The organism is Natronospirillum operosum, assembly GCF_004768465.1.
In the GTDB taxonomy this organism is placed as follows: Bacteria; Pseudomonadota; Gammaproteobacteria; order Pseudomonadales; family Natronospirillaceae; genus Natronospirillum; species Natronospirillum operosum.
Genome location: NZ_SRMF01000001.1, coordinates 782331 through 838804 on the forward strand (window position 1 = coordinate 782331; position 56474 = coordinate 838804).

Below are 56474 nucleotides of genomic sequence, written 5' to 3' on the forward strand. Positions count from 1 at the left end.
CCGCCTGTCGCGACTCGCGTCGCTCGCTACAAATGAGGCACCCATCCCTGTAGGGAGGGACGCAAGTCCCGATTGGGCCACAAGGCCCGCACAGGAGACGGCTGGCGCCGCCTGTCGCGACTCGCGTCGCTCGCTACAAATGAGGCACCCATACCTGTAGGGAGGGACGCAAGTCCCGATTGGGTCACCAGGCCCACACAGGAGGACAGCTGGCGCCGCCTGTTGCGACTCGCGTCGCTCGCTACAGGGAAATCAATTGAACAGCGTATCGCGGAACTTGCGCTCGCAGTAGTGGCAGCGCAGGGCGACGTGGCCGCCTTCCTGCAGCACATGGAAGTGTGACTGCACCGGCTCGTTGTGCGAGATGCAGTTGGAGTTGGGGCAATCGAACACGCCGACCACGGTGTCCGGCAGTGACATCTTGAACTTGTTCACCACCTTGTAGTCATCAATGACGTTGATGGTGGCTTCCGGGGCAAACAGGGCCAGTTCATAGGCCTGCTGTTCGGTGAACAGCCAGTCATCCACCTTGATCAGATCCTTGCTGCCCATGGCGCCGCTGGGCAGGTTCAGGCCCACGGTCAGCCGTGCCGTGGGCGACAGCTTCTGTACCCGATGCACGATCTTGATGCCGTTGCCGGCCGGCACATGGTCGATTACCGTGCCGCGGCGGATGGCCTCGACCTGCAACTGGGACCGCTGGGTACCGGGATCAGTCATGGGTCAGGCCTTCGAGTCGTTCGTTCAGAATCAGGGCCAGCAGCGCCATGCGCGCATAGACGCCGTTTTCGGCCTGGGTGAAGTAGTAGGCATGCGGGGTCTGGTCCACCGATACATCGATTTCGTCCACCCGCGGCAGCGGATGCAGTATCCGCATGTGTGGCTGGGCGGTGCTCAGCATGTCGGCGCGCAGCACATAGTCGGAGGCCAGATGCATGTATTCGGTCGGGTCAAAACGCTCTTTCTGCACCCGGGTCATATAGATGATGTCGACCTCGGGAATCACCGATTCCAGATTGGTCGCCCGCTCGTAATAGACGCCGGCAGCGCTGAGTTCTTCCAGCAGATAGTCGGGCATGGTCAGCGCGTCAGGCGAGATCAGATGGAAGCTGCAGCCGAAGCGGGCGGTGGCCTGGGCCAGTGAATGCACAGTGCGTCCATACTTGAGGTCGCCGACCAGCGCGATGCGCAGATTGTTCAGCCGCCCCTGGCACTCGTAGATGCTGAACAGGTCCAGCAGCGTCTGGGTCGGATGCTGATTGGCCCCGTCGCCGCCATTGATGATGGGCACGGTGGAGAATTCGCTGGCCAGGCGGGCGGCGCCTTCCTGCGGATGACGCATGATGATGGCATCGGTGTAGGAGGCGATCATGCGGATGGTGTCGGCCAGGGTTTCGCCTTTCTTGGCCGAGGTGCTGCTGCTGTCGGCAAAACCGATCAGTTCGCCGCCGAGGCGGTGTACCGCCGTTTCGAAAGACAGTCGGGTGCGGGTGGAGGCTTCAAAGAAACAGCTGGCGAGAACCCGTCCGGCGAGCCAGTGTCGGACGGCGCCGCCCTTGATCTGTTCTGCGGTCTGGACAATGAGTTCCAGGGCTGCCGGTGACAGATCGGAAATGGAGACGATGTCCTTCTGGTAGAGCAGGTTGGTCATGCAACGCATCCAGTATCGATTCGCGACAGTGTACATCGGTGACCGGAATTTTTGAAACGCGCATTGTGGGCTTGGAAAAGTCGTTTTTGGGCCTCGGTTTGACCCTGGGGGCAGTTTCAGCGGGGGCAGGGCCGTCTAGAGTGGTCATCGGTCAGCAGAGACCGGAACGCTCAACCTATCGAGGACTCATACCATGAAACCAATTGTGCAACATCTTATCTGCAACAACCCCCTGTATCTGCCTGCTCAACGCTGGGGCAGTCTGGCCGTCTGTCTGCTGCTGGCGGTCGGGCTGACCACAGTGCCGGCGCTGGCCGATGATTATCCCGAACCGGGCACCAATGCCGATCTGGTGCTGGAAGTGGATATCAACAGCGCTGATGCGGATACCCTGGCCGAGCGCCTGGATGGCGTGGGACCAAACCGGGCCGCGGCCATTGTCGACTGGCGCCAGACGCACGGCCCCTTCGAATCACCCGATGATCTGCTGTCCGTGTCCGGTATCGGGCCAGCCACCCTGGATACCATCCGTGATCAGATCGTGATCGACAGTGCGGACGTGGCGGCAGAATAGCCACGCCTTTGCGTTCTAGCCTGCAGTTCAACCCGGTTCCGTCTCTCTGCTGGCCGCATCATGTGCCGTTGACGGTATCCAATACCTGGCCCAGTGGTCCGGCCCAGCGTGGGTCAGGCGCACAGGCGGCCACAAACCAGGGGTTTTCCAGCTCGGTCCGCGTGTTGTAGCGCAGCGGCTCAAGGGTGTAGGCGTTCAGTACCTGGCCGCCCGCAGCTTCCAGGATTGCCTGGCCGGCGGCAGTATCCCATTCACTGGTCGGGCCGAGACGGAAATACAGATGACCGCTGCCCTCGGCAATCCGACACAGCTTCAATGAACTGCCGACACCATCGACCTGATGCGGCCCGATAGCCTCCGACAGCAGAGCCGAAGCCCGGGAGCGATGGGTGCGGCTGCCCAGCTCTATCCAGTCGGCAGTGTCCGCGGGCAGGGCTGTGGCCCGAATGGCACGCACCGGTTGACCCGCCGGTTCTGCACTGGCGCCAAGGCCGCGACCACCCCACCAGTTGTCACCACTGGCCGGCGCATGGATCAGGCCCAGAATGGTCTGCTGCTGGTGGACCAGGGCGATATTGACGGTGAAGTCATGGCTGCCCCGAATGAATTCACGCGTGCCGTCCAGCGGGTCAACCAGCCAGTAGGTGGTCCAGTGGCGTCGTTCGGACCAGGCAATATTGGCGTCTTCTTCACTCAGTACCGGCCATGGGAAACGCGCCTGCAGGGCCTGCACAATCTCTGCACTGGCGGCCTCGTCGGCCTGCGTAACCGGGGTGTTGTCGGCCTTGGTTTCGACCGCGAAATCCTGCGCAAACACGGTCATGATCTGCCGGCCGGCAGCTTCCGCAATCTGCTTCAGTTCGGTGATGGAAACGCTGGCGGCCAGTTTTTCCGGGGTGCTGTTGTCTGGGTAAGGCGTCATCGGTCTGTTCCCGCCCCTGCAGGGCCAATTGTCGGCAAAAACCCCTTAGGATTCAGTTGCTTATTTAACACAGTTCCCTATAGTAAGCGAAAACGAAACCCATTGATTGAGACCCGCATGGAAAATCTGGACGCTCTGGTAGCAGAAACCCTGGATACCATTGCCAAGACCGAGGATCCCGCAGAGCTTGAGTCCCTTCGTGTCAGCAAGCTGGGCAAGAAAGGTGAGCTGACCGCATTGCTGAAGCAACTGGGCAAGTTGCCTGCGGAAGAACGCCCTGCCGCCGGGGCCCGTATCAACGAGGCCAAGCAGCAGGTGGCCGAGGCGCTCGGGCAGCGCAAATCCGCTCTGGCCGAGGCTGAGCTGAATCGTCGTCTGGCCGAGGAAACCATCGATGTCACGCTGCCGGGCCGCCAGGTCGCCCCGGGTGGTCTGCATCCGGTCACCCGCACCATTGAACGCATGACTGATTTCTTCACCCGCATCGGTTACAGCGTAGCAGAAGGGCCGGAAGTTGAGGATGATTATCACAACTTCGAAGCCCTGAATATTCCGTCGCACCACCCGGCGCGGGCCATGCACGATACTTTCTACTTTGATGCCACGCGGCTGTTGCGTACCCATACCTCGCCGGTACAGGTGCGGGTCATGGAAGAGCAGCCGCCACCTTTGCGCATTGTCTGCCCGGGGCGCGTCTATCGCTGTGATTCGGACCTGACGCATACTCCCATGTTCCATCAGATGGAAGGGCTGCTGGTGGACGAGAACATCAGTCTGGCCAATCTCAAGGGCACGGTGGAAAGCTTTCTGCGCGAATTCTTCGAGCAGGAACTGGCGGTGCGTTTCCGGCCCAGTTATTTCCCGTTTACCGAACCTTCGGCCGAAGTGGATATTGCCTGTGTGCACTGTGGCGGTGAAGGCTGTCGGGTCTGCGGGCATTCCGGCTGGCTGGAAGTCATGGGCTGCGGCATGGTGCACCCCGAGGTGCTGCGCTATGCCAATATAGACCCGGAGCGCTACAGCGGCTTTGCCTTTGGCATGGGCGTGGAGCGTCTGGCCATGTTGCGCTACAGCGTGAATGATCTGCGCATCTTCTTCGACAATGATCTGCGCTTCCTGAGCCAGTTCAGATAACCCGGATACTAGACAGAAGAGCATTATGAAATTCAGCGAACACTGGTTGCGAGAGTGGGTAAATCCGGATCTGGATGCGGACGCCCTGATGCATCTGGTCACCATGGCCGGTCTCGAAGTGGATGGCAGCGAGCCTGCAGCAGGCGCCTTTACCGATGTGGTGGTCGCCGAGATTCTGCATGCCGAACAGCATCCGGATGCCGACAAGCTGCAGGTTTGTCGGGTCAGTGATGGCACTGCGGAGCATCAGGTGGTCTGCGGCGCGCCCAATGCACGGGCCGGTATTCGGGTCGCGCTGGCCCGGGTCGGCGGCACACTGCCTGGTGACATCAGCATTCGCCAGGCCAAACTGCGCGGCGTGGAAAGCGCCGGCATGATCTGCAGTGCCCGCGAACTGGGCCTGTCCGATGATCACAGTGGCATTCTCGAGCTGGCTGCAGATGCGCCGCTGGGTGTCGATCTGCGCCAGTACCTGCGTCTGGACGATACGCTGATTGAAATCGATCTGACGCCCAACCGTGCCGACTGTCTCGGCATCCGTGGCATTGCCCGCGAAGTGGGCGTGCTGACCGGCACTTCGGTAACAGCACCGGTGATCGAGCCGGTAGCGGCCGAGATCGACGACACCTTCCCGGTGCGGCTGTCGGCACCGGAAGCCTGCCCGCGTTATCTGGGCCGGGTTATCCGGGGCATTGACCCCACCGCCACCACGCCGCTGTGGATGCAGGAACGCCTGCGGCGCAGCGGCGTGCGCAGCATTGATCCGGTGGTGGACGTCACCAATTACGTCATGCTGGAACTGGGCCAGCCCATGCACGGCTTCGATCTGAACCGCTTGCAGGGCAGCATTGATGTGCGCCGCGCGCGTGCAGGTGAAGCCCTGACACTGCTCGATGAGCAGACCGTCGAACTGCGCGAGGACACCCTGGTGATTGCCGATGAGGGGCAGGCTTTGGCCATGGCCGGCATCATGGGTGGCGAGGCCTCCGGCATTCACCAGGGCACCGAGGATATTTTCCTCGAATGCGCCTTCTTTGCACCTCTGCATCTGGCTGGAATAGCCCGCTCCTACGGCCTGCACACCGATTCATCGCATCGCTTCGAGCGCGGTGTTGATCACCAGTTGCAGCGCCTGGCCATGGAGCGTGCCACCGGCCTGCTGCTGGATATTGTCGGTGGTCGGCCCGGCCCGGTCAGCGAGGCCGTCGACACGGCGCACCTGCCAGTTGGCGGCACGGTATCGGTATCCCATCAGGCCATTACCAGCCTGCTGGGCGCGGAGATCGAGCCGGATACCATTACCCGCATCTTCGAAGGCCTGGGGTTTGCCGTCACGGTCGATGGCGGCCATTGGCACTGCGCAGTGCCCAGTCACCGTTTTGATGTGTCGATTCCAGCAGACCTGATCGAGGAAGTCGCGCGCGTCTACGGCTACAACAACCTGCCGGTGTCAGCCCCTCGGATGGCGCTGGAGATAACACCGCTGCCGGAAGCCATCGAGAGCGAACGCCTGGTCAAGCGGCGGCTGCTGGCCCTGGGCTACCAGGAAGCAGTGACCTACAGCTTTGTTGAACCCGGGCTGCAGCAGTTGCTGGAGCCCGAACTCAAGCCGCTGCCACTGAGCAACCCCATTTCCGAAGAACTGTCGGTGATGCGAACGTCTCTGGCTGCAGGCTTGCTGAATGCGCTGCGCTACAACCTGAACCGACAGCAGGACAGGGTGCGACTGTTCGAGGTGGGTCTGGTCTTCCGGGGCGAACTGGACACCCTGAGCCAGACCAAGCAGGTCGGCGGCTTGCTGTATGGCCCGCGTCAGGATGCGACCTGGCTGGGTACCGAGGGTACCGACTTCTATGACCTCAAGGGCGATGTGGAATCTCTGCTGGGTCTGTCGGGGGGGCGTGAAATCCGCTTCGAGGCCCTGTCGGATCAATCCATGCTGCATCCCGGACAGTCTGCCCGTGTGCTGGTGGATGGTGAGCCGGCTGGCTGGCTGGGGCGACTGCATCCGCGTGTCGAACAGGCACTGGAGTTGAAGAAGCCCGCCTGGCTGTTCGAGTTGTCGATGACCGCAGTGGCCCGGCGCGCAGTGCCCACCTATCAACCGCTGTCACGCTTCCCGGCGAGCCATCGGGATGTGGCGCTGGTGGTGGAAGAGAATGTGCAGGCCCAGCGGGTGCAGGAAGTGGCCCGTGCTGCGGGCGGTGAATGGATGCAGGATGTCCATCTGTTCGATGTCTATGCGGGCGATTCGATTGGTGCGGGCAAACGCAGCCTGGCGCTGCAGCTCAGCTGGCAGCATCCCGATCGCACGCTGCAGGACGACGAAATTGCAGGCTTCATGAACTCGGTGATTGAACGTCTGCAGCAGGAGTTTGATGCCGTACTGAGGAGCTGATCCAATGGCACTGACCAAGTCCGAAATGGCGGAACGCCTTTATGAAGAACTGGGCCTGAACAAGCGAGAGGCCAAGGAAATTGTCGAGCTGTTCTTTCAGGAAATTACTGACTGCCTGGTGCATAATGAACAGGTCAAGCTTTCGGGCTTCGGGAACTTCGAATTGCGGGACAAGCGGGAACGTCCTGGCCGGAATCCCAAAACCGGAGAAGAAATCCCCATTTCAGCCCGCCGGGTGGTTACTTTCCGCCCGGGACAGAAGCTGAAGGTGAAGGTGGAAAACTATGAGGGAGACGAGCGCAAGGGTTGAAGTCGCCGCCGATGACATACCCGGCAAGCGTTACTTCACCATTGGTGAAGTCGCCGACCTGTGTGGCCTGAAGGCCCATGTGTTGCGCTATTGGGAACAGGAGTTTCCCCAGCTCAATCCGGTCAAGCGGCGCGGTAATCGCCGCTATTATCAGCGCGAAGATGTACTGCTGATTCGCACCATCCGCACCTTGCTCTACGAAGAAGGTTTTACCATTCAGGGTGCCCGCCAGCAACTGGAACGACAGGCGCGGGAACAGAAGCAGGCACGGCAGAAACAGTCCGTGCTGGCGACGCTGGATGATGATTTTCCATCTGGTCCACCAGTCTCCGAAACTGAACCCGGTGCGCCGCCTGGAGAGCTGCTTGCGGAGCCGGCTCCACGTGCGAGATCCGGGATCAGTGCCGAGCAACTGCGGGAATTGCGCGAGGTGGCGGAAGAGGCCCGAGAATTGTTGCGCCGCCCTTGACGCAGATCGCAATTAAGCTTGTAATTTCAATCGGTTAGGGTATCATTCCGCAGCAAGTCGGGCATTAGCGCAGTCTGGTAGCGCATCGTCATGGGGTGGCGAGGGTCAGAGGTTCAAATCCTCTATGCCCGACCAATAATTCCTCGAAAAACAGCCACTTACGGGTAACGCCGAGTGGCTTTTTTCTTGCTTGAAATTAATTGGAAACAGGGCGGCCAATCCGAAGTCGGTGCGATCATCAGAACCTGGGCGCTGACCTTGCCTCGTTGATGGTTGATATGACAATTGTCATGAATCCATTCTGTCTGCGGTAATTTTCTGCCATGCATCTGTTTTGGTGCTAAGCTGAAAGACTGTTGTTACGGAACTCAGGGCGAGTATGAAGTACCCTACGCCACCTGTTCCCGAGCTTTCATTCCTGATCGATCGGCTGGCCGAATTGGGCGTCAGCATGTATCTGCGCGGCTACCTGGCGAGCAGGGAAGGGGTTCCGGATCTGCCTTTCGTTGATATCTGCCATGAATGTGCTGCCAGACTGCAGAGTCGGCTGCCCGTCGGTCTGCGCCTGATCTACCCGTTCCCGATGTCCTCCCAGGCCTGTATTGATGGCCAGCCTGACCCGCTGCAATGCCAGTGTCAGGATTTGCCAGGCTCGCTGCGAGAGCATCGGCCGGCGGGCTATCCGCCGGAACTGTTCGAAAGCTGTTTTGAAGGGCTGGTTGACCAGGCACGCTATGTGACTCAGCATGCGCCATCCAGGGTAGTGCTGACCGGCGAACTGCCGGCAGGGGACTGCCTTGAACGCTGGCTGGCTCAACTGGGCGTCAAGGTGAATTCCTGAACGCCCCGGGTCAGGTGGCTGTGACCTGATTGCGACCAGACTGCTTGGATTGATAGAGTGCCTCGTCGGCACGGGTGATCCAGTCTTCAATGGTCTGCATGTTCTGCTCGAGTTCGGCGACGCCGAAACTTACTGTAATGCTGACACTGTTGTCGCCGATCTGGATGGCCTCTTCTTCGATCAGTCCCCGCAGGCGCTCGGCAAAGGCGAACGCCTTTGGGCTGTCCGTTTCCGGCAGGATGATGCCAAACTCCTCGCCGCCATAGCGGCCGGGGATGTCCGTCTCGCGAACATTCTGCCGTATGGTTCGACTGAGGTGACGCAGTACCGCATCGCCGGCAGTGTGGCCATGGGTATCATTGACCGGCTTGAAATGGTCAACGTCGAGTAAAATCAGACTGGCCGTATGCTGGTGGCGCCGGCACCGCAGCAGTTCACGGTACAGGCACTCTTCCCAGTAGCCCCGGTTGTACAGCTGAGTCAGGGCGTCCGTTCTGCTGATGCGTGCCAGCTCGCTGTTGGCCTGCTGCAGCGCCAGCTTGTTGGTGGCGACATCAGTGACATCGAAGATGACGATGGCGATGTACTCGACTTCACCCGAGGTGTTCTCCAGCGGGTACAGCATGCTGTTCTGATACATGTACTCGGCGGTGCTGGTGATGGGGTGGTAGGTACGAAAGCGGAACAGGTAGGGGCGCTGCTCCCAGGTGGTGAAGGCCCGGATGTTGAGCTCCCGGACCGTGTCCACTTTCTGGCAGAACCAGGTGTGCGGCAATTCGGGAAACACGTCGAACAGGTTGCGGTTCTGCACCTTCTGCGCCCTGTGACCCGAGTGGTTTTCCATGAAACCGTTCCAGTTCTGAATTTCATACTCGATGTTGATCACGACCAGGCCTACATCAATGGTCTGCAGGATCTCCAGCATCCAGTGAATGTCGCGTAGGCTTTGGTCACTCATATCAATCATCCAGCAAGTAGGCGACTTTCTGATTCATGATCCGTATGGAATCTTCGGTAAACAGCAGCAGCAGGTCACAGTTGACCGGGTGATCTTCCAGTGAATAGGTGATTTCAATGGCCAGTGTCTGTTGCCAGGGCTGTCGAGAGGGTTGCAGTAGGTCGCGAACCAGCTTGTGCTGTCCGAGCACCATGGGATGGCCGTGGCTGAATGTCAGGTCCATCTGGTTGGCCAGACCCTTGAGAAAGGCGCCGATCAGGATGTTGGCCACATCCATCAGCAGCTCCACATGCATGGCTTCCGACTGCTCGCCTGAATAGTTCATCAGTTGCGCAATGTCTTCAAAGTTGGAGTCATTGAAGATGATCAGGGCTTCACCGGTAATGCCGTCACCGGCGAAGCCCTGGCATACGGCCGAGGCGGCCTCGTCATGGTCGAGTGACTGCAGCGCCATATTCAGATCGGCCAGTTCGAACAGATTGACTCTGGGGATGGGCAGCTTGATGAAAACGCCCAGCAGACGCGACAGCAGCGCCGCTGCCTGGCCCATCGCGATGTTGGCTATCTCCTGGTAGCAGTCCCGCTGCTCTTCGGTGAGCTCCTGCGGGAGGCCTGATTCCTGGGCGTGGTCGCTACTCATAACAGTCCGTACTGGGTCAGTGCTGCCAGTGTCTTGTCAGGGTCGATGGGCTTCTTGATGAACTCGAGTGCGCCCAGCGATCGGGCACGGGCGACCGCTTCCGGCTGCACATCGCCGGAGACCACAATGACGACGGTGGGCAGGTCTTCACGGCGGATATGCTCAAGCACCTCATAGCCGTCCATGACCGGCATGGTCAGGTCCAGAAAAAGCACGTCGGCCTGGCCAGCCTTGATGGCTGCCAGCGCCTCTTCACCATTGGTGGCATAGGAAATGTCGACCTCCCACTGCCGGGGCAGAGCGCGTGCCATCTGTTTGCGGGCAAGGCTGGAATCATCGCAAATAAGTACGGAAGTGGGCATTGGTATTGTTCTACTTATGTCGGAAACTGCTGGGTGACATGACTCTATTGTGCACAAAAAAGCCCCGCAGTGCAGGGCTTTTTGCAGTATTACCCCCGCGCAGCGCTGTGCGGGGTTCAGGCTGGTTCGAGATCAGGCCGCGTCAGTGGCAATCACTGAACTGGCTGCGTCCACGAACTCCTGCATCTGGTCGAAGTTCATGTAGCGGTAGATCTCGCCCGACATGCTGTCAATTCTGCCGGCATATTCCAGATACTCGGCCGGTGTCGGCAGCTTGCCAAGAATGGAGGCGATGGCAGCCAGCTCGGCAGAGGCCAGATACACATCGGCACCATCACCCAGACGGTTGGGGAAGTTCCGCGTCGAGGTGGAGACCACCGTCGAGTTGGCGGCGACCCGCGCCTGGTTGCCCATGCAGAGTGAGCAGCCCGGCATTTCGGTGCGCGCACCGGCGCGCCCATAGATGTTGTAGTAGCCTTCTTCCATCAGCAGGTGCTGATCCATCTTGGTGGGTGGCGACACCCAGAGGCGGGTATTCAGTGTGCCATTGTGCTGCTCCAGCAGCTTGCCGGCAGCACGGAAGTGGCCGATGTTGGTCATGCAGGAGCCGATGAAGACTTCATCGATGGTGTCGCCCTGAACGTCAGACAGCATTCTGGCGTCATCCGGATCATTGGGTGCGCACAGGATGGGCTCCTTGATCTCCGACATGTCGATTTCCAGCACATGCGCGTACTGGGCGTCCTTGTCGGCACGCATCAGCTTCGGGTTGGCCAGCCACTCTTCCATGCCCTTGGCACGACGCTCCAGAGTACGCGGATCGCCGTAGCCGTTGGCAATCATCCAGCGCAGCATGACGATGTTGGAGCGCAGGTACTCGGCCACCGAGTCTTCACTCAGCGTGATGGTGCAGCCGGCAGCCGAACGCTCGGCCGAGGCGTCGGACAACTCGAAGGCCTGCTCGACGGTCAGTTCTTCCAGGCCCTCGATCTCAAGGATGCGGCCGGAGAACTCATTGATCTTGCCTTTTTTCTCGACCGTCAGCAGCTTGTTCTGGATGCCGTAGTAGGGGATGGCATGCACCAGATCGCGCAGCGTGACGCCGGGCTGGCGCTTGCCGGTGAACCGCACCAGAACGCTTTCCGGCATGTCCAGCGGCATGACACCGGTCGCTGCCGCGAAGGCCACCAGGCCGGAACCGGCCGGGAAGGAAATGCCCATCGGGAAGCGGGTATGGGAATCACCGCCGGTGCCGACAGTGTCGGGCAGCAGCATGCGGTTCAGCCAGGAGTGAATGATGCCGTCACCCGGACGCAGCGACACACCGCCGCGGTTCATGATGAAGTCGGGCAGGCTGTGCTGGGTGTCGATATCGACCGGCTTGGGATAGGCGGCCGTGTGGCAGAACGACTGCATGACCAGATCGGAGGAGAAGCCCAGGCAGGCCAGGTCCTTCAGTTCGTCCCGGGTCATGGGGCCGGTGGTGTCCTGCGAGCCGACCGTGGTCATGCGCGGTTCGCAGTACTGATTCGGGCGCACCCCTTCCAGGCCGCAGGCCTTGCCGACCATCTTCTGCGCCAGTGTATAGCCGGCGGTGCTGTCCTGAATGGCGGCCGGGCGACGGAAGACGTCGGACACCGGCAGGCCCATGTGCTCACGCGCGCGGTCGGTCAGGCCGCGACCGATGATCAGCGGAATGCGGCCGCCGGCGCGTACTTCGTCCAGCAGCACTTCGGTGCGCAGGCTGAACTCGGCGACCACCTGGCCGTTCTTTTCGACCTTGCCGGCGTAAGGGAAGATGTCGATCACGTCACCGGTATCGATGTTGTCCACATCGACCTCGATCGGCAGGGCGCCGGCATCTTCCATGGTGTTGAAGAAGATGGGGGCGATCTTGCTGCCCAGAACAAAACCGCCGCTGCGCTTGTTGGGCACATAGGGAACGTCGTCACCGGTATGCCAGAGTACGGAGTTGGTGGCTGACTTGCGTGAGGAGCCGGTGCCGACGACGTCGCCTACCAGGGCGATCGGGTGCCCCTTTTCCTTCAGTTTTTCCAGCGTGGACAGCGGGCCGATCTCGCCGGCCTTGTCCGGTGTCACGCCATCACGGGCCATCTTGTACATGGCCAGGGCGTGCAGCGGGATATCTGGCCGTGACCAGGCATCCTGGGCGGGAGAAAGATCGTCGGTGTTGGTTTCACCAGTCACCTTGAACGCAGTCAGGGTGATCTGCTCGGCCAGCGGCTTCCGGTTCAGGAACCATTCGGCATCGGCCCAGCTCTGCATCACGCCCTTGGCATGGGCGTTGCCGGCGTCGGCTTTCTCTGCCACATCGTGAAAGGCATCGAACACAAGCAGGGTTTTCTTCAGTTGTTCGGCGGTTAGTTCGCCCAGAAGATCGTCATCCAGCAACTCCACCAGGGTGGCGATGTTGTAACCGCCCAGCATGGTGCCGAGCAGTTCCACCGCCTGCTTGCGGTCGATCAACGGGCAGTTGATTTCGCCGCGTGCAATGGCGGACAGGAAACCGGCTTTCACATAGGCAGACTCGTCCACGCCGGGTGGTACCCGATGCGTCAGCAGTTCAACCAGGAATTCCTCTTCGCCCGCGGGTGGGTTTTTCAGCAACTCGACCAGTTCGGTTACTTGCTCCGGGCTCAGAGGCTTGGGGGGAATACCTTTGGCGGCCCGTTCGGCCACGTGCTCGCGGTAAGCTGTCAGCATGATCACTCCACTGTCGTTACGACTGTCGTTTATTCGCAGGCGAAAAATCGGCGCAAGTGTAGTGGAAACGGGCTCTGAAGTTAACCCGTACAGGGCATAAGCATGATGAATAACGGGTATTTGTTTGACAAATATTGTTCAGTCAATGTGCAGTATCTTGTGGCTCTGCAGCGTCAGCTTCCACTGTGGATGGGCCAGGCAATAGTCGATGGCTGCCCTGACTGCCGGGCTGTCCGTGCTGATGGTGCCATCGGGCGGGTTCATGGGCGAAAGGTAGAAATTACGCGCTGCAATCCGGCTGAAACGCTCCGGGGGCGCCTCCGCCTGCGGGTAGACCAGCTTCAGTTCGTCGCACTGCTCGATCACCACGTTGGTGGCGCCCTTGGGCGACACACACAGCCAGTCGATACCTGCCGGAGCGGGCAGGGTACCGTTGGTCTCGACGCCGATCTCGAAGCCTCTGGCATGCAGAGCCTCGATCAGCGGGGCGTCCAGTTGCAGCAGAGGTTCGCCACCGGTGCAGATCACATAGCGATGCCCCTGATCGGCGGGCCAGAAGCCGGCAATGTGGTCTGCCAGTTCGGTCGGCAATCGAAAGCTGCCGCCATTCTGGCCGTCGGTACCGACAAAGTCGGTGTCACAGAAGTTGCAGCGCGCGACGGCTCGGTCCTGTTCCCGACCGCTCCAGAGATTGCAGCCGGCAAAACGGCAGAACACGGCCGGGCGACCGCTGTGGGCGCCTTCGCCCTGCAGGGTGTGGAAGACTTCTTTGATCTGGTACATGGTTCGGCTCGTGCTGCAATCTGCGGGTTGTGGCGGCAGATCAGCTCAGGGTTGGTTCAGGGTGGCAGTTGACTGCATCAGATCGGTCATGTCCTCGCGTGACAGGGGGCGCGCATAGAGGTAACCCTGATAGCGCTGACAGCCGGCCTGCTGCAGAAACGCCAGTTGCTCAGTACTTTCCACGCCCTCTGCAATGGTGCCGAGGCTGAGGTGGTTGGCCATGGCAATGATGGCTTCGACGATGGCGGCATCACTGCTGTCGGCAATGATATCGTGAATGAAGCTCTGGTCAATCTTGATCACGTCCACGGGCAGTTGCTTGAGATAAGTCAGGGAGGAGTAGCCGGTGCCGAAGTCATCAATGGAAAAGGTGATGCCCAGTTCGCGCAGGGCATGCATGCGCTTTATGGTGTCATCGACCGACTCGATCAGCATGCTTTCGGTAATCTCGAAATCCAGCACCTGTCCGTCGACCCCGGTGGATTCCATGGCCTGGCGCACACTGTGCGTCAGACTGGCATCCAGGAACTGGCTGGCGCTGACATTGATGCCGACTTTCATGCCGTCGCGCCAGATACCCAGTTCCTGCCAGGCGTGGATGGCCTGACAGGCATCATGCAGCACCCATTCGCCGACATCCTTGATCATGCCGGTGGCTTCCAGTACGGGAATGAAGGCCATGGGCGATACTACGCCGCGTTCAGGGTGGCGCCAGCGGATCAACGCTTCCATGCCGATGATGTGGCCCTGTTCTATATCGATCTGCGGCTGGTAGACGAGGAAGAACTGATGTTCGTCGAGAGCTGCCCTGAGGTCGTTCTCCAGCAGCATGCGACGACTGGCCTCATCGGTCATGTGCTGCTGGAACAGTTCATGGGTGTTCTTGCCTCGGGTCTTGGCCGCAAACATGGCAATGTCGGCATTGCGGATCAGGTCCGCAGCGGGCAGGCTGCCCTCCGGGAACAGGGTGATGCCGACGCTGGCAGACACAGTCAGGCGGTGGCCCTGATACCAGATGGGCACCGACAAGGCCTGGCGAATGAAGATGGCGCGGGTTTCCGCGATCTGCAGGGCCTCCTTGCGGCTGGCCGCAACCTGGTTGAGACAGAGCAGAAACTCGTCTCCGCCCATGCGGGCCAGCAGGTCTCTCTCGCCAGCCTGACGGTGCAGCCGCAAGGCCACCTGACGCAATACATGGTCGCCGGCCGGATGCCCCAGGGAGTCATTGATAGTCTTGAAGTTGTCCAGATCAACAAACATCAGCACACTGATCTGGCCCTCGTTGCGGGCCGCAGTGAGGGCCGTTTCGAGCTGCTCCAGCATCAGATTGCGGTTGGGGAGATCGGTCAGGGAGTCGTGGTAAGCCAGGTACTGGATGCGTTCCGACGAACGACGGAGCTCCTGTTCTGCCAGGTCCCGTTCCAGCAGCAGGCGCTGTACCGTGCTCACAAAGCGTTGGGCGCTGCGCGCCAGATCACCCAGTTCGTCCTGTTGATGGGCTCCGCTGACTCGGAGCTCCACGCCCTGGGGTCGGCTTGGGTCCAGTCTGCGAAACTGCTGACTCAATGCCACCAGTGGCCGGGTGATCTGCCAGTGGTAGACCAGGAAGAAGAACAGAACCAGTGACATGGTGCTGAGCGTGGTAATGCCCAGGGTTTCCCAGGCCCGGTCCACAACCGGCTGCAGTGCCTTGTGCAGATCAACCTGCAGCAGCAGTTCGCCCTGTTCCGGGGTGCCGACAATGGAAATGGAGCGCGAGGCGTCCTGAAAGCGCTCAGTCAGACGCTGGAGCGGAGCAGCGGCTGTGATCTGTTCGGGGGGACGCTCACTGAAAGCCAGCGTATTGCCCAGTTCATCGCGGATCTCAGCACTGATCAGAAAGTGATAGGTCAGCAGCCCACTGGCCACTTCACTGGCCAACCGGTCATCCAGGTTGTGGATGGCCCGCTGTGCTGCAGGCTCATAGGATATCAGCAACTGACGTACCACCTGATCGATGTTGCGCCGCTCATTGCTGTAGTCCGACCATACCTGATAGGCACTGAACAGACTACTGACCAGAAGCGCAATGCAGACTGCGCTCAGAGCCAGTTTGAAGGCAATACGCTGACGGATCGACATGGGCACCGGAACCCTGACTACTCAATATCTGACACTGTAGTGGACTTGACCTATCAGGTACAGCCGCAGTTGCCATTGTTGTAGCGCCCGTGGCGGCTGGAGCCGGACGCTGGCTGTGTGCGCCAGCTTCAGCTTCGACTGCTCTGAAACCGCAGGTGGGGCCAGCGCCAGGCCAGATACCAGCACAGCAGCCAGTTGCCCATGAACAGGAAAATCAGGCCGAAAACCACCACGTAGAGGCGCCGCGGCTCGAGAAACCAGAGCAGAATCAGAGCCACGAAAAATCCCAGATAGAGATCCACCAGGGTAACGCGGCCCCAGATCAGCTCCATGATCAGGGGCCCCTGTTCAAACAGACCCACCTGCAGTGAGGCGTGGATGATCTGCAGCAGAAAACCCAGCCCGGCCAGGGCCAGAGCGATGCGGATCACGGACTGTCGACTGGGCATGTTCAGGCTCGACATGGCAGGACCTCACTGAGCATATTCATAGTGGATGTCGGCTTCCACCAGATCACCGTCACGGCGGAAGTTGGTGATGCCGGTGAAGCGAATCAGGCGCGGGGCAGAGCGCGCGTATTCCAGCTCAATGGGGTCGACGAACCAGCGGATGACAGTGTTACGCGGGCCCACTTCGATCACCACGGTATCGTCATGGCGTGCCGTGACTTCGGCCTGAAAGGAATAGGTGCGCCCGGCGCTCAGCGACAGAAAATCAAAGCGCAGACGGCCCTGCTCCAGTAACTGGTCGAAATGATCGGTCAGATACTGGTCGAAGGCGGCATCAAAGGCGACCTTGTCCGGGTCACCCAGACTGGCGCGCTCTTCGTCATTGCGCCCGGGCGCCCGAATGGTCTGATAGTAGGTGTCGCCGTCCAGCCAGCCTTCGATGGTGGTGTCCGCTTCGATGTCTTCCCATTGCAGAGAAGGTACATAGGGGTAGGCGGTGTCATGGGTCAGTATCTTGCGGGCAAAGCGCTCCCCGTCCGGGCGCAGGTAGTCCACACGTCTCGAGCGAATGCCTTTGTCATCCGTCTCGACATAGTGTTCTTCCAGATATTTGATCTCCCCGCTGTCCGGGTCATGTGCTGTGCCGCGCAGATCCCAGCCCTGCACCGGCAGGCTGAGCATGGCCAGCAGTCCAAATACCCAGAGAACCGAAACGGTAGTGCCGGAATTGGCTGTTCTGTGCGGCAATCGCCACATGACTGGACTCCAGGTTTGATGCTTCAGAACACCAGGTCAGGGTCGGGACCACTGAGTCCGGCCCTGAGCAGGCCAGCGCTTGCGCAGCGCCACAAAGGCCGGAAAGGCAATGGCCCACCAGATACCAAAGGCGATCAGGCCCTGAGTGCTCAGCGGTTCGGCAGCACCCAGTACCGCGCCACCATAATAGGACAGCGGGCCAGAGACTGCACCCAGCAGGGCCTGCAGCCAGACGCCGGGAATCCTGTACAGCAGATGCCAGATCACGTTGGCAAACGCCAGCCACAGCACCAGCAGCCACAGCGGACCCGCGGCGGTGTTGCCGTGGAAACTCACCCAGCCCATGGCCTGCAGGGCGAGGTCAACACCGTAGCCGGCGAGACCAACGGTGGCGACAAAGGCCAGCGCTGCAGGCGGCTGGCGCCAGATCAGGGTGAAGGCCAGGGGCAGAGCCCACAGCAGGGCCCAGACATTGCCCAGCAGCACGGTGACAAACCAGGTCAGTTGGTATACCACCGCATGCATCCAGGGTTTCATGGCAGTATGGATTCCCGGCGGTTCTGCGGCTTGGCCAGTACGAGCTGGGCGACCCCGATATTGTGTTCCCGGAAGCCACCTTCACAGTAGGCCAGATAGTAGTTCCACAGGCGCTGGAAGGATTCGTCATAACCCTGATTCAGCAGCTGTTCCGAATTGCGGTTGAAGCGCTCGCACCAGTCGCGCAGGGTGCGCGCATAGTGCTGACCGAAATCTTCCAGGTGCTTGACGGTCATGTCGGTAGCGCGGCTGATCTCGCCGGCCAGTTGGGAGACGCTTGGCAGGGCGCCGCCCGGAAAGATGTACTTCTGGATGAAATCCACATTGCGTCGATAATGGTCGTAGCGCTGGTCGGCAATGGTGATGGCCTGCAGCAGCATGGCGCCATCGGGTTTCAGCAGGTCATTGCACTTGCGAAAGTAGGTGGACAGATACTGGTGCCCGACCGCCTCGATCATCTCCAGCGAGACCAGCTTGTCATACTCGCCTTCGAGGTCACGATAGTCCTGCATCAGCAGGGTGACACGGTCTTCCAGCCCGGCTTCCCGCACACGCTGCTGAGCATAGTCGAATTGCTGCCGGGATATGGTGGTGGTGGTGACCCGGCAGCCGTAGTGGCGGGCCGCAAACAGGGCCATGCCACCCCAGCCGGTGCCGATTTCCAGCAGGTGATCATCAGGCTGCAGATCCAGCTTCTGGCAGATGCGGTGCAGACGGAAGGTCTGGGCATCTTCCAGCGATGCATCACGGCTGGGGTACATGGCCGCCGAATACATCATGCTGGGGTCAAGGAAATGCTCGAACAGATCATTGCCCAGGTCATAGTGTGCGGCAATATTGCGCCGCGCCTGGTTGATGGTATTGCGGTTCAACTGGTGGTCGAGCCAGGCCAGCGTCTTGCGCAGGGTGGCCAGCGGACCACCACGCTGCAGCGTTTTCAGGTTGCGCGCAAAGACCTGGACCACACGGGTCAGGTCATGAGAATCCCACAGCTTCAGCACATAGGCTTCGGCCGCGCCCAGACCGCCGCCCAGCACAAACTCCCGATACACGGCCGGGTCCCGTATCTCAACGGAAGCACGACAGTCACTGGCCGGGTTACCGAACGCCCAGGTCTCGCCATTTTCTTCGATGACCAGATAGCCGTCCTCGATCTGCTCCAGCGCACGGAACATCAGTCGGCGCCATATCCCGGGTGCAGATCCGGCAGCTACAGCTCGGTCTCCGGTAATTCTCATTATTTCACTCCTCCGGGAGGGTGCGCAAAGTAGGGCACCCGCTTCAACCAAAGTTTCAGGGCGTTGAGATAGATGCCCCAGAGCACAGTCCAGGTCATCATTGGATACTGTCGAAGTACGCGCCCAAGATTTTTTCGGTTCACTTCATGACGCTGCAGGGCCATGGTGGCGACAAAGATACGGCCCTCGCTGTCGTTGTTCTGCAGGTGCATGCGCAACTGCCTGCCGGGTACGCCGAACTGCCAGTGGTAGGTATGATCCAGAGGGAAAAAGGGACTGACATGAAACGCCTTGTCGACCTCGTAGTGCCACAGGCCGTCGTTCTGTTCGACCGGGGGCACGCCACCGTCCAGCGGGCGCGTGGTCAGCACGTACTGGTAGCGATCGTTCCAGGGGGTGTTGGTTACCTCGGGAATGATGGCCACCGGGGTGTGATCATCATCAGCATCAAACAGGTAGTAGAAGGTGACCGGACTGAAGCCGACACCCCAGGTCCGCCACTGGGTCAGCATGCGGATGGCGCCGTCCGGTCGATAGCCGGTGCGCTCTTCCATCAGGTCCAGCAGCGCTGTGGCCAGCGGCTGTGCCGGGTCACCATAGTAGTCGGCGCGACGGAACCACGAGAGGTTGCGCCGGCCCTGACTCCACAGGGGATGGCGGGCAGTGATCTGCTCCAGCTCGGCCAGATCGGTGTACATCATGTACACCCGATAGGACAGGCTGTGTTCGCGTGGGCGCCAGCGCCGGTGCGTGACTATGCCCTCGTACAGACCGCTGTGCAGATGCTCGCTCATCAGGTCACCAGTCTATGCCGAAATCGCGCGCAACCCGCAGTGCGCTGTTGACGCCGTCTTCATGAAAGCCGTTGAACCAGTAGGCACCACAATAGTGGGTTCGGTTGTGGTTGCTGATCTCATGAAAACGGGCTTGAGCAGCCATGCCCCCGGGCGTGAAAACGGGGTGGCTGTAGCGGAAGCGCTTGATGATGCGATCCTCGGCGATAGGACCCGTGTAGTTCAGAGTGACACAGAATGTTTCCGGCGCGGCGTCGAAATTCTGCAGGATGTTCATGTTGTAGGTCACCGCGACCGGGGTCCGGCCCGCTTCGGCAATATGATAGTTCCAGGCCGCCCAGGCTTTCTGGCGGCGCGGCAGCAGGCTGGCATCGGTATGCAGCACCACGTCATTGTCGGTATAGGGGATGGCGCCGAGAATTTCGCGTTCTTCTGCGGTCGGATCCTTCAGCAGGGCCAGAGCCTGATCCGAATGGCAGGCCAGAATCACCTGGTCGAAGCCTTCGGTGCCACTGTCGGTGGTGATGCGTACCTCGCCCGCGTCCCCGTCTGGTCGTTCGATGCTGCGCACCGGCGTGTTGAGTCGGATGCGGTCGGCGAAGGTCCGGGTTATGGGTGCCACATAGCTGCGCGATCCGCCGACCAGGGTACGCCACTGCGGACGGTTCCTGACCGACAGCAGGCCGTGGTTGCGAAAGAAGCGGATAAAGAACAGCGCCGGGAAGCGCAGCATGTCGTCTTCACCCGAAGACCAGATGGCCGCGCCCATGGGCACGATGTACTTGCTGACGAACCAGTCGCCGTAGCCATAGGTCTGGAAAAACTCGCCCAGCGTCATGTCAGCCGGCAGTTCACCACTGTTGAGCAGCTCCATACTTTCGCGATTGAAGCGCAGAATGTCGCGTACCATGCGATAGAAGCGCGGCCGGAACCAGTTGCGGCGCTGGGCGAACAGTGTGCCGATGGTGGAGCCGCAATACTCCAGCCCGGACTGCTCGCACTTGACCGAGAAGCTCATTCGGGTCGGTTCGCTGTCCACTCCATCCAGCGCCGCCATCAGGCGCTCGAAATTGGGATAGGTCCAGTCATTGAACACGATAAAGCCGGTATTCACCGGCCAGGTCCGACCGCCGGCCTGTACATCCTCGGTATTGGTGTGGCCGCCGATATAGTCGTTGGCCTCGAATAGCGTGATGTCGTGCTGTGGGTGCAGCAACCAGGCGCTGGTCAGGCCTGAAATGCCGCTGCCGATAATGGCAATACGTTGGCGCATCGAATCTCCTTTAGCGCTGGGCGCGATTGCGACTGAGCCTGCTGTTCAGGGCGTACTGCCAGCTCAGCGGGAGCAGGCCGAACAGACGCAGCAGCAGGGTGAACCGGCGCGGAAAATGAATATGTGTCTGCTGACGGCGCAGGCCGCGAGCGATGCGTTGTGCTGCCTGTTCACTGCTGAGCAGGAAGGGCATCTTGAAGTCATTGCGCTGGGTCAGCGGGGTGTCGACAAAGCCCGGTGATACCACCTGCACCCGAATGCCCTCCGGTTTCAGGTCGGCGGCCATGGTACCCAGCCAGTAGCTGAAGGCGGCCTTGGAGGCGCCATAGGCCTGGGCCCTCGGCAGCGGGGTGAAGGTCACACTGGAACTGATGCCGATCAGGCGGGGTTCCGCGCTCTGGCGCAGCAACGGCAGGGCTTCGTGAAACAGCCGCACCGGGGCCAGGAAATTGGTACCCAGGACCCGATCATAGAGCTCCAGGTCCAGTGCTTCCTGTGCCATGTCCACGTATTCGCAGGTGCCGGCATTGAGCACCAGCCAGTCCAGGTGGCCGCCTTGCTCGCGAATGGCGGCCAGAGCCTGCGCCCGGGCGTCGGCAGAAGTCATGTCCATGGGCAGTGCAATGACGCGCGCCTGGCCGGCCCGGTTCAGTTCACTGGCCAGGCTCTCCAGTCGGCCGGCAGAGCGGGCACTGATAAAGAGGGTGTCGGCGTCGGCGACCAGTTCGGCGGCCAGATGGTAGCCGATGCCGGTGGATGCCCCGACCAGCCAGATTGCACGCTTGTTGCCGTCGGGTCTCATTGTCCCATCCTTTTCTTGATTGCGTTGATGATGCGGCCGATCAGCGGCAGGTTCTCGTAAAGCATCTGTCCGCCATCGAAGTAGTCCCGGTGGCGAGCCACCTGTCCGTCCCTGATCTCGAAACAGGTACAACCATCGACCGTGACCGGTTCGCCGCCGCGCAGTCGGGGGTGCCGCACGGTCATGGTCCACTCCATCATGATGTGCTCATCCTGCTCGACACTGTGCCCGTAGTGGAAGTCGATGGATTTCACATTGCGGTACAGGTGGGCAAAATAGGTTTCCAGCGCCGGTCGCCCCCTGATGTGGTGGAAGGGGTCGATGAACTCTGCATCCTCGGTGTAGAGGCGGCGCAGAATGCCATCGTCCAGGCTGTCCCGGTTGATGGCCTGATAGGTCTTCTGAATATGTTCAATCATGCTTTGACCTGATAGGTGGAGGCGTGGTCTTTTGCTGCCTTGAAGGCTGTCTTGGTACGTTCTGCTGCCTCGCGATGGATCACCAGGGGTGGCGGGTATCCCGCCTGCTGTCGGGCCTGGCTGTCGGGGTTCAGTATCTGCTTGCCTTGCAGGTGCGCCAGTTCCGGCACCCAGGTGCGAATATAGTCGCCGTCGGGGTCAAAGCGCTCGGCCTGCCGCTGCGGGTTGAAAATGCGGAAGTAGGGCGCGGCGTCGACCCCGGTGCTGGCACCCCATTGCCAGTTGCCATTGTTGACGGCAAAGTCGGCATCCAGCAACTGGTCCAGAAACCAGGCCTCTCCCTTGCGCCAGTCCAGCCGCAGGTCCTTGGCCAGAAAGGCGGCCGTGAACATGCGCGCGCGATTGGGCATCTGGCCGGTGGCCCTGAGCTGGCGCATGGCGGCATCCACCACGGGATAACCGGTGCGGCCATCCTGCCAGGCCTGCAGGTGCGCATCGTTGTGCATCCAGGCCACAGCGTCAGTCCAGGCCTGCAGCGGGCGGTGACGATAAACATCGGGAAAATGGAAACCCACGGCATAGAAGAATTCGCGCCAGATCCACTGGCTGAGCCAGGTGTCGGCTTCCAGCCGCGCTGCGGCCGCTTCGGCGCAGGCCTGGCGCGTGGTCAGCAGCCCATTGGCCGCCCAGGGTGCCAGGCCGCTGACCACGGGCCGGGACAGGTCATTGCGCTCGTCGTCATAGGCGATCAACTGGCTGTCGACATACTGCTGCAGGGCATCGATGGCGCTCTGCTCGCTGGGCGGCAGGTCCTGCACCCAGTGTGGCCGGGCAAAGGGCGCCCTGGGGTCGGCCTGCCAGCGCTGCCGCCAGGCTCTGCGAAAGGCACTGAATACCTGAAAGGGTTGGCGCTGCTGGGTCAGCAGGCTCTCCGGGGCATAGGTCAGACGATCATCGACCAGGTTCAGGTCAATGCGGTCGGCATTGAGCCGCTTGCCGAGCCAGGCGTCCCGACGTCGTTCATTGAGCCCGTACTCCCGGTCGGCCCAGAGCGCATCAGCCTGCAGGTCACGGGTCAGGTCCAGTACCCGGGTTGCCGCCTCTCGATAGGTCTCGCAGGGCAGCCAGTGCAGTTGCAGGCCGTGTCGGCGGGCCCACTGTGCCAGGTCGTCATGCTGCTGGTGCAGGGCGCGGATCTTGCGCTGGCCATAGCCATGCTGGCGCCACTGCTCCGGCACCGGGGTCAGTATCAGGTGGATGTCCTGCGGCACCTGCCCCGACGTGGCAGCCTGATGCCACAGTGGGTTGTCCAGCACGCGCAGACTGGTGCGCATCCAGATCAGGTTCATACGGCATTCCTCAGCCCGAGCTGCTCCGGATAGGGGTTCAGGAAGAACTGACGACGGATGTAGGTATCGTCCTTCCAGTGGGTGTCGAGGTGATGCTGCAGCAGGGTCAGCGGCACTATCATGGGCACCAGGCCGGCCTGGTACTTGTCAATGACTTCACGCAGCGACTGCCGCTGTTCCGAACGCAGGTGTTCTCTCAGGTAGCCCTGAATATGAAGCAGCACATTGGTGACCTGACCGCGCGGGGCAGGGTGGGCCAGCGCCTCGGCGACCCGGGTCTGGTATTCCCGCGCCACCTTGGCCGGGTCGCGCTGTGACAGATCTGACAGCAGTTGCCCCAGTGTCTTGTACGCACTCTGGGAATGCGCCAGGATCAGGTACTTGCTGCGACTGTGGAAATCGATCAGGGCCGCAGCGGACTGCGCCGGGTTGCTCTGCCGCCAGCGCTGGCGCAGAAATACCCGGGTCAGAAAATTTTCGCGCAGATGACTGTCGTTCAGCCGCCCGGCTTCTTCCATCGGCAGCAGGGGGCTCCGGCTCTGCAGGCGTCCGGCAAAGGCGCCCTGGGTACTGTTGGTTGGAAAGCCCCGCTCATCGTACAGCTTGACCCGGAACAGGCCGCAACTGGGTGAACCCTGCATCAGTATCAGTCCGTCCCACTGCTCGGTTTCCGGCACATAGTCATCGGCAAGGCGACGCAGCGGGTCTGTAAAGTTTTTGCTGCCATCATGGGTTTCGGCCTGCACGGCGCCATCCCGGCTGACCAACCGGATGGGCTCGCGCGGAATGCCCATGCCGATTTCATATTCCGGACACAGGGGCCGGAAATCCACATAGTCACCCAGGCAGTCCGTCAGCCAGCGATGACGCTTGTGACCGCCGTTGTAACGGACTTCCTCGCCCAGCAGACAGGCGCTGACAGCGATGCGAGGGCGCTGGGCCGAATCGGTCATGGTACGGACTCCTTGCAGATGTGTCCTGTTATACGCAAAATGGCGCGCAGCGGTTCAGCCTGACTGGTGTTTCGTACCCGCTCATTACCTCTTGAGCCCGGTCGCGTCAGCAGGTATAGTCCGCGCCTCGGGACTGACTGGTCAGTCCCACATTGTTATGGTGGCCCGTTCGGTCCCCCCGCAATGACCAACCACGAACCCCGCCAGGCCCGGAAGGGAGCAACGGTAGTGGTGACGTTATGTGCCGGGGTGTGGCTGTTCGGGCCATCTCCATTTCCGGCCCCTGTAAACGGATCCGGCGAACTGGCTTCTCTGGTACTGATTGCACCGAAAAGGTAGCATAGCGGGCTGATGCAACAGCAGACCCATATCGCATGAGCTATCAGGTTCTGGCCCGCAAATGGCGGCCGCAGCAATTCACCGAAATGGTCGGGCAGCGCCATGTGCTCAAGGCACTGGTCAATGCGCTGGATCAGGATCGGCTGCACCACGCCTATCTGTTTACCGGCACCCGAGGTGTGGGCAAGACCACACTGGCGCGGCTGTTTGCCAAGAGTCTCAATTGTGAAGAGGGCGTGTCTTCCACGCCCTGTGGTGTCTGTTCGTCCTGTGTCGAGATTGCCGAAAACCGCTTCGTGGATCTGATCGAGGTGGACGCGGCCTCGCGGACCAAGGTGGAGGACACGCGGGAACTGCTCGACAATGTTCAGTATGCGCCCACACGGGGCCGTTTCAAGGTGTACCTGATTGATGAGGTGCACATGCTGTCCAACCACAGTTTCAATGCACTGCTCAAGACACTGGAAGAACCACCACCACACGTCAAATTCCTGCTCGCCACCACTGACCCGCAGAAACTGCCGGTCACGGTGCTGTCGCGTTGTCTGCAGTTCAACCTGAAAAGCATGACGCCGGACATGGTGGTCGGTCATCTGCAGGATATTCTCCAGCGCGAACAGATCGAATTCGAGGCTGCGGCCCTGCTGCATCTGGGCAAGGCGGCCCAGGGCAGCATGCGTGACGCCCTCAGCCTGACCGATCAGGCCGTTGCCTATGGTCAGGGCGCAGTGCGCGAAGCCGAGGTGGCGGAAATGCTCGGTACCGTCGACACCCGGCAGGTGCTGGCTCTGATCGAGGCGCTGTGCCGACAGGATGCGCGGGCCCTGTTGCAGGCCGTCGAGCGGCTGGCGGAATTCACCCCGGACTGGCAGGCCATGATGGCCGATGTTCTGGCGCTGCTGCATCAACTGACCATCATGCAACTGGCGCCTGATTATCGGGCTCCCGCCCATGATGAGAGTCTGCGCGCCCTGGCCGCCCGGTTCGCGCCGGATGATATACAGCTTTACTATCAGCTCGGCCTGCAGGCGCATCGAGACCTGGAAGCCGCACCGGAGGCCCGGCAGGGCTTCGAGATGGCGCTGCTGCGCATGCTGGCCTTCGCCCCGGAAAAACCGACCGGTGCGCTGACACCGGCCGCCGGTGCTGCTTCGGCAGCTACCGATGGCGGCGCTGAAACAGGGGCCGCTGTCGAGCGTGCAGACGAACCCGCAGTACCGGCTCCCGGTGCGCAGGCGAACGCAGCCACCAGCGCCGATGAAGCAGCTCCGGAGGCCGCACCTGAACCGCCCGCAGCTGCTTCTGAACAGCCTGCAGCCCTTGTATCTGCAGCGGATCCGGAGCCGCCTGCGGCCATGTCGGAAGCGCATCCGGCTGCGGTGGAGCAAGCCCCCGAGCCGGCTGAACCGGCCGCCGAAGACACTGCCATGGCGACGGCCGAGACCACAGCCCCGGCAGTTGACGATTTGCCCTGGGGCCCCGATGCCGAGCCCGAGATCCAGTCCGCGCCGGTAACGACCGCCCCCGAGCCGGAGCCGCAGGCGCCTGAGCTTGAGTTGGCGTCGGCACAGGCCGAACCGCCACCGGTTGCAGAAATGCTGCCGCTGCGCTTTGATGTGGCCACACAGCGCGCTCTGGATCGCCTGGCCGACGAGCCGGAAGCACTGCCGGATTGCTGGCTGGATCTGATTCCGGCGCTGGAACTGAGTGGCGTCATGGAGAACATGGTCCGGCATGCCGTCGTCACCGCTTTCGAGGACGGCTTGCTGCGTCTGCATGTGGACCCCGAGTATCAGCGTCTGTATGAACCGCATTACAGGGAGCGCCTCGAAGCCGCCTTGCAGGCGCTGGGTATCGAAGTACTGCAGGTCAGTATCGAATTTGCCGAGGCAGATACGGAGACCTTTCACCAGCGGGCGCAGCGGGAGCGTCGGGAAGCCCTGGCGGCGGCCCGGGCCTCATTGGAAAATGACCCTCTGGTCATGACGCTGGTGCAGGACCTGGATGGCCAGTTGTTGCCGGACACGGTAGAGCCGGTTACTGATGGCTCGCGCACGGCCTGATGACGGGAAGAGAATTCAAATCGTAGCCAGACAGAGAGCACGACCATGATGAAAGGTGGAATGGGCGACCTGATGAAACAGGCGCAGCAGATGCAGGAACAGATGAAGAAGGCACAGGAAGAGATTGCCAGCATGGAGGTCACCGGGGAATCCGGGGCAGGCATGGTGCGCATCACCATGACCGGGCGTCATGATGTACGCAAGGTGGAGCTGGATGACAGCCTGCTGAGCGATGACAAGGAGATGCTGGAAGATCTGATCGCTGCCGCCATGAATGACGCCGTACGCAAGGTGGAAAGCGAATCGCAGAGCCGGATGTCCGGTCTGACCTCGGGCCTGAACCTGCCGCCCGGCTTCAAGATGCCGTTCTGACCATGGAAGCACTGGAGCAGTTGATCGTCGCCCTGCGGCGGTTGCCGACCATAGGTCCCAAGACCGCTCGCCGTCTGGCGCTGCATCTGTTGCAGCGTGATCGCGCCGCCGGGGCGGAGCTGGCGCGCAGTCTGAGTACTGCTCTGGATACCCTGCAGCCCTGTCGGCAGTGTCGGCAGCTCAGCGCCACCGAACTCTGTGGCATCTGCGCCGATGACGAACGCGATCAGCAAATCGTCTGTGTGGTGGAATCGCTGGATGAGCTGTACCAGATCGAGCAGACCGGCGTATTCAACGGGCGCTATTTTGTCCTCAATGGTCACCTGTCGCCGCTGGACGGTATCGGCCCCGAAGAGCTGGGTATACCGCAGTTGCTGGAACAGGTGCGTGGCGGTGGCATTCGGGAACTGATCATGGCCCTCAGCACCCAGGTGGAAGGCGAGGCCACGGCGCAGTACATTGCAGATCAGATCGGCCCCGAGGTCAGCCTTTCCACCCTGGCGCAGGGCGTTCCCATGGGACGCTCGCTCAATCACCTGGACCCGGCTACGCTGTCGGTGGCGCTCAGCAGCCGGGTTGCACGACAGACGGATGCCGAATGACCGATTACACCTGGATCAACACCCCCGAGGCACTGGCAGACTGTGTGACGCGTCTGCGTCGGCAACCCTTTGTGGCCATCGATACCGAATTCTTTCGTGAGCGCAGCTATTACCCCGCGCTGGGATTGTTGCAGATCGCCGATGCCGAGGGCTGCATGCTGATTGACCCGCTGGAGCTGGACGGACTGGCTGACCTGCTGCGCCCCTGGCTGACCGACCCGGCCTGCGAGAAGGTGTTTCACTCCGGCGAGGAAGATCTGGAGATTCTGGGCCGCCTGCTGGGTGAGCCGGTGCAGGGCGTCATGGACACCCAACTGATACAGGGCTTTGTCACCGGCGAGGCGTCCATGGGCTATGCCCGCATGGTGGCCGAGCGGCTGGATATCGAAGTGCCCAAGGATCAGACCCGCAGCAACTGGTTGCAGCGGCCGCTGAGCGAGCAGCAGTGCCAGTATGCGGTGAACGACGTGACCTACCTGTATCGGCTGTATCCGGCCATGCGTCAGGCGCTGGTTGATCTGGATCGACTGAGCTGGCTGCAGGAAGACACCGACCGCCTGGCCAGTCGGGTCCTGCAGCGTGATGACAGCCAGTATTATCTGCAGTTACGGCAGGCCTTCGAGCTCAATGGCAACCGGCTCTGGCTGCTGCAGCAACTGGCGCAGAAGAGGGAAGAGCGCTGTCGGATACTGGATCGCAATCGCAAGGCCGTGGTCAGTGATCCCGATCTGGTCACGCTGGCGCAGAAACGACCCGACAGTCTGGACCGCATCAGCCAGGTTACCGAGATCCGACCCGGAGTACTGCGGCATGAAGGTGACTGGATGCTGGCTCTGATTCAGGCCTCGCATACGGTCGACAGCAGCCAGTACCCCGAGCGCATTCAACCGCCGTTGCCGCGCGCGCTGACGGATCATTTCCAGTCCATGCGCGCGGTGCTGACAGAGCTGGCCAAAGAGCAGGGCCTGCCCCGCGAATATCTGACTCGCAAGCGGGATCTGGAGCGCTTCGTGCTGGAACGGTCACAGGGGCATGCCGCCTATGTGCCCGCAGCCTGGTCCGGCTGGCGCTGGGCCCTGTTCGGGGACCTCCTCAGTGAGCGCCTGCAGCAGCGGCTGCAGATTTCGGTGGAGCAGGAGGACTGACATGGAACGACAACTGGTCCGTATCTATCGCTCGCCACACAAGCCGGAAATGTATCTCTACGTGATCAAGGCCAGAGGTCTGCAGGACGTTCCCGAAGACCTGCTGGCCCATTTCGGCAAGCCGAAACAGGTCATGGACATGCTGCTGACGGCCGAGCGTCGTCTGGCCCGGGTGGAAGCGACGCGGGTGCTCGAACAGTTGGCCACCAGGGGCTACTACCTGCAGATGCCGCCGGCCGGTGATGACTACATGCTGGACCTGTACCGCGACACCGCTGACCGGTATCGGGATATTACATGAGTTCCGAGGCGCCTTTCTGGCAGCGCAAGACGCTGTCCGAGATGACCACGGATGAATGGGAAAGTCTTTGCGACGGCTGCGCCAAATGCTGCCTGCAGAAACTGGAAGACGCAGACAGCGGGGAGGTCTGGTATACCCGTCTTGTCTGCCGCTATCTGGATGCCAACTGCCGGTGTCGGGTCTACAGTGAACGGCAGCAGAAGGTGCCCAACTGTATCTGGCTGACCCCGGATGATCTGGACCAGCTGTTCTGGCTGCCGGATACCTGCGCCTATCGGCTGTTGCACGAGGGCCATGACCTTCCGAGCTGGCATCCGCTGCGAACCGACAAGCCGCTGTCGACGCTGAAAAAGGGGAAATCTGTGCAGCAGTGGCCTATTATGCCCGATGACAGCGTGCCGGAAGACGAGTGGGAAGACCACATCATATTCAAGGTGAACTGATGGAAGACTACACAAACTACATGCTGGGCTGGGTCATTTACGGGGTGGTTGGCACGCTGCTCTATGTGCTGCTGTGGCTGGGCATTCGCTGGATGCCGGGTCGCAACATGCGCTTTTTCCTGCGTGCCACCCTGCTCGCCATCCTGGTGGTGCCCTGGCGGGGCGAGGATCCGGAAGTGTATTTCGCACCAGTGATCATTGTGGGGGCCTTCGCCTTCATGGATACTGGCCCGAGTGCGGCTCTGCTGGAGTTACAGCCCCTGCTGGCCGTTATACTGGTTATTGCAGTGGTGACCCTGGTCAAGGAAATACTTGAGTTCGGTTGGCGCTGGCGTCGCCGGTCCGCCGATGATGGCACCGACGAGAAGAATAAAGACGAGGTTAAGGAGTAAGTCGAAATGGCAAGTCATGTTTTGGTTCTGATTGCGGTCATGCTGATGGCCGGGGTGTTTGGCGGGCTGGTGAATTACTACCTGCACGGCCAGCACGACCCGGAAATCGTCAGCCTGCCGCGCAGCCTGGTGGTCGGTGGTGCGGCCTCGTTTCTGATGCCGGTGGTGCTGAGCCTGCTGGGCAGTGATCTGGTCAACCAGAGTCAGGGTGATCCCGGCCAGTTGGTACTGTTTGCCGGTTTCTGTCTGATCGCAGCCCTGGCTTCCCGAGTGTTCATTGTCAGTACGACTGACCGCATCCTGCAGGTGGCCCGCGAAGCGCGTGAACGTGCCGAGACCCTTGAAGTGGGCATGCACAACTTTCAGTTGCAGATGAGCCCGCTGATCGAAAGCGAAACCGAAAACGAGTCGACCGAGGATGATAACCATGGCGTCATTCCGGAACCCGACGAAGTTGATGTCACGGCCACCAATGTCTTAAAGAGTCTGGGCAGCGGCCGATACATATTCCGTTCCTTGCGTGGCCTGTGCGTTGATACCGACTATGACGAGGGCACGGTCACCAAGACACTGAATCTGCTGGTATCGCGTGGCATGGCCGGCCGGGTCAATGGTATCAAGGGCGTGCGCTGGTATGTGACCGAACAGGGGCGGCGTTTCCTGCAGCAGATTATCTGACCATCGGGCGGTACAGCCGCCCTGCTGAATTGAGGAGTGTTAGGGCAGATGACGGCAGCCTGGAAGTATCGCATCGGTTGTATTGTGCTGGCACTGGTGCTGGCCCTGCCGGCCTGGGGGCAACAGCAGCCTCCTTTCGATCTGCGCATACTGGTCGATGTGTCCAGTGACATGGCAGAGAATGATCCGGACAATCTGCGCCTGCCCGCAGCCCATCTGCTGTTTGAACTCATGCCGGAAGGCAGTCGCTCCGGGCTCTGGACCTTCGGCCGCTACGTCAACATGCTGGTGCCCTATGGCACGGTGAATGCGGACTGGCGGCAGCGCGCGCGGGCGCGGGCGCAGGAGATCGGCTCGCCCGGCTTCAACTCCAATATCGGCGGCGCCTTCGAAACCGCCAGTTTTGATCTCGACTGGAGCACCGGTCACAACCCCAAGACCTACATCCTGCTCAGTGACGGCCTGGTCAATATCGAGCCCGATGCCGCCGCCAGCCGCGCCGAGCGTACCCGCATTCTGGAAGAGATTGTGCCGCGCCTGCGTGAGCACAACAGTGTCATTCATACCATTGCGCTGAGCGAGTACAAGGACCGCACCTTCATGGAGCAGGTGGCGAGTCAGACCGGTGGTCTCAGCGCTGTGGCAGAGCACCCGGAAGACATGCTGGCGCTGCTGATGCAGATTCTGAACATTTCGCTCGGGACGCAGGAAGAAGTCGGTATCGACGAAGATCAGCGCTTTCTGATCGACAGCACCATCAGTGAAATGACAGCGGCCGTGTTTCATGAAGGTGACCAGAACATCGTACTGATCAGCCCTTCGGGTGAGCGTTTCGAGGCGGACAATCCGCCGCCCCATACCCAGTGGGTCAGTACCGACAACTATGACGTTATTACCATCCGCACGCCGGCGGCGGGCGAATGGCAGGTTGAGGGCACGCTGGGACCGCAGTCCCGGGTTACCGTGGTCAGTGAACTGTCGCTGCAACTGGATGCCATTCCGCTGAATGTCGGGCCGGGCGAAACCATCCCCTTGCGGGCCGTGATGAATGATGCCGAAGGGCAGGTGACCGACAGTGACTTCCTCGACCTGATGACGGTCGAAGCCAGTCTGCTGCAGGAGGGTGAAGTTAGGCGCACCGTGTCATTGCAGCGTGGCTCGCCCGAGTTTGTCGGCCAGTTGACCATGCCCTCGGACGCCGGCAGCTACCAGCTTCGGGTTGAGGTCGATGGTCAGAGCTTCCAGCGCCGCCGGGTGTTCACGCTCAATGTGCGCCAGCCGCTCAGTGCCGAAGTGTCGGCAGGGGAGGCGGCCTACGAGATCCGTCTGTACCCCAATCTGCCGGATATACCGGCAGAGGTCGGGCGTATCGTGGCCCAGGTCACCGGCCCGGATGGCAGCACCCGTCTGCAGGCGTTCGAGCGCCGCGAAGCCGGGCACTGGTCGGTCGAGATCGAGCCGTTTGCCGGTGAGGGGCAATACAGTGCCGAAGTCGATGTGCAGTTCACCGGCGCCAGTCGCTGGACCGGTGGCATTCAGGTTGCACCCGTGGATCTGAGTTTCCCCGGCCAGGCCGGAATGCCGGTAGAGGTGTCCACGGTTGCACCGGTGCCGGTGCCGGAGCCTGAGCCGGAGTCCGTTCCCCCGGTGGCACTGGAACCGGTACCCAGTCTGGATGATCTGATGGCGCCGCAAGAACCGGCTCGACCGGAGCCTGAGCCGCAGCCTGAAACTGTACCGGCACCGGAAACGGACGCTGATCCGGTGCCTGCCCCCGAACCCGAGCCAGAAGAGTCGGCGGTGCCGGATCTGGACACCGAGCCACCACCAGCCGAGGCCGTCGACTGGATGCCCTATCTGATCGCAGCCGGCAGTGGTCTGGCATTCGTGCTGGTCTTCTACGCCATCTACAGAAAATTCGGTGGTGGTCGTGATGACGATGATCCCAGATTGCATGATGAGCTCAGCCGCAGTCAGCGTGCCGTCCTGAGCGAAGTTGAAGGCAAGGGCGCAGCCGATGACGAACTGGATCGGGAGCTGCGTGCCATGGCTGCGGGCGCGCCTGCGGCCAGCGATATACCGACGGTCAGTGATGTTGAAAGCGAAGACGAACTGTCCGTGCTGGATGACGACTTCGATCTGGAATCACTGGGTATCGGTGATGACAACGAGGGTGAGGACGGTGGCGCGAAGCAGACAGCACAGGATGCGCCGGAACGGCAGGGTGGGGTTGATCCTCTGGAACAGGATGACCCGTTTGCCGATGACGAGTTCGACATCAGCGATGATGATATCGACGACATGCTGGACGATACGCTGGCGGATGACAACAGGAAGGACGAGGAAGACAAACCCTGAAGGTCTGATATTACCCCGGCACTCCTCAACAATGCAGGCTCACGGCCTGCATTGTTGTTCTGGGTCCCCGAATCAGCCAGGGTAGAGGTTCACGGGCTTCAAGATGGACTGATAAGCCTCTAGACTACAGGGAGCCTAAACAACAGACAGGAGCTTCTATGGCCGCCAAGCTGCCGCAAGTGACTTACCCCGAGGGAATGAACGCAACCATCGACCTGAGTCAGTTCCAGTCGGTGCCTCAGTTGCTGGACAGGAGTCTGAAGGAGTTTGCAGACAAACCGGCTTTTTCCTGTATGGGCAGAACGCTGACCTATGGTGAGCTGGATCGCATGAGTGCGGATTTCGGCGCCTGGTTGCAGAACCATACTGATCTCGAACCGGGCGATCGAATCGCCGTGCAACTGCCCAATATCCTGCAGTACCCGGTGGTGGTGTTCGGGGCCATGCGGGCTGGCCTGGTTGTCGTTAACACCAACCCCCTGTACACCGAACGGGAAATGGAGCATCAGTTCAATGATTCCGGTGCGCGTCTGCTGGTGGTCTATGCCGGCATGGCGGACAAGGCGGTTCGGGTCAAGGGCAAGACACCGATAGAACAGATCCTGTGTACCGAAATCGCCGATTTTCATCCGCCGCTCAAGCGCCTGCTGATCAATACCGTGGTCAAGAAGATCAAGAAGATGGTGCCGGCCTTCGACCAGAGTGCCGTCACCCCGCTGCGCCAGGCCCTGGCCCAGGGCGCGGCCAGCCAGTTCAATCCGGTGGAACGTACCCAGGATGATCTGGCGGTGCTGCAATATACCGGCGGCACCACCGGCGTGGCCAAGGGCGCCGAGCTGACCCATCGCAATCTGATTGCCAACATGCTGCAGTGCTATGAGTTCTTCAAGCTGGCCCTGACCCCCGGGGAAGAAACGCTGGTTGCACCGCTGCCGCTGTATCATATCTATGCCTTCACCGTGCATTGCCTGGTGGTACTTGAAACCGGCAACCACAATGTGCTGATTCCGAATCCGCGCGACATACCCGGCTTCGTCAAGGAACTGCGCAAATGGCAGTTCAGCGGCTTTGCCGGTCTGAACACCCTGTTCGTGGCGCTGATGAATAACGAGGATTTTCAGCAGCTGGATTTCAGCAAGCTCAAACTCACCATCTCCGGCGGCATGGCCCTGACCCGCAATGCGGCCGAGCGCTGGGAAAAGATGACCGGCTGTACTGTCAGTGAAGGCTACGGACTGACCGAAACCTCCCCCGTGGTGTCGTTCAATCCGCCGGGCCATGCCCAACTGGGGACCATTGGCCTGCCGGCCCCCGACACCGAGGTGCGGGTGGTCAATGATGCCGGCGAGCCGCAGCCGGTCGGTGAGCCCGGCGAACTCTGTGTGCGCGGTCCTCAGGTCATGCGCGGTTACTGGAATCGACCCGAGGAAACCGAAAAGTCCCTGACCAGCGACGGCTGGTTCTCCACCGGCGACATTGCCGTGATCCAGGAAGATGGCTACATGCGCATCGTCGACCGCAAGAAGGACATGGTGGTGGTGTCCGGGTTCAACGTGTACCCGAACGAGGTGGAAGACGTGCTGGTGCAGCATGAGGCGGTCGTCGAGTCGGCGGTCATCGGTGTGCCGGACGAGAAAACCGGCGAAGCCGTCAAGGCTTTTGTGGTGACCAACCGTGAAGTCAGCGACGAGGAGCTGGTCAGGCACTGCAAGGAGCACCTGACCGCCTATAAGGTACCGCGCCTGTTCGAACGCCGTGATGAGCTGCCCAAGACCCCCGTGGGCAAAGTCCTGCGCCGCGAGCTGCGCGACGACTGAGCGCGAGCGTGACACCGAAGGCGCCCCCGACGCTGGCTAGGCAGGGGGCGCCTGCCCTATAATGCCCCGCATGTCTGAATCTTCCGCTCAACCCACTGCAACCACACCCTTTCAACCCGACTGGCGGCAGGCCCGCCAACTCACCGACAAGGTACTTTCGACCGACCGGCACCGGCTGGGGCGCCGCTTGCAGACACTGGAGCAGGAGGCGCGCTGCGGGGCTGACATACGGGCTGACTTCGAGCGCTGGCTGGACGCGACCGAGCGCAGCCTGCAGGCCGTGGTACAGCGTCAGCAGCAGACGCCGCCCGCCCACGTGGACGAAAGCCTGCCGGTGGGCGCCGAAGCGGACCGAATCAGGGCTGCGATCGAGGCCAATCAGGTGGTGATCGTGGCCGGGGAGACCGGCTCCGGCAAGACAACACAGTTACCCAAGATCTGCCTGCAGGCCGGCCTGGGCCAGCGCGGGTTGATCGGCCACACCCAGCCCAGGCGTCTGGCTGCCCGCTCGGTGGCCAACCGCATCGCCGAAGAGCTGCAGGTGCCGCTGGGTGAACAGGTGGGCTATCAGGTGCGCTTCACCGACGATACCGGGCCCTCCACCCAGATCAAGCTGATGACCGATGGCATCCTGCTGGCGGAAACCCAGCACGACCGCTTTCTGAACCGCTATGACACCCTGATCATTGACGAGGCGCACGAACGCTCGCTCAATATCGACTTTCTGCTCGGTTACCTGAAACAACTGCTGCCGAAGCGCCCTGATCTCAAGGTCATCATCACCTCGGCCACCATTGATGTGGACCGCTTCTCGAAACATTTCGATGATGCACCGGTATTCGAGGTCACGGGCCGGACTTATCCAGTCGAGGTGTTGTATCGACCGCCCATAGAGCACGAGGACTATGCTGCCGGTGGCCCCGAAGCCATAGTGGCGGCAGTGGAGGAGATTGCCGAACTCGAACGTGCCGGTGCAACACCACAGAAGGGTGGGGATATCCTGGTGTTTCTGCCCGGCGAGCGTGATATCCGCGAAGCGGCACAGGCGCTGCGTCACGCCAGTGTGCCACATCTGGATGTGGTGCCGCTCTATGCGCGCCTCAGTGCCGCCGACCAGCAGCGCGTCTTTCGGCCCGGCAAGGGGCGACGGGTGGTGCTGTCGACCAATGTGGCGGAGACTTCCATCACGGTGCCGGGTATCCATTATGTGATCGATAGCGGGGTGGCCCGCATCTCGCGCTACAGTCCGCGTTCCAAGGTACAGCGCCTGCCTATTGAAGCCATTTCCCAGGCCTCGGCCAACCAGCGTGCCGGACGCTGTGGCCGCATTGCGCCCGGGGTCTGTCTGCGTCTCTACAGTGAAGAGGATTTCAGGCAGCGCCCCGAGTTCACCGATGCGGAGATTCTGCGCACCAACCTGGCCGCTGTCATCCTGCAGATGCTGCACCTGAAGCTCGGGCGGGTGGACGAGTTCCCGTTTCTCGACCCGCCGGACAGCCGTCAGATCAAGGATGGCTATACCCTGTTGCATGAACTGCAGGCCGTCGATGAACAGCAGGGCATTACGCCGCTGGGCCGCCAGTTGGCCCGGTTGCCGGTGGACCCCAGGCTGGGCCGCATGCTGCTGGAAGCCGAGCAGCAGGGCAGTCTGGAAGAAGCCCTGATTGCGGTGTCCTTTCTGGCCACGCAGGACCCGCGCGAGCGCCCGGAAGGCAAGCAGACCCAGGCCCAGCAGAAGCACGCCCAGGATGCAGATCGGGACTCCGACTTCGCCACCGTCATCCATCTGTGGAACCGCTTCGAGACGCAGCGGCAGGCGCTGGGCAGCAATCAGCTCAAGCAGTTCTGCAAGCGCGAGTATCTGAATTTCCTGCGCCTGCGCGAATGGCGCGAGGTGCATCGTCAATTGCGCCTGATGTGCCGCGATATCGGATTGCGCTTCAATACCGAACCGGCGGGCTACGAGTCTCTGCACCGGGCCCTGCTGGCCGGCTTGCTGAGTCAGATCGCGCAGTGGAAGGAGGGCAAGGAATATACCCTGGCGCGCGGGCGGCGGTCGATTCTGTTCCCCGGCTCGCCGTTGTACAGGAAGCCGCCCAAATGGCTGATGGCGGCGGAACTGGTGGAAACCACCCAGCTCTATGCCCGCATGGCAGCCCGTATTGATCCGGCCTGGTGCGAGGCGCTGGCGCCGCATCTGATCAGGCGCAGCTATTCAGAACCGCATTTTGTGGCCAGGCGGGCGCAGGTGATGGCCTGGGAGCAAGTGACGCTGTATGGCCTGGTCATTGTCGGCCAGCGGAAGGTCAACTATGGCGCCGTCGATCCCCGTGATGCGCGGGAGATTTTCATCCGCCAGGGCTTGGTCGAGGCGCAGTACCAGACCAGGGCGCCGTTTTTCCGCCACAATCAGGCCCTGCTCGAAGCCGTGGAGACGGTCGAGGACAAGACCCGGCGCCGCGATCTGAAGGTCGACGACGAGGCTCTGTTCAGCTTCTATGACGCCCGCTTGCCGGAGGGCATCGTCAACGGCAAGGGATTCGAGAAATGGCGCCGTGAGGCGGAGGCAGAGCAGGCCGATACCCTCTATTTTGACGAGTCCATTGTGTGGCAGAACGAACCGGAAGCCGTGGCGCAGGCTTACCCCGACGAGTTTCGCCACAATGGCCTGGCCATTCCACTGGATTATCGCTTCGAGCCCGGGCAGCAGCATGATGGTGTCACTGCCAAGGTACCGCTGGCGGCCCTTGGTCAGTTGACGCAGGACCGCCTCGACTGGCTGGTACCGGGCCTGCTGGAAGAAAAGGCCATTGCGCTGGTGCGCGGTCTGCCCAAGGCCATTCGGCGCCAACTGGTGCCGGTACCGGATACAGTGCGCAAGGCTCTGGAAGGCGTGGAGGCCGATGATGTCGGCCTGACCGAAGTGCTGAGCCAGCGGCTGCTGCGCCTCAAGGGCGTGCGCATCCAGCCGGAAGACTGGCGCCGCGACCATCTGGAGCCCCACCTGCAGTTCAATGTGCGGGTGGTCGACGAGGATGGAAAGACGCTGGCCGAAGGACGGGATCTGGACCGGTTGCGGGCCGAGGTGGCACATGTCGAGGTGCGCCCGACCCAACGCGAGGCGTCGGCCCTGGAGCAGACAGGACTGACGGACTGGACCTGTGGTGACCTGCCGGACACCTATGGTGTCAAACAGGCCGGCATGACCATCAGTACCTGGCCGGCGCTGGTCGACAAGATGCATTCGGTGGCGGTGGAACTGTTCATGGACGCCTGCTATGCCGAACGTCAGCATGCTTTCGGCGTGGCGCGGCTGGCTCGTTTTCGACTGGCCGAGCAGCTCGACTGGCTGACCGGTCGACTGCCGAAGTTCAAACAGACGGCGCTCTATTTTGCGCCCCAGGGGCAGGTCCGGGATCTGCAGGACGACCTGCTGACCGCCATCCTGCTGGAAGCCGTGGCCGAAAACGGGCAGGGTGATTGCACTGTTCGCACCCAGGCCGGCTTCGAACAGGCCCTGGAGCAGGGGCGGGCGGAATTGACCGAGCATGCCGAGCGCCTGGCGCTGGAACTGCACGAGATACTGGCGCTCAAGCATCAGGTCAGCAAGGCGCTGAAGGGCAAGGTCAACTTTGCCCTGGCCTTCATGTATGCCGATATCAAGGCGCAGTTGGAACAGATGGTCCATGCCGGCTTCTTCAGCCGCACACCGCGGCGCTGGCGACATGAACTCAAGCGCTATCTGGAAGGCATGCAGGTGCGGTTGAACAGGGCCAGCGGCGTATCGCCGCACGAGCAGATGTATATCGAGGAACTGAACGGCTTCTGGTCCCGCTATCAGGCCAAGGCCGAGAAGCTGCAGAAGGAACAGCGCTACAGCCCGGAACTGGAAGATTTCCGCTGGCGTATCGAGGAGTATAGAATCTCTCTGTTTGCGCAGTCACTGGGCACGGTGGAAACCATTTCGGCCAAGCGGCTGGAAAAATACTGGTCTGAAATCAAGGGCCTGTGAACAGCACCGGGGTAATGTTGTATGACCCTGCTGCCATGGTCGACTGTGTTGCCCCGACTGTCTAAACTGACGGGCAACTTGCCAAAGAGAAGAAGAGGTCATGTCCCAGCACAATACAGAACATCCGATCAGTGCCGTTATCAGCGGCGTAGGCCTCTGGAACCCGGAAAACACCCTGACCAATGTGGAACTGGTGCAGGTGCTCAACGCCTATGCCGATCAGTTCAACGAGACCCATGCGGCAGACATAGAAGCCGGCAAGGTGGAACCGGTGGCTAAATCCGACCCGGATTTCATCGAGAAGGCCAGTGGTATCCGCCAGCGTTATGTCTACCGGAAAGACGGCATTCTGGATGTCGACCGCATGCGGCCCCGTATTCCCAAGCGCCGCGATGACGAGCTGTCACACCAGGCCGAAATGGGTCTGAACGCCGCGCGCAAGGCACTGGCAGCCGCCGGCATAGAGGGCTCGGACCTGGATGCCGTTATTGTCAGCTGTTCCTACACCGAGCGTGCCTATCCGGCCATTGCCATCGAACTGCAGAGTGCACTGGGTTGTGAGGGCTTCGGTTTCGACATGCTGGTGGCCTGTTCGGCCGCCACCTTCGCCCAGCACCGGGCCTATGACATGATCAGGTCCGGCAGCGCGCAGCGGGTACTGGTGGTCAACCCGGAACTGACCTCACCGCAGGTCAACTACCGGGACCGTGACAGCCATTTCATCTTCGGTGATGTGGCCACGGCGGTGGTTATCGAGCGCGGTGATCTGGCGCAGAGCGCACATCAGTACGAGATTCTGGGCACACGCGCCAAGACGGTGTTCTCCAACGCCATCCGCTCCAATTTCGGCTATGTCTCGCGCACGCAGGATGTCGACCCCTTCGACCCGGACGCGCTGTTCCATCAGGAGGGCAGGACGGTATTCAAGGAAGTGTGCCCGATGGCGGCAGCACACATCACCGGACACCTCGAAGCCCATGACCTGACTCCGGCCGATGTGACGCGCTGGTGGCTGCATCAGGCCAATATCAACATGAATCAGCTGATCACCAAAAAGCTGCTGGGCCGACCGGCAGACGGTGACGAGGCACCCATAGTGCTGGACCGATACGCCAATACGGCCTCGGCTGGGTCCATCATTGCCTTCAGTCTGTATCACGAGGACCTGCAGAGCGGGGATTACGGCGTGATCTGCTCCTTCGGTGCCGGCTATTCGATTGGCAGTCTGGTGATCCGTAAGCGGTGAAGATAACCCTCTCAAAATTTATACCGTTATCTGTAGCGATGCTCATTTTCACTGCCTGCGCGCCCGAGCCTGATACGGATTTTGATCTGAGCAACGCCCACATCATCGACACCCGGGAAAGGCCGCAATGGGCCATACGGCATGTGGAAGGGGCGCGGCATATAGACTGGGACTGTATCGTGCTGGGCGTGCAGGAACTGGGCATCGGGGAGAGCGAATCCATAGTACTGTACGGTAGCAGTGCCTCGGCCGCCGGGCGGGCCGAGACCAGCCTGCGCAATATGGACTACGTGAAGGTGCGCAATGCCGGCAGTCTGGACCAGGCTGCAGATTTGCTGGGGAGGCCCATTGTGCGGCCGGAGGTCACAGCTCCGGATGCGGATGATGAGGCCATCCATGCCGCCTGCACAGAGCGCCGCCAGATACGCGGCGGGCTCTAGTCAGCTCCACAGCTTCAGAGAGTCAGGCCAGCAACTTGAGGCCGACCTTCTCGCAGCGGTCGCCCTGCATGTCACGTACGACCAGCTCGATGCTGCCCAGCCTGACTCGATCACCCACCACAGGACGATCGAACTTCCGGTTCAGATAGGAGTGCAGGGTATGGCCCTTGCTGTCTTCCGGCAGAGGGAACCCATACATCATGGCCAGCGCCTCCAGCGAGGTGTTGCCATTGAGCACGAATTCGCCGAAGAACTTCTTGTCGCTGAGGCGGCCGGGCACCTTGACGGTCACAAAGACCCGGTCCAGCAGCGCAATCTGTGATTGCGGGCAGGCCAGGTAGATGGTGTCGCCCAGGTTCAGGGTGCCGCATTCGTAGACACTCATGACGCGTTTTTCCCGTACCAGCAAGGCCGGCTTGACGCCTTCCGGCAACGTCAGCTCGGCCGGCGGGCGGTTCAGTACCGGGCTTTCACCGGTAATCTGATAGCCCACCAGTTCGTACTCGGGCTGCCCGGGAATATCCAGCTCGACCCGCTGTACCATATTGGCATTCGGCGGAATGTCGACCTGCAGCCAGCGGGCCACGAAGGGCAGACTCCAGCCCTGCAGCACCAGCGACACCAGCACCACGAAGAAGGCGACATTGAAGAAGGTGCTGGCACCTTCGGCGCCCATCAGGAGCGGGAAGATGGCCAGGATGATGGGCACTGCACCGCGCAGACCCACCCAACTGATGAACAGCTGTTCGCGCCAGGCAAAACGAAATGGAAACAGGCTGATCACCACCGCAATCGGGCGTGCTATGAAGATCAGGCCCAGGGCGATGATCAGTGCTTCCAGACTGGTCGGCAGCAGCTCGCTGGGAGTGACCAGCAGGCCCAGCATCAGGAACATGATGATCTGACTCATCCAGGCCATGCCGTTGTGGAAGCGGCGGATGTTCTGCGCCGACTGCATCCGGCTGTTGCCCATCAGGACACCGGCCAGGTAGATGGCCAGGAAGCCGCTGCCGCCGGCAACCGATGTGGCACCGAACAGGGTCAGCCCCAGAGCCAGTGCGAGCAGTGGATACAGCCCTGGCGACAGGGGCAGGGCATTGATGGCGCGGGCGGCCACCCAGCCGCCGCCAATGCCGAGCAGAGCCCCCAGGCCCATCTGACGCAGGAACTCGAACAGCACCATCAGGTCGAGGCCGGTCTGACCGGACAGAATCAGCTCCAGTAATACCACGGTCAGGAAAATGGCCATGGGATCGTTGCTGCCGGACTCGATCTCGAGCGTTGCCGCCACCCGCTGCTTCAGCTCCAGCTTGGCCGTGTGCAGCAGCGAGAATACCGCCGCCGCGTCGGTGGAGCCGACGATGGCACCCATCAGCAGCCCGTAGAGTGGCGGCAGACCCAGCACCCAGGTTGCCAGCAGGCCGGTCAGCACAGCCGTCACCAGCACGCCAACGGTGGCCAGCGACACGGCAGGCTTGAGGCCGACCCGGAAGTTGTTGCGGTCCGTATGCAGGCCACCGTCGAACAGGATCACCGCCAGCGCCAGGCTGCCGATCAGGTGGGCGAGCTGAATATCCTGAAACATCAGGCCCAGGCCTTCTTCGCCCAGCACCATGCCGATGACCAGGAACACCAGCAGCAGCGGGGCACCAATGCGTGCAGACAGAATGCTGGCGGTAATGCTGACCAGAAACAGCAGCCCGACAAACAGAATGATCTGGTTACTGAGATCCATCGAGTGGCAGGTCTCCCCAATCCGTTACTGCAGCATTGTAACCTGTTTGAGTCGCCCTGTGGGTTCAGGGATGTCCTGGATAATACAGGAACCCTGTTGTGCGGGGGTGTCAGCCGTCCAGATGCTGGCGCACTCTCAGATAGTCCCGCAGCAGTGTGGTGGCAGAGAAGTGGACCATGCCATGTTCGGAATAGGCGGGCTCGAACACCGCCTGCAGGCGACCCCCTGGGTTCAGCAGGTAGACCTTGACGCCATGGTTGACCGGATAGCTGTCATCCGGATAGGGCTCGCCAAAACGATCGAACTCGGGAATCTCGTAGACGATGCCCAGGCTGCGCTCGAACGCTTCGAAGCGATTGTATACATGGCCGTTGAGGGTCAGCCCGGTGGCCCGGGGATGAAAGAAGGGCACATAGTCGGCGAGCGCTGACGCCGTGTCACGCTCGGGATCAACAGTGTAGAACAGCAGGTCCAGATCATCATAGGGACTGCCATCCTGCTCCAGTTGACGCACCACGGAGGCCATGGCCGCCAGGGTGCCGGGGCAGATGTCGGGACAATGGGTGAAGCCGTAGGTCAGCAGGTGCCAGCGGCCCTGCAGGTTTTCGTTGCTGAAGGGTTCCTGCCGGTGATCGGTCAGGGTGAACTCGGGCATCGCGGCCGCCCGGCCCATAACGACTCCCTGTACCTCGGGCAATGCCTGGGCTCGGTAGATCAGCCAGCCGGTCACTGCAAGCCCCAGGCACAGGCCGAGGGACAGCAGGACCAGCAGCAGTCGGGTACGTGGCGTCAGCGTAGCCATGGTGTCGTCACGTCATGTTCAGCGGAAGAAGAATTCCAGCCGCAGATTGTGGATGTAATTGCCTTCAATGGCAGAAATGGCAACCAGCACAAAAATCACCAGTGTGGGCAGCCCAAGCAACAACTGGAGCGACAGTCGCTCCCATTTGACGTGCATGAATACACGCAGGATTACCCAGGCCTTGAGCACCATGAAGAACAGCACCAGGGTCCAGCGCCAGAAGCCTTCAATACCGATGTATTCCACCAGATAGGAGAAGAAACTGAGTACGAAGAGCAGGCCCCATACCTTGAGAAACAGGCTGATCGGCGGCGTATGATGTGTTTCAGTGGTCATGTCTGCCTCCTACAGCAGGTAGAAGAATGCGAATATGAATACCCACACCAGGTCTACAAAGTGCCAGTAGAGACCAGTGATCTCGACGACGGCATAGCCCTTCTTGTCATATAGGCCTCGGTGTACTCTGATTGCCATCACGATCAGCAGGATCACCCCGCCCAGCACGTGCAGGCCGTGGAAACCGGTGACCATGAAGAATACGGCACCGAACTGGGAGGCTCCATGCGGGTTGCCCCAGGGCCGGATATCGTAGTGGACGATCAGCTGGTACCACTCGAAGACCTGCATGCCGAGGAAAGTGGCGCCGAGCAGGGCTGTCAGCCCCATGAACATGACCGCCTTGCGCTTGTCTCCCCGATAGCCGTAGTTGACCGCCATGGCCATGGTGCCACTGCTGGTGATCAGGATGAAGGTCATGATCGCAATCAGCAGCAGCGGGAACTCGTGCCCGAACATGGTCATCGTGAAGATGGCTTCGGTGTCGGGCCAGGGTTCGACAGCGGACATTCTGACCGCCATGTAACCGATCAGGAATATGCCGAAGATGAAGGTATCCCCCAGCAGGAAGATCCACATCATCAGCTTGCCCCAGGGCATGGCAAAGGTTTCCTTGTCTGCCGACCAGTCGGCTACCACGCCGTCCCAGGTACTCTGCACCTCTGATTTATCCGTTTTCGCTGTCATGGTTCTGTCACCCCAAACCGCAAAGAATGGCTATGGTTCTGTAGGTTTCCGGAGACCGGGTCAGCAGCACGAACAGGACGAGCCACAGACCCAGCAGATAATGCCAGTAGGTGGAACAGAGCTTCAGGCTGCGCTCCAGCCGCTCGATGGCCGCACGGCGCCAGATCAAGACCAGTGCTCCGAGCATGATAACCAGGCCGCCCGCCAGATGCAGTGCATGCACACCCGTCATCAGATAGAAATAGCTGTGCGACGGGTTGCTGACCAAGGTATGGCCCATGCTGTGCAGATCGCGCCACAGCCACAACTGGGCCAGCATGAACTGCAGCGAGAAGAAGGCCGCCACCAGCGTGAAACCGATCGCCTGGCCCATCTGGCCCTGGCGCGCCCTGGTCAGGCCCAGATGCATCATCAGGCTGGCGAGTACCAGTACACCGGTGTTGATCCAGAGCTGGGTGGTGCTGGCCAGAGGCTTCCAGGGTTCACCGGTCAGGGTTTCAAAGCCCGGATACTGCGAGTGCGCGATGAATGTCAGGAAGAACAGCATGAATATCACGCTGACAATCACCAGAAAGATATGCAGCATGGTCTGGCGGCCGGCAAAGACGTCCTCGGGTCCGGTAGCCGAGGCTGCTGCGGCAGCGCTGGTGGCCGGATCCCAGGAACGCTCGGTGAGACGTGCGATCAGGTTCATGACGACTTGCCCTCGGTCTGCCCGGCGGCGGATTTCTCCAGCATCTCACCCTGCGGCACCGTCTGGGGAATGAAGTCCTGCGTCGAATTGGGCACGCTGTAATCATAGGCCCAGCGATGCACCACCGGCAGCTTGTCACCCCAGTTGCCATGTTTCGGGGGCACATCCGGGGTCTGCCACTCGAGCGAGGTGGCACCCCAGGGGTTCTTGCCCGCCTCGCGGCCGTGCCTGAGCGTCCAGATCAGGTTGAGGATAAAGACGGCCTGGAAGGCAATCAGGATCAGCGCAAAGACGGTAATGCTGGCATTCAGGGCATGGGTGGATTCCGGCATGAAGGCCGTGTCACCCATGGCGAAATAGCGCCGGGGTACACCCATGAAGCCCAGATAGTGCATTGGCAGGAAGACGGCATAGGAACCCAGGAAGGTGGTCCAGAAGTGAACTCTGGCCATGCCTTCATGCATCATGCGGCCGGTGATCAGCGGATACCAGTGATAGATGGCGGCAAAGATGACCATGACGGTGGAGACGCCCATGACCATGTGGAAATGCGCCACCACGAACATGGTGTCGGCCAGCGGCACATCAACAATCACATTGCCCAGGAACAGGCCGGTCAGCCCGCCGTGGATAAAGGTGAAGATGAAGCCGATGGCAAACAGCATGGGCGGGGTCAGCCTGATGTTGCCCTGCCACAGCGTCAGCGTCCAGTTGTAGACCTTGAGTGCCGTGGGTACGGCGATGATCAGCGTGGTGGTGGCAAAGAAGAAGCCGAAGGGCAGGTTCATGCCACTCACATACATGTGGTGCGCCCAGACCAGGAAGCTCAGGGCGCCAATGATGACAATGGCCCAGACCATCATGCGGTAGCCGAAGATGTTCTTGCGCGCATGTGTTGCCAGAACATCGGACACCATGCCGAAAGCGGGCAGGGCGACGATATAGACTTCCGGGTGGCCGAAGAACCAGAACAGGTGCTGGAACAGCAGCGGACTGCCGCCGCTGTGGTCAACAGCATTCCCCAGCGACACCAGGGTCGGCATGAAGAAACTGGTGCCGAGCAGCAGGTCCATGGCCATCATGATGGCACTCACCAGTAGCGCCGGGAAGGCCAGCAAGCCCATCCAGGAGGCAATGAAGATGCCCCAGATGGTGAGCGGCATCCGCATCAGGGTCATGCCGTGCGTACGCGCCTGCATGATGGTGGTGACATAGTTCAGGCCGCCCATGGTGAAGGCGACGATGAACACGGCCAGCGACAGGATCATCAGAATGATGCCCCATTCATTGCCGGGCGTGCCGGGCAGAATGGTCTGTGGCGGGTAGAGCGTCCAGCCGGCCCCTGTCGGGCCACCGGTCACGAAGAAGCTGGCCAGCAGAATAATGACCGAGACAAAGTAGAACCAGACACTCAGCATATTGAGGTAGGGGAAGGCCATGTCCCGGGCCCCCACCATCAGCGGAATCAGGTAGTTGCCGAACCCGCCCAGCAGCAGCGCCGTCAGCATGTAGACCACCATGATCATGCCGTGCATGGTCATGTACTGCAGATAGGTATTGGGGTTGATGAAGCTGAAGGTATCCGGGAAGCCCAGTTGCAACCGCATGAAGGCCGACAGAATCAGGGCCACCACGCCGACGAAGATGGCTATCACGGCATATTGAATGGCAATGACCTTGTGATCCTGACTCCAGACATACTTGGCTACGAAGCTGGTCGGATGGTGATCATCCATCGGTTGATCAGCAATTGGGACATGGGTCATGTTAATTTTCCTCTGCAGACGGTCACTGGCCCGATTGAGTGACGGGTCCTGTTATTCTTAATCGCTGTCAGGTTCAAGGCTGTTGATGTAAGCCACCAGATCATTGACTTGCTGTTCGGTCTGCACGCGCTGCGCGAACAGCCGCATCTGCATGCCGTACTGATCGGACTCATGAGCACCCCGGACCCCGGATTTGAAATTCTCGATCTGACGTACCAGATAGCTGTCCAGCTGCCCGGCCAGGCGGGGCGCGCGCGTATAGTAGTTGCCTTCAGCGCTGGTACCATGACAGTCCGCACAGCTGGCGTAATACTGTTCACCCCGGCGCAGGTCACCCACTATGGTATTTTCCGCCGGCTGGTCGGGCAGCGTCATGATGTAGGCCGACACATCCCGAATGGCCTGCTCATCGGGCAGGGTGGCCATCATGCCGGCCATCTGCTGACCCAGGCTGTCGTCTTCATGCGCCCCGCGTACGCCATCCCGGTAGTATTCGAGCTGTCGGATCAGGTACTGCTGGCCGAGCCCGCTGACCTTGGGTGCATTCATGGCCGGGTTGCCTTCACCGGCAGTGCCGTGGCAACCGGCACAGGTCTGGTAGAGGGCTTCGCCATTCTCGGGGTTACCCCAGTGATGCTCGTCCAGGGTCTCGGCAAAGGTGGGCTGGTGATCCAGCCATTGCTGGAAATCATCCTGCTCCTGCACCACCACGCGGCCCCGCATGGCGTGGTGCCCCATGCCGCAGAGCTGCATGCAGACCACTTCAAAGTTGCCGATACGGGTCGGGGTCAGCCACATGCTGGTGACCATGCCGGGCACCATGTCCATCTTGGCACGGAACTGCGGCACGCCGAAATTGTGCAGCACGTCCATGGCTCGCATCTTCATTTCCATCGGTTGATCAACCGGCAGGTGCAGGATGTTGCTGAATACAAGAATGTCATCCTGGCCGGCCGGGTCCTGAGGGTCCAGGCCGAAAGGGTTGTCCGGGCTCACAAAGCGCGGGTCGGTAGCCCCGAGCACGCCGTCATCGCCGGGGAAGCGGTACAGCCAGTGCCACTGCTTGCCCAGCACCTCCACGGTCTGGGCGTCATCCGGCTTGCTGATGAAGCTGGACCAGGCGAACAGGCCGGGAGCGAGCAGGGCTGCAATACCCACCGCCGTGATGCCGGTCAGCCAGATTTCCAGTTTCTTGTTTTCCGGCTCGTAATCAGCCTTGCGATCCTTGCGATAGCGGAACTTGTAGATGGCATAGGCCATGAACAGGTTGACCAGGATAAAGACGATACCGGTAATCAGTATGGTGATGCTGATGGTGCTGTCTATGGCAGTCCAGTTGGAGGCCAGGGGGGTGAAGGTCCAGGGACTCAGGAAATGAAAGAGTACCGTCCCGACGACTAGCAGCACGATGGCGATCACGATAATCATAAGACCCTGCTCCGGCTCGATGGTGTTGTTCTTGAACTGCAGTGAGGTGACTGCGACATGTTGCTGCTACGTGGCAAAACAGGGATACGAGGGGACAGAGGATGTCCGTTGTCGGGAATAGCACGCACCGACAGTGACTCAGCGTCGCCTCCGGATCGACCATCGATCACCGAGACAACAGGCATGGTCCGGACATGTAAAGTGTCGTGATTCGACAAATTGCTCCCTCAATCTCTGTTGTTGTTGTGCGTTTGAGCAACGTCCGCAAATGTTCCGTCAACTTAAATTGAATAGTAGATCAGCGCAACCTGTGGAGGGGGGCGTTTATTATCTTGATTTGCTATATGTAACCGGTTTGTAAACTTTTTTGGTTATATGGTGTGCAGTTTCACTGCATGTCGACAATGGGTGTGAGCAGGGCCGGCACTTCTTCCGGGCGGATCAGGCCGAGGTGAAAACCCACGATCCGGCCTTCTGCATCGACCACAAAGGTATGGGGCAGCCCCAGTTCATCACTGCCCAGCAGGCGGGTAACGGTGCGTGCATCCGCGTCGCCCACCAGCAGCGGATAGTTGATGCCGAACTCGCGGGCGAATGCGGAGACCGGTGCGGGGTCATCCATGCTCAGACCGATCACCGTCAGTTGGTCACCATGTTCAGCCTGGATGTCGATCAGCAATGGCACTTCTTCCCTGCAGGGGCCGCACCAGGTGGCCCAGACATTGATGATCATCGGCTGGCCGACCCATTCTCCAATGGCGCGCTCACGGCCCGACAGGTCTTCCATGGTGAACGCCGGCAGGGTGTCGACGATCTGATCACGGGCCCAGGCCTGCACTCCGGGACCGGGCTCGGTGCCGGCGAGCGGACGATCTTCGGCTGTGCCACCGGTCAGAGCGAGGTAGCCCAGAATCAGCAGGGTGCCCGTCAGCAGGGACAGCAGTGCGGTCAGTGACAGCAGCAGGGTAGGTTGCCTCATGAGTATCTGGCGACTCTGGCTGGAAAAGTGAGTGTGGGCACAGTATAAACGAGGCAGGTGTACTCAGGGAGATGTCCATGCAGGTTTCAACGCGGCTGATGACACGACTGGTCCTGTTGCTGTTGCTGGTTCTGTTCATGGCGCCGATCTTCTGGGCTCAGATAGCCGTGCAGCGTGGCTGGCTGGAGAATACGGAAAAGACCACCAACTTTGGTGAGCGCCTGAAGAAACCGGTGGCCTTTATCCAGTTGGGGCCAATGCTGGACCACGGCCGGCTGGAGCCGCAGGAACTGTCGGCTTCCTGGTGGCTGGTCTATGTGCTGCCGAACCCCTGTACTGACAGCTGCAGGGTCCGTCTGACGCAGATCGAAGACATACTGGCGGCGGTGGATGCGCCAGCCGGGCGTGTACGGGCGCTGCTGCTGGATCCTTCTCCGGGCCGGGCCGAGGCGCTGCCGGTCGCCATGTCGGACTCGGTCGTGCATCTCGATGCCCACGCCAGTGCGATCAATCGGGCGCTGGGCAGCTCGGAAGCGGTCGCGGTCCATGAGCCGGCAGGCGAGGCGGTGCAGGCACTGTATCTGATGAACCCGCAGGGCAGTCTGATGATGAAATACAGTGCAGAGACAGAAGATGCCGCCCTGGTGGGCGGCATACGCAGTGATATCGAACGATTGCTGTAGCAGGAGGGCGGGCCGGAGCCCGCCCGGTTCAGGTGGCCAGTACAAAGACCAGAATCGACATCATCAGTGCATAGACGACAATGCCGCCGGCCAGCATCCAGAGCGGATAGTTGCGGCTGACACTGGCCTTGGTGCTGGCGGCCATGTCGTGCAGCATGTCGGGCCAGGTGTAGGACACGAAATCGCCCTGAGTAAATACTTTCTGCAGGCGTTCGTTTTCGTCGACGACAGGCAGACGGCGGAAGCGCTTGTTTGACATCAGGCGCAGGCAATCCACTACATTGTCGGTTTCATGAGCCACATAGGGCTCCCGGGTCATCACTTCGGATACGGGAGTGGTGGCGGGGTCCTTCTTCTTGTTGACCAGACGGGTCATGATGTCGCGTTCTGACAAAATGCCCTTTACTGTCTGGTCGTCATCAACAATGACGATACAGCCAAAGCCCTTGGCGCACATGGCATCCACGGCCTCCTGCACCGTGGTTGTGGCACTGCAGGTCAGTGGTTTGGGCATGTTCTTGAATTCAGGACGGTCGCGAAGCTGTCTTCTTATATGAATTGTATCTGCCATGTATGGCCGCTCCTTATAGCGTCTATGGGACTCTTGTCTCGTCTGGCGAACGCCGCCGGCATTGACTCAGATCAATGCACTCTGTGACGTCCATTGACACTTTCAATGTAGCTGCAAATATTTCAATCGGCAAAAAAGCGGAGTATTGTTCGCGCCGTTCAATAACCGCATCGAGAGGAGATCAGGGTGTCTGCAGTCGATGAACTGGCCAGGCCGGTAACGGAATTTCTGGGTGGTCCCACGCCGCAGGCCTGGATCAACTGGGCCCTGCAGCATCAGGACCTGATGCTGATCGATCATGCCCATTGCGAGAAGAAGGCGGCCTCGACGGCGCTCAGCCTGATGTATCGCTATGTGGATGATTCGGCCTTCCTGAATCGGCTGAGCAAGCTGGCCCGTGAGGAACTGGTGCATTTCGAGCAGGTATTGCGCCTGCTGCGCCGGCGCGGCATTGCATATGACCATCTCAGCGCGGCCCCCTATGCTTCCGGGTTGATCGCCGAGGCCCGGCAGGAAGAGCCCTGGAAGCTGATTGACCGGCTGATCATCAGTGCCTTTATCGAGGCCCGTTCCTGTGAGCGGTTTGCCGCTGTGGCACCGCATCTGGACGATGAGCTGGCCACCTTCTACACCGGGTTGCTGCGCTCCGAGGCGCGGCATTTCGAGATCTATATTCAGCAGGCAGAGCGGGTGGCCGGTCAGGCCGGTATCAGCACCGAGTCAGTACAGGGCAGGGTGGCCGAGTTTCGCCAGCGGGAACTGGCACTGATCCAGGCTCCCGCTGACGAGTTCCGGTTTCACAGTGGCGTGCCGAGCGAGGCGTCGTCCGCTGCATAATTGAGGCGTTTGAGCACCGGGGCACTGTTGTTGTCCCACTGACAGATCACGGCTTCGCCGTTGCGCCAATCGCCCAGCACATAGCGAGTGCCGTCCTCACCGAGCGGATGAAAAGCCGGCCGATGCGTATGACCGTGAATCAGATCCAGAGCCCCGTGGGTGGCCACCTGCTGCACGGTATACTCCTCATTCACATCCATGATGTCTTCCGGTTTGGTGGCGTTCTCGGTGGAAGACTGCTGGCGGGCCTGCTGGGCCATGGCCAGGCGTTCTTCCACTGTCTTGCCGAGAAAGTCCTGCTGCCAGCTGCGATTGCGCACGATCTGGCGGAATTGCATATAGGCCCTGTCATCGATGCAGAGGTGGTCGCCATGAATCAGCCAGGTGGGCCGGCCGTTGATGACCAGCATCTTGCCGTCGTGGTGAATCTGGATGTTGGCCAGCTCTGCAAACTGCTGCCCGACCAGGAAATCCCGGTTGCCAGGCACGAAATGCAGTGACACGCCTCTGGCGTGCAGCGGACGCAGCGCCTTGATCACGCCTTCCGCCACCGGGTTGGGGGCGTCGTCACCAATCCAGAAATCGAACAGGTCGCCCAGAATCCACAAGCTCTTGGTGGCCTCGGGCAGGCGCATGCACAGACGCTGAAAGCCTGCCAGCAGTTCGGGGTGCTCGGGGCTCAGGTGCAGGTCGGAGATCGCAAAGTGCATCAGTCTTCTTCTACCTTGACGGTTTCAATAACGACAGGCTCGGTCGGCACGTCATCATGCGGGCCGTTGCGACCAGTAGGCACGCTCTTGATTTCGTTGACCACATCCATGCCATCCACCACCCGACCAAAGGCAGCATAGCCCCAGCCCTGAGGTGATTCATTCTGATGGTTCAGAAAGTCGTTGCTGCCTACGTTGATGAAGAACTGGCTGGTTGCCGAATGCGGGTCCATGGTACGTGCCATGGCTATGGTACCGACTTCGTTGTCGACACCATTGTTGGCTTCGTTCCTGATCGGCTCGCGCGTCGGTGTTTTCTGGTTCATGTCGGTGTCGAAACCGCCGCCCTGAACCATGAAGTGGCTGATGACCCGGTGAAAAATCAGGCCGTCGTAGAAGCCCTCTTTGGCATACTGGACAAAGTTGTCGACGGTCTCCGGGGCCTTGTCGGCATAGAGCTCCAATGTAATGGTGCCCTTGGAAGTCTGCATAATGGCTTTCATGAGTTGGACTGTCCTGGCTGTATATCTGGCTGCGCATGATGCCTCAAACCGCCCGCGACTGCCAGCCGGAGCAGTTGAGTCCGTGGCACGAGGCGGCGCATCAGGGCTGGCCCAGCCCATGCAGTGTCGTGGCCGCGATATAGGTGTTCTCCATCAGAGTGGCCACCGTCATCGGGCCCACACCGCCGGGCACCGGCGTCATCCAGGCGGCGCGGCTTTGCGCCACCTCGAAATCCAGGTCACCCTTGAGGGTGCCGTCGTCCTGCCGGTTGATGCCGATGTCGATCACGGTGGCGCCGGGCTTGATCCAGTGCGCGTCCACGATACTGCGGTTGCCGACAGCGACGACCAGAATATCGGCCTGCTCGACATGGTGTTGCAGGCTCTGCGTAAAGCGATGGCAGACGGTAATGGTGCAGCCGGCCAGCAACAGCTCCAGGGCCATGGGGCGGCCGACATGATTGGAGGCGCCGACAATCACCGCATGCTTGCCCGATACATTCTGCCCGGTGGCCTGCAGCAGGGTCATGACACCCTTGGGGGTGCAGGATTCCAGCATCGGAATGCGCACCGCGAGGCGCCCGACATTGTAGGGATGAAAACCGTCTACATCCTTGTCCGGGCGAATACGTTCGATGACCTTCTGTTCATCGATCTGTTCCGGCAGCGGCGACTGCACCAGGATGCCGTCAATGGTGGCATCGGCATTCAGTTGGTCAATCAGTTCCAGCAGCTCGTACTGGCTGGTGGTGTCCGGCAGGTCATGCGATACCGACTTGAAACCGATCTCGTCACAGCTGCGGCGTTTGGCGCCCACATATACCTGGCTGGCCGGATCGGCCCCGACCAGAATGACCGCCAGTCCGGGCGGGCGGTTGCCGGCGCTGGTCAGCTCTGTGACCCGGGTTTTCAATCGTGCTTTCAGGTCAGCGGCAATCTGCTTTCCGTCGATCAGCCTGGCAGTCATGGTAGGGCATACTCCTGAATCAAGACGGGGCGTAGTTTCGCATGGCCTCAGCGCCAAGTACAAACTGTGGGCGTCAAAAACAGGCCCATTCGTATCCATTTGTTTTTGTTAATTTTTTTAACAAAACCGGAGGCGTGCCATTGACGACCACCCAAGCCCTGAGTATTATGCGCCGCACGCTGAACAGAGCGACACGTCGGAGCATAGCGCAGCCTGGTAGCGCATCTGGTTTGGGACCAGAGGGTCGGGGGTTCAAATCCCTCTGCTCCGACCAGCTAACCCAGCGGCAGTTACTCGAGCGCTCGTAGCTCAACTGGATAGAGCACCGGCCTTCTAAGCCGGGGGTCGCAGGTTCGAGTCCTGCCGGGCGCGCCATTCGGTGTATTGTCCGTTTCAGCAAACAGTTATGGTGGGCGTAGCTCAGTTGGTAGAGCCCCGGATTGTGACTCCGGTGGTCGTGGGTTCAAGTCCCATCGTCCACCCCATTTTTGAAAAACGCTGCGGCCGGCGGGCTGCGGCGTTTTCCGCTGTGCGGATGTGGTGAAATTGGTATACACGCTGGATTTAGGTTCCAGTGCCGAAAGGCGTGTGAGTTCGAGTCTCACCATCCGCACCACCCTTGTTTTAATGAGGGTTATCGGAACCGGACTGTGCTCGGTTGATTATTGGTATCAGCAGCCTTAAAGTTCCCGCCCCGAAGCATGTTCAGTCAGAATACAGTGAGGATTTCCCATGCAAGTGACCGTTGAGACGACCTCCGGTCTGGAACGCCGGATGACCATTAATGTCCCGGCGGACAAGGTCAACGCTGAAGTAGACAAGCGGGTCAAGGATACCGCGCGTCGTGTGCGCCTGGACGGTTTCCGCCCGGGCAAGGTGCCGGCCAGTGTGGTCAAGCAGCGTTTTGGCCCCAGCATCCGCGCCGAGGTGTTGCAGGATGTGGTACGGGAGTCCTATGTGGAAGCATTGGACCAGGAGTCCATCACGCCAGCAGGCTACCCTCGCTTTGAAGACGTGAAAGATGAAGGCGAAGCGGTCCAGTTTGCCGCCGTGTTCGAAGTCTTCCCGGAGATCAGGCTGGGTGACTTCAGCAAGGTTGAAGTCGAGCGGTCGACAGTCGAAGTGACCGACGAGAACGTCGAGCAGATGATCGAAAGCCTGCGTCAGCAGCGCGCCGAATACAATGATGTCGACCGTGCCGCGGCCAATGACGACAAAGTGGTTGCAGACTTTGTCGGCAAGATCGATGGCGAAGCATTTGACGGTGGCAGTGCCGAAGACCAGGAACTGATTCTGGGCAGCGGCCGCATGATTCCGGGTTTCGAGGAAGGCATTGTCGGTATCAAGCCGGGTGCGGAAAAGACCATAGAGGTGACCTTCCCGGAAGAGTATCAGAACAAGGATCTGGCCGGTAAGAAGGCCACCTTCGACATTACCCTGAAGAAGGTGCAGGCGCCGAGCCTGCCGGAACTGAACGAAGACTTCATCAAGGAACTGGGCGCCCGGGAAACCGATGTCGAAGCCTTCCGCCAGGAAGTGCGCGAGAACATGACGCGTGAAGCGCGTCAGGCCGTTCAGAGCAAGGTCAAGAATGACGTCATTAATCAGCTGATCGAAGCGTCCGAGTTCGATGCGCCGACGGCTCTGGTTGACCAGGAAATCCAGCGTCTGCGTCAGGAAGCCGTGCAGCAGTTCGGCGGTGGCCAGCAGATGGACCCGAACCAGTTGCCGCGTGAGCTCTTTGTCGAGCAGGCCGAGCGCCGGGTGCGCACGGGCCTGATCTTCTCCGAAGTGGCCAAGAAGCATGAACTGGAAGCGGATGACGAGTCCGTGCGGGCCCGGGTGGAAGAACTGGCCAGCGTCTATCAGGAACCGGAATCTGTCGTCAACTATTACATGAACAACCAGGAACAGCTGGCTCAGGTGCAGTCACTGGTGCTGGAAGACAAGGTAATAGAGCGTATCCTGCAGGATGCCAAGGTGACCGAGGTCCAGGCTGACTACTATGAAGCGGTGAAGCGCGACAATTAAGCCGCTTCTCCGTCGGGCAGAAGGTTGAAATAAGAGCGGTCGTCCCAACAATGTGGTGACCGCTTTTTTTATGGCAGCTTTGTGGACACGCCGGAATGGCATTATGCTGTGAGGGTGTTCATCGCAGGTACAGGAGTTCCCGTTTCATGACCTCATACAATCAGGCAGAGGAAAACGCCATGCAGACTTCAAACGCTCTGGTCCCCATCGTTATTGAACAGACATCCCGGGGCGAGCGCTCGTTTGATATCTATTCGCGTCTGCTGAAAGAGCGTGTCATCTTCCTGACCGGTCAGGTCGAGGACCATATGGCCAATCTGATAGTGGCTCAGATGCTGTTCCTGGAGTCAGAGAATCCGGACAAGGATATTCACCTGTACATCAACTCTCCAGGGGGCGCTGTGACTGCCGGCATGTCGATCTATGACACCATGCAGTTCATCAAGCCGGACGTGAGCACCATGTGTATCGGTCAGGCTGCCAGCATGGGCGCCTTCCTGCTCGCGGCAGGGGCCAAGGGCAAGCGCTATGTGCTGCCGCACTCCCGGGTCATGATTCACCAGCCGCTGGGTGGCTATCAGGGCCAGGCGTCTGATATCGAGATTCACGCCAAGGAAATCCTGAAGATCAAGAGAACCCTCAACGAACGTCTGGCCGAACATACTGGGCGTGATCTTGAGGACATCGAGCGCGATACGGATCGCGACAATTTCATGGATGCTGAAACAGCCAAGGACTACGGTCTGGTTGATGCAGTGTTGAGCCAGCGCGACTGATTGGCGAGCAGATGTACCCGACTGGCAGGAAATATTCGCTCAGTCCTGCAGTCTGACTTGCAAATTAGCAGTCGCCGCTGCATCTTTATCGAGTAACACGCGTACCGGAGTAATTTGATGGCGGATGACACCAAGCAAAAAGACGACGGCAAGCTGCTGTACTGTTCCTTCTGTGGCAAGAGCCAGCATGAAGTGCGCAAGCTGATTGCCGGCCCGTCTGTGTTTATCTGTGATGAGTGTGTCGATCTGTGCAATGACATCATTCGCGAGGAACTGCAGGACGCCGAGATAGAGCCGGAGCACG

The 56474-nt window shown here is 60.5% G+C and carries 54 protein-coding genes, 5 tRNA genes, 1 other RNA gene and 1 pseudogene (1 of these 61 only partly in view); 30 read left to right on the forward strand and 31 right to left on the reverse strand.

The genetic code is table 11. From position 1 onward, the window contains the following. Positions 1 to 252: 252 nt before the first annotated feature. Together pyrI and pyrB are read right to left on the reverse strand one after the other, a co-directional pair. Entirely contained in the window at positions 253 to 720 is a 468-nt protein-coding gene (pyrI, locus tag E4656_RS03625; RefSeq protein WP_135481250.1) for an aspartate carbamoyltransferase regulatory subunit, read from the reverse strand. Further along, complete coding sequence (pyrB, locus tag E4656_RS03630) at positions 713 to 1651, reverse strand: aspartate carbamoyltransferase (RefSeq protein ID WP_135481251.1); 939 nt, start codon at positions 1649 to 1651, stop codon at positions 713 to 715. The genes pyrI and pyrB overlap by 8 nt, the downstream gene beginning before the upstream one ends. A gap of 193 nt (positions 1652 to 1844) precedes the next feature. Here pyrB and E4656_RS03635 point away from each other — a divergent pair, with 193 nt between their 5' ends. Then, a complete protein-coding gene (locus E4656_RS03635) occupies positions 1845 to 2225 on the forward strand; it encodes a ComEA family DNA-binding protein (RefSeq protein ID WP_135481253.1) in 381 nt (126 codons plus the stop codon). Between the two features lie 58 nt (positions 2226 to 2283). Here the strand turns inward: E4656_RS03635 and cysQ are convergent, their stop codons facing one another. Then, entirely contained in the window at positions 2284 to 3147 is an 864-nt protein-coding gene (gene cysQ, locus E4656_RS03640) for a 3'(2'),5'-bisphosphate nucleotidase CysQ (protein WP_135481255.1), read from the reverse strand. A 117-nt stretch (positions 3148 to 3264) separates the two neighbouring features. Here cysQ and pheS point away from each other — a divergent pair, with 117 nt between their 5' ends. From pheS to E4656_RS03670, 6 genes and pseudogenes are all read left to right on the forward strand, one after another. After that, positions 3265 to 4281: a phenylalanine--tRNA ligase subunit alpha gene (gene pheS, locus E4656_RS03645; RefSeq protein WP_135481257.1), complete on the forward strand. Its 1017-nt coding sequence runs from the start codon at positions 3265 to 3267 to the stop codon at positions 4279 to 4281. A 25-nt stretch (positions 4282 to 4306) separates the two neighbouring features. Next, positions 4307 to 6679 carry a phenylalanine--tRNA ligase subunit beta gene (gene pheT, locus E4656_RS03650; RefSeq protein ID WP_135481259.1) on the forward strand — a complete coding sequence of 791 codons (2373 nt, stop codon included), beginning with the start codon at positions 4307 to 4309 and terminating at the stop codon, positions 6677 to 6679. 4 nt (positions 6680 to 6683) lie between these two features. Beyond that, positions 6684 to 6989, forward strand: a complete 306-nt coding sequence (gene ihfA, locus E4656_RS03655; protein ID WP_135481260.1) for an integration host factor subunit alpha — start codon at positions 6684 to 6686, stop codon at positions 6987 to 6989. Beyond that, a pseudogene (locus E4656_RS20440) lies at positions 6964 to 7275 on the forward strand (MerR family transcriptional regulator); the annotation flags it as partial. The gene ihfA and the pseudogene E4656_RS20440, both read left to right, overlap by 26 nt. A gap of 241 nt (positions 7276 to 7516) precedes the next feature. Next, positions 7517 to 7593 (forward strand) — tRNA-Pro (locus E4656_RS03665). Positions 7594 to 7837: 244 nt separating this feature from the next. Then, positions 7838 to 8299 carry a hypothetical protein gene (locus tag E4656_RS03670; protein ID WP_135481262.1) on the forward strand — a complete coding sequence of 154 codons (462 nt, stop codon included), beginning with the start codon at positions 7838 to 7840 and terminating at the stop codon, positions 8297 to 8299. Between the two features lie 10 nt (positions 8300 to 8309). On the opposite strand, the gene E4656_RS03675 is transcribed toward E4656_RS03670, so the two are convergent. The 16 genes from E4656_RS03675 to E4656_RS03750 all read right to left on the reverse strand — a co-directional run bounded on the left by E4656_RS03675 (position 8310) and on the right by E4656_RS03750 (position 24457). Further along, a complete protein-coding gene (locus E4656_RS03675) occupies positions 8310 to 9257 on the reverse strand; it encodes a GGDEF domain-containing protein (RefSeq protein WP_135481264.1) in 948 nt (315 codons plus the stop codon). Between the two features lies 1 nt (position 9258). Next, the gene (locus tag E4656_RS03680; protein WP_135481266.1) at positions 9259 to 9897 is read right to left on the reverse strand and encodes a hypothetical protein; all 639 of its coding nucleotides are present in this window, start codon (positions 9895 to 9897) and stop codon (positions 9259 to 9261) included. Next, positions 9894 to 10259, reverse strand: a complete 366-nt coding sequence (locus tag E4656_RS03685; protein ID WP_135481268.1) for a response regulator — start codon at positions 10257 to 10259, stop codon at positions 9894 to 9896. Before E4656_RS03685 ends, E4656_RS03680 begins: the two co-directional genes overlap by 4 nt. A gap of 132 nt (positions 10260 to 10391) precedes the next feature. Beyond that, positions 10392 to 12983 carry a bifunctional aconitate hydratase 2/2-methylisocitrate dehydratase gene (acnB, locus tag E4656_RS03690; RefSeq protein WP_135481270.1) on the reverse strand — a complete coding sequence of 864 codons (2592 nt, stop codon included), beginning with the start codon at positions 12981 to 12983 and terminating at the stop codon, positions 10392 to 10394. A gap of 138 nt (positions 12984 to 13121) precedes the next feature. After that, entirely contained in the window at positions 13122 to 13766 is a 645-nt protein-coding gene (gene queE, locus E4656_RS03695) for a 7-carboxy-7-deazaguanine synthase (protein WP_135481272.1), read from the reverse strand. Between the two features lie 45 nt (positions 13767 to 13811). Next, complete coding sequence (locus E4656_RS03700; protein WP_135481274.1) at positions 13812 to 15887, reverse strand: putative bifunctional diguanylate cyclase/phosphodiesterase; 2076 nt, start codon at positions 15885 to 15887, stop codon at positions 13812 to 13814. Between the two features lie 128 nt (positions 15888 to 16015). Then, positions 16016 to 16351: a hypothetical protein gene (locus E4656_RS03705; RefSeq protein ID WP_135481276.1), complete on the reverse strand. Its 336-nt coding sequence runs from the start codon at positions 16349 to 16351 to the stop codon at positions 16016 to 16018. A gap of 9 nt (positions 16352 to 16360) precedes the next feature. Then, positions 16361 to 17092, reverse strand: a complete 732-nt coding sequence (locus E4656_RS03710) for a hypothetical protein (protein WP_135481278.1) — start codon at positions 17090 to 17092, stop codon at positions 16361 to 16363. 36 nt (positions 17093 to 17128) lie between these two features. After that, positions 17129 to 17629 (reverse strand): DUF2878 domain-containing protein, encoded by a 501-nt coding sequence (locus E4656_RS03715; protein ID WP_135481280.1) that lies wholly within the window; start codon positions 17627 to 17629, stop codon positions 17129 to 17131. Continuing rightward, entirely contained in the window at positions 17626 to 18867 is a 1242-nt protein-coding gene (locus E4656_RS03720) for an SAM-dependent methyltransferase (protein WP_135481281.1), read from the reverse strand. Before E4656_RS03720 ends, E4656_RS03715 begins: the two co-directional genes overlap by 4 nt. Next, positions 18867 to 19661 carry a DUF1365 domain-containing protein gene (locus tag E4656_RS03725; protein WP_135481283.1) on the reverse strand — a complete coding sequence of 265 codons (795 nt, stop codon included), beginning with the start codon at positions 19659 to 19661 and terminating at the stop codon, positions 18867 to 18869. Before E4656_RS03725 ends, E4656_RS03720 begins: the two co-directional genes overlap by 1 nt. Positions 19662 to 19665: 4 nt before the next feature. Beyond that, positions 19666 to 20934, reverse strand: a complete 1269-nt coding sequence (locus E4656_RS03730) for an NAD(P)/FAD-dependent oxidoreductase (protein WP_135481285.1) — start codon at positions 20932 to 20934, stop codon at positions 19666 to 19668. 10 nt (positions 20935 to 20944) lie between these two features. Beyond that, positions 20945 to 21736 (reverse strand): SDR family NAD(P)-dependent oxidoreductase, encoded by a 792-nt coding sequence (locus E4656_RS03735; RefSeq protein WP_135481287.1) that lies wholly within the window; start codon positions 21734 to 21736, stop codon positions 20945 to 20947. Beyond that, the gene (locus E4656_RS03740) at positions 21733 to 22155 is read right to left on the reverse strand and encodes a nuclear transport factor 2 family protein (RefSeq protein WP_135481289.1); all 423 of its coding nucleotides are present in this window, start codon (positions 22153 to 22155) and stop codon (positions 21733 to 21735) included. The genes E4656_RS03735 and E4656_RS03740 overlap by 4 nt, the downstream gene beginning before the upstream one ends. Then, the gene (locus E4656_RS03745; protein ID WP_135481291.1) at positions 22152 to 23504 is read right to left on the reverse strand and encodes a cryptochrome/photolyase family protein; all 1353 of its coding nucleotides are present in this window, start codon (positions 23502 to 23504) and stop codon (positions 22152 to 22154) included. Before E4656_RS03745 ends, E4656_RS03740 begins: the two co-directional genes overlap by 4 nt. Beyond that, on the reverse strand, positions 23501 to 24457 hold the full coding sequence (locus E4656_RS03750; protein WP_135481293.1) for a YbgA family protein: 957 nt from the start codon (positions 24455 to 24457) through the stop codon (positions 23501 to 23503). The genes E4656_RS03745 and E4656_RS03750 overlap by 4 nt, the downstream gene beginning before the upstream one ends. A 167-nt stretch (positions 24458 to 24624) precedes the next feature. Here E4656_RS03750 and ffs point away from each other — a divergent pair. From ffs to E4656_RS03820, 14 genes are all read left to right on the forward strand, one after another. After that, positions 24625 to 24721, forward strand: an RNA gene (gene ffs, locus E4656_RS03755) — signal recognition particle sRNA small type. 110 nt (positions 24722 to 24831) lie between these two features. After that, entirely contained in the window at positions 24832 to 26859 is a 2028-nt protein-coding gene (gene dnaX / locus E4656_RS03760; RefSeq protein ID WP_135481295.1) for a DNA polymerase III subunit gamma/tau, read from the forward strand. Between the two features lie 45 nt (positions 26860 to 26904). After that, the gene (locus E4656_RS03765) at positions 26905 to 27231 is read left to right on the forward strand and encodes a YbaB/EbfC family nucleoid-associated protein (protein WP_135481296.1); all 327 of its coding nucleotides are present in this window, start codon (positions 26905 to 26907) and stop codon (positions 27229 to 27231) included. A 2-nt stretch (positions 27232 to 27233) separates the two neighbouring features. Then, positions 27234 to 27833, forward strand: coding sequence for a recombination mediator RecR (recR, locus tag E4656_RS03770; RefSeq protein ID WP_135481298.1), 600 nt, complete (start codon positions 27234 to 27236; stop codon positions 27831 to 27833). Further along, positions 27830 to 28978, forward strand: a complete 1149-nt coding sequence (locus E4656_RS03775) for a ribonuclease D (RefSeq protein ID WP_135481299.1) — start codon at positions 27830 to 27832, stop codon at positions 28976 to 28978. The genes recR and E4656_RS03775 overlap by 4 nt, the downstream gene beginning before the upstream one ends. 1 nt (position 28979) lies before the next feature. Further along, on the forward strand, positions 28980 to 29279 hold the full coding sequence (locus E4656_RS03780) for a YcgL domain-containing protein (protein WP_135481301.1): 300 nt from the start codon (positions 28980 to 28982) through the stop codon (positions 29277 to 29279). After that, the gene (locus E4656_RS03785; protein ID WP_135481303.1) at positions 29276 to 29722 is read left to right on the forward strand and encodes a YcgN family cysteine cluster protein; all 447 of its coding nucleotides are present in this window, start codon (positions 29276 to 29278) and stop codon (positions 29720 to 29722) included. The genes E4656_RS03780 and E4656_RS03785 overlap by 4 nt, the downstream gene beginning before the upstream one ends. Beyond that, a complete protein-coding gene (locus E4656_RS03790; protein WP_135481305.1) occupies positions 29722 to 30114 on the forward strand; it encodes a hypothetical protein in 393 nt (130 codons plus the stop codon). The genes E4656_RS03785 and E4656_RS03790 overlap by 1 nt, the downstream gene beginning before the upstream one ends. A gap of 6 nt (positions 30115 to 30120) precedes the next feature. Then, a complete protein-coding gene (locus E4656_RS03795; RefSeq protein ID WP_135481306.1) occupies positions 30121 to 30792 on the forward strand; it encodes a YEATS-associated helix-containing protein in 672 nt (223 codons plus the stop codon). A 48-nt stretch (positions 30793 to 30840) separates the two neighbouring features. After that, positions 30841 to 33150: a VWA domain-containing protein gene (locus E4656_RS03800; protein ID WP_135481308.1), complete on the forward strand. Its 2310-nt coding sequence runs from the start codon at positions 30841 to 30843 to the stop codon at positions 33148 to 33150. A 158-nt stretch (positions 33151 to 33308) separates the two neighbouring features. Further along, positions 33309 to 34967 (forward strand): AMP-binding protein, encoded by a 1659-nt coding sequence (locus tag E4656_RS03805; RefSeq protein ID WP_135481310.1) that lies wholly within the window; start codon positions 33309 to 33311, stop codon positions 34965 to 34967. A 70-nt stretch (positions 34968 to 35037) separates the two neighbouring features. Further along, positions 35038 to 38979, forward strand: coding sequence for an ATP-dependent RNA helicase HrpA (gene hrpA / locus E4656_RS03810; protein ID WP_135481312.1), 3942 nt, complete (start codon positions 35038 to 35040; stop codon positions 38977 to 38979). 100 nt (positions 38980 to 39079) lie between these two features. Further along, entirely contained in the window at positions 39080 to 40225 is a 1146-nt protein-coding gene (locus tag E4656_RS03815) for a beta-ketoacyl-ACP synthase III (RefSeq protein ID WP_135481314.1), read from the forward strand. A 38-nt stretch (positions 40226 to 40263) separates the two neighbouring features. Beyond that, positions 40264 to 40665 carry a rhodanese-like domain-containing protein gene (locus E4656_RS03820; RefSeq protein WP_135481316.1) on the forward strand — a complete coding sequence of 134 codons (402 nt, stop codon included), beginning with the start codon at positions 40264 to 40266 and terminating at the stop codon, positions 40663 to 40665. A 22-nt stretch (positions 40666 to 40687) separates the two neighbouring features. Here E4656_RS03820 and E4656_RS03825 read toward each other — a convergent pair whose 3' ends face one another. The 8 genes from E4656_RS03825 to E4656_RS03860 all read right to left on the reverse strand — a co-directional run bounded on the left by E4656_RS03825 (position 40688) and on the right by E4656_RS03860 (position 49092). Continuing rightward, on the reverse strand, positions 40688 to 42400 hold the full coding sequence (locus E4656_RS03825; protein ID WP_135481318.1) for a potassium/proton antiporter: 1713 nt from the start codon (positions 42398 to 42400) through the stop codon (positions 40688 to 40690). Between the two features lie 109 nt (positions 42401 to 42509). Continuing rightward, positions 42510 to 43202, reverse strand: a complete 693-nt coding sequence (locus tag E4656_RS03830) for an SCO family protein (RefSeq protein ID WP_135481320.1) — start codon at positions 43200 to 43202, stop codon at positions 42510 to 42512. Between the two features lie 18 nt (positions 43203 to 43220). Further along, positions 43221 to 43538, reverse strand: a complete 318-nt coding sequence (locus E4656_RS03835; protein WP_135481322.1) for a cytochrome C oxidase subunit IV family protein — start codon at positions 43536 to 43538, stop codon at positions 43221 to 43223. Between the two features lie 9 nt (positions 43539 to 43547). Continuing rightward, a complete protein-coding gene (locus E4656_RS03840) occupies positions 43548 to 44225 on the reverse strand; it encodes a cytochrome c oxidase subunit 3 (RefSeq protein ID WP_135481324.1) in 678 nt (225 codons plus the stop codon). Between the two features lie 7 nt (positions 44226 to 44232). Continuing rightward, entirely contained in the window at positions 44233 to 44919 is a 687-nt protein-coding gene (locus tag E4656_RS03845) for a cytochrome c oxidase subunit 3 (RefSeq protein WP_135481326.1), read from the reverse strand. Further along, positions 44916 to 46685, reverse strand: a complete 1770-nt coding sequence (locus tag E4656_RS03850) for a cytochrome c oxidase subunit I (RefSeq protein ID WP_135481327.1) — start codon at positions 46683 to 46685, stop codon at positions 44916 to 44918. Before E4656_RS03850 ends, E4656_RS03845 begins: the two co-directional genes overlap by 4 nt. Before the next feature lie 57 nt (positions 46686 to 46742). Continuing rightward, on the reverse strand, positions 46743 to 48113 hold the full coding sequence (coxB, locus tag E4656_RS03855; protein ID WP_135481329.1) for a cytochrome c oxidase subunit II: 1371 nt from the start codon (positions 48111 to 48113) through the stop codon (positions 46743 to 46745). 388 nt (positions 48114 to 48501) lie between these two features. Beyond that, complete coding sequence (locus E4656_RS03860; protein ID WP_135481331.1) at positions 48502 to 49092, reverse strand: TlpA family protein disulfide reductase; 591 nt, start codon at positions 49090 to 49092, stop codon at positions 48502 to 48504. Positions 49093 to 49169: 77 nt separating this feature from the next. Here E4656_RS03860 and E4656_RS03865 point away from each other — a divergent pair, with 77 nt between their 5' ends. Further along, on the forward strand, positions 49170 to 49775 hold the full coding sequence (locus tag E4656_RS03865; protein WP_135481333.1) for a hypothetical protein: 606 nt from the start codon (positions 49170 to 49172) through the stop codon (positions 49773 to 49775). Between the two features lie 28 nt (positions 49776 to 49803). Here the strand turns inward: E4656_RS03865 and E4656_RS03870 are convergent, their stop codons facing one another. Continuing rightward, a complete protein-coding gene (locus tag E4656_RS03870; protein WP_135481335.1) occupies positions 49804 to 50346 on the reverse strand; it encodes a CBS domain-containing protein in 543 nt (180 codons plus the stop codon). 186 nt (positions 50347 to 50532) lie between these two features. Here E4656_RS03870 and E4656_RS03875 point away from each other — a divergent pair, with 186 nt between their 5' ends. Continuing rightward, positions 50533 to 51183 (forward strand): MiaE family protein, encoded by a 651-nt coding sequence (locus tag E4656_RS03875; protein WP_205849085.1) that lies wholly within the window; start codon positions 50533 to 50535, stop codon positions 51181 to 51183. Here E4656_RS03875 and E4656_RS03880 read toward each other — a convergent pair. From E4656_RS03880 to folD, 3 genes are all read right to left on the reverse strand, one after another. Beyond that, positions 51144 to 51893 carry a UDP-2,3-diacylglucosamine diphosphatase gene (locus E4656_RS03880; protein WP_135481337.1) on the reverse strand — a complete coding sequence of 250 codons (750 nt, stop codon included), beginning with the start codon at positions 51891 to 51893 and terminating at the stop codon, positions 51144 to 51146. The genes E4656_RS03875 and E4656_RS03880 overlap by 40 nt on opposite strands. Then, the gene (locus tag E4656_RS03885; RefSeq protein WP_135481339.1) at positions 51893 to 52396 is read right to left on the reverse strand and encodes a peptidylprolyl isomerase; all 504 of its coding nucleotides are present in this window, start codon (positions 52394 to 52396) and stop codon (positions 51893 to 51895) included. The genes E4656_RS03880 and E4656_RS03885 overlap by 1 nt, the downstream gene beginning before the upstream one ends. Positions 52397 to 52496: 100 nt before the next feature. Then, complete coding sequence (folD, locus tag E4656_RS03890; RefSeq protein ID WP_135481341.1) at positions 52497 to 53363, reverse strand: bifunctional methylenetetrahydrofolate dehydrogenase/methenyltetrahydrofolate cyclohydrolase FolD; 867 nt, start codon at positions 53361 to 53363, stop codon at positions 52497 to 52499. A gap of 197 nt (positions 53364 to 53560) precedes the next feature. Between folD and E4656_RS03895 the strand changes: the two genes are divergently transcribed. The 7 genes from E4656_RS03895 to clpX form a co-directional block, all read left to right on the forward strand. Further along, positions 53561 to 53637: transfer RNA gene (locus E4656_RS03895), tRNA-Pro, on the forward strand. 24 nt (positions 53638 to 53661) lie between these two features. Beyond that, positions 53662 to 53738: transfer RNA gene (locus E4656_RS03900), tRNA-Arg, on the forward strand. Between the two features lie 34 nt (positions 53739 to 53772). Then, a tRNA-His gene (locus E4656_RS03905) sits at positions 53773 to 53848 on the forward strand. Positions 53849 to 53894: 46 nt separating this feature from the next. Beyond that, a tRNA-Leu gene (locus tag E4656_RS03910) sits at positions 53895 to 53979 on the forward strand. A 116-nt stretch (positions 53980 to 54095) separates the two neighbouring features. After that, positions 54096 to 55394 carry a trigger factor gene (tig, locus tag E4656_RS03915; protein WP_135481343.1) on the forward strand — a complete coding sequence of 433 codons (1299 nt, stop codon included), beginning with the start codon at positions 54096 to 54098 and terminating at the stop codon, positions 55392 to 55394. 146 nt (positions 55395 to 55540) lie between these two features. Continuing rightward, complete coding sequence (clpP, locus tag E4656_RS03920; protein WP_276605964.1) at positions 55541 to 56170, forward strand: ATP-dependent Clp endopeptidase proteolytic subunit ClpP; 630 nt, start codon at positions 55541 to 55543, stop codon at positions 56168 to 56170. 117 nt (positions 56171 to 56287) lie between these two features. Further along, positions 56288 to 56474, forward strand: partial view of an ATP-dependent Clp protease ATP-binding subunit ClpX gene (clpX, locus tag E4656_RS03925; RefSeq protein ID WP_135481345.1) — the 5' end (the start) only. Its footprint extends 1106 nt past the window's final position; the window shows 187 of its 1293 coding nt (coding positions 1-187); the start codon lies at positions 56288 to 56290; its stop codon lies beyond the right edge, outside the window.

Coding starts and splice junctions, on each gene's coding strand:
- tig (WP_135481343.1), top strand. CDS start 54,096: ATGCAAGTGACCGTTGAGACGACCTCCGGTCTGGAACGCCGGATGACC.
- E4656_RS03745 (WP_135481291.1), bottom strand. CDS start 23,504: ATGAACCTGATCTGGATGCGCACCAGTCTGCGCGTGCTGGACAACCCA.
- E4656_RS03750 (WP_135481293.1), bottom strand. CDS start 24,457: ATGACCGATTCGGCCCAGCGCCCTCGCATCGCTGTCAGCGCCTGTCTG.
- dnaX (WP_135481295.1), top strand. CDS start 24,832: ATGAGCTATCAGGTTCTGGCCCGCAAATGGCGGCCGCAGCAATTCACC.
- E4656_RS03685 (WP_135481268.1), bottom strand. CDS start 10,259: ATGCCCACTTCCGTACTTATTTGCGATGATTCCAGCCTTGCCCGCAAA.
- E4656_RS03780 (WP_135481301.1), top strand. CDS start 28,980: ATGGAACGACAACTGGTCCGTATCTATCGCTCGCCACACAAGCCGGAA.
- E4656_RS03800 (WP_135481308.1), top strand. CDS start 30,841: ATGACGGCAGCCTGGAAGTATCGCATCGGTTGTATTGTGCTGGCACTG.
- E4656_RS03805 (WP_135481310.1), top strand. CDS start 33,309: ATGGCCGCCAAGCTGCCGCAAGTGACTTACCCCGAGGGAATGAACGCA.
- pheS (WP_135481257.1), top strand. CDS start 3,265: ATGGAAAATCTGGACGCTCTGGTAGCAGAAACCCTGGATACCATTGCC.
- recR (WP_135481298.1), top strand. CDS start 27,234: ATGGAAGCACTGGAGCAGTTGATCGTCGCCCTGCGGCGGTTGCCGACC.
- E4656_RS03635 (WP_135481253.1), top strand. CDS start 1,845: ATGAAACCAATTGTGCAACATCTTATCTGCAACAACCCCCTGTATCTG.
- E4656_RS03705 (WP_135481276.1), bottom strand. CDS start 16,351: ATGTCGAGCCTGAACATGCCCAGTCGACAGTCCGTGATCCGCATCGCT.
- hrpA (WP_135481312.1), top strand. CDS start 35,038: ATGTCTGAATCTTCCGCTCAACCCACTGCAACCACACCCTTTCAACCC.
- E4656_RS03825 (WP_135481318.1), bottom strand. CDS start 42,400: ATGGATCTCAGTAACCAGATCATTCTGTTTGTCGGGCTGCTGTTTCTG.
- E4656_RS03845 (WP_135481326.1), bottom strand. CDS start 44,919: ATGAACCTGATCGCACGTCTCACCGAGCGTTCCTGGGATCCGGCCACC.
- E4656_RS03815 (WP_135481314.1), top strand. CDS start 39,080: ATGTCCCAGCACAATACAGAACATCCGATCAGTGCCGTTATCAGCGGC.
- E4656_RS03715 (WP_135481280.1), bottom strand. CDS start 17,629: ATGAAACCCTGGATGCATGCGGTGGTATACCAACTGACCTGGTTTGTC.
- E4656_RS03880 (WP_135481337.1), bottom strand. CDS start 51,893: ATGCACTTTGCGATCTCCGACCTGCACCTGAGCCCCGAGCACCCCGAA.
- E4656_RS03740 (WP_135481289.1), bottom strand. CDS start 22,155: ATGATTGAACATATTCAGAAGACCTATCAGGCCATCAACCGGGACAGC.
- queE (WP_135481272.1), bottom strand. CDS start 13,766: ATGTACCAGATCAAAGAAGTCTTCCACACCCTGCAGGGCGAAGGCGCC.
- E4656_RS03775 (WP_135481299.1), top strand. CDS start 27,830: ATGACCGATTACACCTGGATCAACACCCCCGAGGCACTGGCAGACTGT.
- ihfA (WP_135481260.1), top strand. CDS start 6,684: ATGGCACTGACCAAGTCCGAAATGGCGGAACGCCTTTATGAAGAACTG.
- E4656_RS03675 (WP_135481264.1), bottom strand. CDS start 9,257: ATGAGTGACCAAAGCCTACGCGACATTCACTGGATGCTGGAGATCCTG.
- acnB (WP_135481270.1), bottom strand. CDS start 12,983: ATGCTGACAGCTTACCGCGAGCACGTGGCCGAACGGGCCGCCAAAGGT.
- E4656_RS03870 (WP_135481335.1), bottom strand. CDS start 50,346: ATGGCAGATACAATTCATATAAGAAGACAGCTTCGCGACCGTCCTGAA.
- cysQ (WP_135481255.1), bottom strand. CDS start 3,147: ATGACGCCTTACCCAGACAACAGCACCCCGGAAAAACTGGCCGCCAGC.
- E4656_RS03790 (WP_135481305.1), top strand. CDS start 29,722: ATGGAAGACTACACAAACTACATGCTGGGCTGGGTCATTTACGGGGTG.
- E4656_RS03795 (WP_135481306.1), top strand. CDS start 30,121: ATGGCAAGTCATGTTTTGGTTCTGATTGCGGTCATGCTGATGGCCGGG.
- E4656_RS03840 (WP_135481324.1), bottom strand. CDS start 44,225: ATGACAGCGAAAACGGATAAATCAGAGGTGCAGAGTACCTGGGACGGC.
- E4656_RS03765 (WP_135481296.1), top strand. CDS start 26,905: ATGATGAAAGGTGGAATGGGCGACCTGATGAAACAGGCGCAGCAGATG.
- E4656_RS03865 (WP_135481333.1), top strand. CDS start 49,170: ATGCAGGTTTCAACGCGGCTGATGACACGACTGGTCCTGTTGCTGTTG.
- E4656_RS03710 (WP_135481278.1), bottom strand. CDS start 17,092: ATGTGGCGATTGCCGCACAGAACAGCCAATTCCGGCACTACCGTTTCG.
- E4656_RS03725 (WP_135481283.1), bottom strand. CDS start 19,661: ATGAGCGAGCATCTGCACAGCGGTCTGTACGAGGGCATAGTCACGCAC.
- E4656_RS03850 (WP_135481327.1), bottom strand. CDS start 46,685: ATGACCCATGTCCCAATTGCTGATCAACCGATGGATGATCACCATCCG.
- pyrB (WP_135481251.1), bottom strand. CDS start 1,651: ATGACCAACCTGCTCTACCAGAAGGACATCGTCTCCATTTCCGATCTG.
- E4656_RS03700 (WP_135481274.1), bottom strand. CDS start 15,887: ATGTCGATCCGTCAGCGTATTGCCTTCAAACTGGCTCTGAGCGCAGTC.
- E4656_RS03735 (WP_135481287.1), bottom strand. CDS start 21,736: ATGAGACCCGACGGCAACAAGCGTGCAATCTGGCTGGTCGGGGCATCC.
- clpP (WP_276605964.1), top strand. CDS start 55,541: ATGACCTCATACAATCAGGCAGAGGAAAACGCCATGCAGACTTCAAAC.
- E4656_RS03830 (WP_135481320.1), bottom strand. CDS start 43,202: ATGGCTACGCTGACGCCACGTACCCGACTGCTGCTGGTCCTGCTGTCC.
- pheT (WP_135481259.1), top strand. CDS start 4,307: ATGAAATTCAGCGAACACTGGTTGCGAGAGTGGGTAAATCCGGATCTG.
- pyrI (WP_135481250.1), bottom strand. CDS start 720: ATGACTGATCCCGGTACCCAGCGGTCCCAGTTGCAGGTCGAGGCCATC.
- E4656_RS03785 (WP_135481303.1), top strand. CDS start 29,276: ATGAGTTCCGAGGCGCCTTTCTGGCAGCGCAAGACGCTGTCCGAGATG.
- E4656_RS03820 (WP_135481316.1), top strand. CDS start 40,264: ATGCTCATTTTCACTGCCTGCGCGCCCGAGCCTGATACGGATTTTGAT.
- E4656_RS03835 (WP_135481322.1), bottom strand. CDS start 43,538: ATGACCACTGAAACACATCATACGCCGCCGATCAGCCTGTTTCTCAAG.
- E4656_RS03860 (WP_135481331.1), bottom strand. CDS start 49,092: ATGAGGCAACCTACCCTGCTGCTGTCACTGACCGCACTGCTGTCCCTG.
- coxB (WP_135481329.1), bottom strand. CDS start 48,113: ATGATTATCGTGATCGCCATCGTGCTGCTAGTCGTCGGGACGGTACTC.
- E4656_RS03670 (WP_135481262.1), top strand. CDS start 7,838: ATGAAGTACCCTACGCCACCTGTTCCCGAGCTTTCATTCCTGATCGAT.
- E4656_RS03730 (WP_135481285.1), bottom strand. CDS start 20,934: ATGCGCCAACGTATTGCCATTATCGGCAGCGGCATTTCAGGCCTGACC.
- E4656_RS03885 (WP_135481339.1), bottom strand. CDS start 52,396: ATGAAAGCCATTATGCAGACTTCCAAGGGCACCATTACATTGGAGCTC.
- E4656_RS03720 (WP_135481281.1), bottom strand. CDS start 18,867: ATGAGAATTACCGGAGACCGAGCTGTAGCTGCCGGATCTGCACCCGGG.
- folD (WP_135481341.1), bottom strand. CDS start 53,363: ATGACTGCCAGGCTGATCGACGGAAAGCAGATTGCCGCTGACCTGAAA.
- E4656_RS03680 (WP_135481266.1), bottom strand. CDS start 9,897: ATGAGTAGCGACCACGCCCAGGAATCAGGCCTCCCGCAGGAGCTCACC.